Raw genomic sequence first — 54,741 nt, 5'->3', positions numbered from 1 at the left:
GCGACCATGCCGCCCAGCCATGCGGCGGCGGTGGGCGAGGTGCAGATCCATGCGGTCGCGTAGGCGCCCATGCCGACGAACGCGGCCTGGCCGAACGAGGTCATGCCGCCCACGCCGGTCAGCATGACCAGCCCGGCCGCGACCAGCGCATAGAGGCCGATGTTGCTGAGCACCGAGACGGTGAATTCGGGCAGGAAGCCCCACGACAGCGCCAGCAGCACCACCAGCACCAGCGTGAGCTGGCGCGGCGTGACCAGCGGCTTGCCTTCGGGTTGCGCGGGAACGGCGAGATTGTTCGAAGACGGGTTCATTCCTCGTCCTCCACATGATGGCTGTTGAGCGAACGCCACCACAGCACGGGAATGATCAGGGTGAAGACCAGCACTTCCTTGAACGGGCTGGCCCAGAAGGAGGCGAAGGCTTCGAGCTGGCCGACCAGCAGCGCGCCGGCCAGCGCCAGCGGATAGCTCGCGAGCCCGCCGACGATGGCGGCCACGAAGCCCTTCAGGCCGATCAGGAAGCCGGTGTCGTAATAAACCGTGGTGATCGGCGCGATCAGCAGGCCCGACACCGCGCCGATGAGCGCCGCGAGCGCGAAGCTCAGGTCGCCCGACAGCTCGGTCGGAATGCCCGACAGCCGCGCGCCCACGCGGTTGATGGCGGTGGCGCGCAGCGCCTTGCCGACCATCGAGCGGCCGAAGAACAGGAACATGGCAATCACCAGCAGCAGCGTGACGCCCACCACCACCAGCGACTGCCCGCTGACGGGGATGCCGCCGATGTCCAGGCGCGCTTCGGAGAACGGCGCGGTGCGCGAGCCCTCGGCGCCGAAGAACAGCAGGCCCAGGCCGACCAGCACCCCGTGCAGCGCGACCGACACGATCAGCAGCATCAGCACGCTGGCGTCCGCCAGCGGCCGGTAGGCCAGTCGATAGAGCAGCGGGCCCAGCGGCATGATGAGCACCAGCGTGGTGAGCGTCTGGCCCGTCATCGACGTGGGCTTGAGCAGCAGCACCAACGCGGCCGCGGCCGCAGGCAGAACCACGCACCATGCGAGCGCGGAAGCCCAGTCGACCACCGCGCCGCGCTTCCAGCGCCAGAACTCCACCACCAGCACCGCCGCGGCCAGCGCCAGCAGCAGCCACAGCGTGGACGGCACGCGGCCGGCCTGCAGCATGGCCATGGAGAGCGCACCGAAGGCGACGAACTCGCCCTGCGGAATGAAGATCACGCGCGTGACCGAAAACACCAGCACCAACGCGAGCGCCATCAGTCCGTAGACCGCTCCGTTCACGATGCCGTCCTGCCCCAGCAACAGGGCAATCTGCGAATCCATAAAACAACCTTCGGGCGTCGCCCGTGATTCAGATCGGAAACACCGAGGAACCGGCTTTGCCGGGCCTCAGGTGTTGCCCCCGGTAGGGGGTGGGAGAAGCGACACGAAGTGCGCGAAGCCTGGGGGGCGAGCCCAGAGATATCAGGGCTGGTATTTCCAGGCGCCGTTTTCGATCTTCACCATCACGCGGGCGCGTTGGTCCAGGCCCAGGTGGTCCTGCGCGGTCATGTTGAACACGCCGTGAGCGCCGGACACATCCTTGGTCTGCTCCAGTGCGTCGCGCAGCGCTGCACGGAATTCGGGCGTGCCCGGCTGTGCCTTCTTCAGCGCGGCCGGCACGGCCGAGCTCATCAGCAGGCCGGCGTCCCAGGCGTGCGCGCCGAAGGTCGAGACCGAGCCCTTGCCGTAGGCGGCTTCATACGCGGCCACATAGGCGAGCGCGGACTTCTTCACCGGGTTGCTGGCCGGCAGCTGCTCGGCCACCAGCACCGGGCCGGCGGGCAGGAAGGTGCCTTCCACGTCCTTGCCGCCCACGCGCAGGAAGTCGGCGTTGGCCACGCCGTGGGTCTGGTACATCTTGCCGCCGTAGCCGCGTTCCTTCAGCGTCTTCTGCGGCAGCGCGGCCGGCGTGCCGGAGCCGGCGACCAGCACCGCGTCGGGCTTGGCGGCCATGATCTTCAGGGCCTGGCCGGTCACAGAGGTGTCGGTGCGGGCATAGCGCTCGTTGGCCACGACCTTGATCTTCTTCAGGTCCGCGGCCTTGGCGAATTCCTGCGACCAGCCTTCGCCGTAGGCGTCGGAGAAGCCGATGAAAGCGACGGTCTTCACGCCGTTGGCGGCCATGTGCTCGGCGATGGCCAGGGACATCATGATGTCGTTCTGCGGCGTCTTGAACACCCACTTCTTCTTGGCGTCCATCGGCTCGATGATGCGGGCCGACGCGGCCACCGAGATCATCGGCGTCTGCGCCTCGCTGGCCACGTCGATCATTGCGAGCGAGGCCGGCGTGGTGGTCGAGCCCAGGATCACGTCGACCTTGTTCTCGGCGATGAGCTTGCGCGTGTTGTTGACGGCCGCGGTGGTGTCGGAGGCGTCGTCGAGCACGATGTAGTTGATCTTCTGCCCGCCGATCGTCTTGGGCATCAGCGAGATGGTGTTCTTCTCGGGGATGCCCAGCGATGCTGCCGGGCCGGTGGCCGAGATGGTCACGCCGACATTGACGTCGGCCCACGAGGCGGCGGCGGTGGCGCACAGCGCTGCGATCAGCAAGGGCTTGAAGAATTTCATTTGGGCTTGTCTCCGGGTTGAAAAATTGTTGAGGACTGAAGTATCTATCACCGCTCGTCGAAAGAGAGGGTGACGCATTCGGTAAGGGGGTGCGCCTGGCAGGTCAGCACGAAACCCGCGGCCACCTCATTCTTGTCGAGAGCGAAGTTCCGCTCCATTCGGACTTCCCCGTCCACCAGCTTGGCGCGGCAGGTGCCGCACACGCCCGACGTGCAAGAGAACGGCACTTCCAGCCCCGCCGCCGAAGCCGCGTCGAGGATGCTGGGCTGGCCTTCGGTGAAGGTGATCTCGCGCTGCAGGCCGTCGCGCACGATGGTGATGCGCGACTGCTTGGCGTCGCCGGGCTGGGCCTCGTGCACCACCGCGCCGACCTGCGTGGCCGAGGGCAGCGCCACGCCGAAGCGCTCGATGTGGATGCGTTCCTCGGGCACGCCGGCCGCGAGCAGCGCGGCCTCGGCCTCGTCGTTCATCTGGAACGGGCCGCACACGTACACATGGTCGATCTGCGCGGCAGGCACCACGCTTTGCAGGAACTCGCCGATCTTCTCGCGGTTCATCACGCCGAAGCCCAGCGGCGAATCGGTGTGCTCGTCGGAGAACACGTGCTGCAGCACCAGCCGGGTCATGTAGCGGTTCTTCAGGTCCTCGATCTCTTCCTTGAACATCGTGGACTGCAGCTGGCGGTTGCCGTAGATCAGCGTGAAGCGGCTCGCGGGTTCGCGCGCCAGCACCGTCTTCATGATCGACAGGATCGGCGTGATGCCGCTGCCGCCCGCGATGCCGACGTGGTGCCGCGCCGAGGAAGGCTCGATGGGCACGAAGAAGCGGCCTTGCGGCGCCATCACCTGCAGGGTGTCGCCGGGCTGCAGGTTGGCGTTGATCCAGTTGGAGAACACGCCGCCGCGCACCTTGCGCACGCCGACGCGCAATTCGCCGTCGTCGAGGCCGGCGCAGATCGAATAGGAGCGGCGCAGGTCCTGGCCGTCGATGTCCTTGCGAAGCGTGAGGTACTGGCCTTGCGTGAAGCCGAACACTTCCTGCAGGTCGGTGGGGACTTCGAAGGAGACGATGACGGCCTCGGCCGTGTCGGGCTCGATGGCCTTCACGCGCAGGGGATGGAAGAGGGTGCTCATCGCGGGGGTGCTTTTCTAGATCGGCTTGAAGTGTTCGAACGGCTCCTTGCACGCCATGCAGCGGTACAGGGCCTTGCAGGCGGTGGAGCCGAATGCGGAGAGGCGTTCGGTGCGCTCGCTCGCGCAGCGCGGGCAGGCGATGCGCTCGCCGGAGATGCGGCCGAAGAGCTTGATCGGCATGGCAGTGTTGGCCGCGGCTTCGGGTGTGAGGTGGGCGGGCGGCGCGATGCCGTAGGCCTTGAGCTTGGCGCGGCCTTCCTCGCTGATCCAGTCGCTCGTCCATGCGGGCGCGCGGCGCAGCGTGGCGCGGGCACGGCCCAGGCCGGCCTGCTCGATGGCGGCCAGCACGTCGTGCTCGATGGCTTCGGTGGCGGGGCAGCCGGAGTAAGTGGGCGTGAGCACGATCTCCAGGCCGTCGTCATGCTCGATCACGTCGCGCACGATGCCCAGGTCGCAGACCGACACGGCCGGCACCTCGGGGTCGGGCACCGTGTGCAGCACGGCCCACGCCGCATCGACGCGCGAGGCCAGCGCGTTCATCACCACACGCCTCCGGGAAAGCTGCGCTGCAGGTGCTGCATCTCGGCCAGGATGTAGCCCATGTGCTCGCTGTGCACGCCCTGCTTGCCGGTGCTGCGGAAAGCTGTTTCCTTGGGCATGGCGAGCCCGGCGGCGTCCAGCACCTGCTGCATGTCGGCGAGCCAGGGCTCGCGCAGCTCGCTCCAGGCCGGGCCGAGGCCGCTGGCGCTGGCTTCGGCATCCACGGCGTCGCTCTCGAAAAGCTCGGGCACGTAGAGCCAGAGCTGCTTCAGCGCTTTCTCCGTACGGCGGCGCGATTCTTCCGTGCCGTCGCCCAGGCGCACGACCCAGTCGCCCGAATGCTGCTGGTGGTAGCGCGCTTCCTTCACCGCCTTGCCGGCGATGGCGGCCACCTCGGCGTCGCTCGATGCGGCCAGGCGCTGCCACAGCAGCTTGAGCAGCGTCGACACCATGGTGTTGCGCACCACGGCAAAGGCGAAGTCGCCGCGCGGCAGCTCGGCGATGGTGAGGTTGAAGTAGTCGCGCTCCTCGCGCAGGTAGGCGAGCTGGTCTTCGTCATGCTCGCGGCCGGCTCCTTCGAGCTTGCCTGCGTGGGTGAGCAGCGCACGGGCCTGGCCGACGAGGTCGAGCGCGATGTTGGCCATCGCGATGTCCTCTTCGAGCACGGGCGCATGGCCGCACCACTCGCCCAGGCGCTGCGCCAGCACCAGGCAGGTGTCGCCGATGCGCAGCAGGTACTGCACGGCGGGCGTGCGGTTCAGTTCGATCGATGCTTGCATGATGTTCCCGTCAATGGCCGCTCACATGTGGTCCACGGACTTGGGCAGCGCGTAGAAGGTCGGGTGGCGGTAGACCTTGTCTTCCGCCGGGTCGAAGAACATGTCCTTGTCGCCCGGGTCGCTGGCCACGATCTGCTCGGAGCGCACCACCCAGATGCTGCTGCCTTCCTGGCGGCGGGTGTACACGTCGCGCGCCATCTGGATCGCCATCTTCGAATCGGCCGCGTGCAGGCTGCCGCAGTGCTTGTGGTCGAGGCCGGCCTTGCTGCGCACGAACACTTCCCACAGGGGCCACTCTTGTTTGCTGTCTTGGGTATTTGGGGCGCTCATGCGGCCTCCTTCATCGGTTGTTTGTTGGCATGGGCCATCGCGGCTTCGCGCACCCATGCGCCTTCTTCCCAGGCGTCGACGCGGGCCTGCAGCCGCTCGCGGTTGCAGGGGCCGTCGCCGCCGATCACGCGCCAGAACTCGCTCCAGTCGATGGCGCCGAAGTCGTGCGCCTGGCGCTCTTCGTTCCACTTCAGGTCGGGGTCGGGCAGGGTCACGCCGAGGATGCGCGCCTGCTCCACCGTGGCGTCGACGAACTTCTGGCGCAGCTCGTCGTTGCTGAAACGCTTGATGCCCCAGCGCATCGACTGCGCGCTGTTGGGCGACTGGTCGTCCGGCGGGCCGAACATCATGATCGAGGGCCACCACCAGCGGTTGACCGCGTCCTGCACCATCGCCTTCTGCGCGTCGGTGCCGTGGGTCATCATGGTCAGCAGCGCTTCGTAGCCCTGGCGCTGGTGGAAGCTCTCCTCGCGGCAGATGCGGATCATGGCGCGCGCATACGGCGCATACGAGCAGCGGCAGATCGGCACCTGGTTCATGATGGCCGCGCCATCGACCAGCCAGCCGATGGTGCCCATGTCGGCCCAGGTGAGCGTGGGGTAGTTGAAGATCGAGCTGTACTTGGCCTTGCCGCTGTGCAGCGCGTCGAACATCTGGTCGCGCGAGGTGCCCAGCGTTTCGGCGGCGGCATACAGGTAGAGGCCGTGGCCGCCCTCGTCCTGCACCTTGGCCAGCAGGATGGCCTTGCGCTTGAGCGTGGGCGCGCGGCTGATCCAGTTGCCCTCGGGCAGCATGCCGACGATTTCCGAGTGCGCATGCTGGCTGATCTGCCGCACCAGCGTCTTGCGGTAGTGCTCGGGCATCCAGTCCTTGGCCTCGATGAAGTCGCCGGCGTCGATGTGAGCGTCGAAGCGTTCCTCGAGCCGCATCTCTTCGGCGGAGCGCACGGCCTTCTGCTTGCCGTCGCCTGCGTCCTTGCCCATGGTGTCCATTGCCTGGGTGTACATGTGCGTGTCCTTTGCAAAGAAGGTTGAAACGGCTTGCGCGTTCAGCGCGGCCGGGTGTCGAACACGCGCCGGGCCTTGCCGGTCTGCGTGCGTTCGATGGAGTCGGGGTCGAACACGCGCACCGTGGTCGAGATGCCGACCAGCGTCTTCACGCGGTCCTGCACCCAGCTCGCGATGGCCTTGCGTTCGCTCTCGTCGATGCTCGTGCGCGGCTGCAGCTCGCAGTGCACCTCGACCTCGTCGAGCAGCCCGTCGCGGCGCACGTGCACCTGGTAGAGGCCCGACAGGCGCTCGTGCGCGAGCACGATCTCTTCCACCTGCGTGGGGAAGACGTTGACGCCGCGGATGATCATCATGTCGTCGCTGCGCCCGACGATCTTGCCCATGCGGCGGAACGAGCGCGAGGTGGGCGGCAACAGGCGCGTGAGGTCGCGCGTGCGGTAGCGCACGATGGGCATGGCCTCCTTGCTCAGCGAGGTGAAGACCAGTTCGCCTTCTTCGCCGTCGGCCTTCAGCTCGCCGGTCTCGGGGTCGATGATCTCGGGGTAGAAGTGGTCTTCCCAGATCACGGGGCCGTCCTTGCTTTCCACGCATTCGCTGGCCACGCCGGGGCCCATCACTTCGGAGAGGCCGTAGATGTCGACCGCGTCGATGCCGGCCTTGGCCTCGATGTCGCGGCGCATGGCTTCGGTCCACGGCTCGGCGCCGAAGATGCCGATCTTCAGCGAGCTGTCTTTGGCGTCGAGGCCCTGGCGCTCGAACTGCTCGATGATCACCTGCATGTAGCTGGGCGTGACCATGATGATGTCGGGCTTGAAGTCCTGGATGAGCTGCACCTGCTTCTCGGTCTGGCCGCCCGACATCGGAATGACGGTGCAGCCCGCGCGCTCGGCGCCGTAGTGCGCGCCCAGGCCGCCGGTGAACAGGCCGTAGCCGTAGGACACGTGGATCATGTCGCCGGCGCGCCCGCCCGCCGCGCGGATGGAGCGCGCGACCAGGTCGGCCCAGGTGTCGATGTCGTTCTTCGTGTAGCCCACCACGGTCGGCTTGCCGGTGGTGCCCGACGACGCATGGATGCGTGCCACCTGCGTGCGCGGCACGGCGAACATGCCGAAGGGGTAGTTGTCGCGCAGGTCGCTCTTCACCGTGAACGGAAACTTCGACAGGTCGGCGAGCGACTTCAGGTCGTCGGGGTGCACGCCCTTGGCGTCGAAGGCGCGGCGGTAGTGCGGCACGTTGTCGTAGGCGCGCTGCAGCGTGGCGCGCAGGCGGGTGAGCTGCAGTGCCGCGATCTCGTCGCGGCTGGCGGTTTCGATCGGGTCGAGTTCGCCGGGGGCTGGGTGTCTGGCTGTCATGGTCTGGATGTCTCCTCAGGCAGCGACGGCGGGGCGGCCCTTGGCCGTGTACGAGCGGCCGCGGAACATCGCGATGCGCTCGCCGCGCTGGTTGGTGATTTCGGTGTCGTAGACGCCGGTGCGGCCGGCCTTCGACACCTCGTGGCAGCGCGCGGTGAGCAGGTCGCCCTCGCGCGCCGGGGCGATGAAGTCGATGGAAAAGCCCGAGGCCACGGTCAGCTCGTTGTACGAGTTGCAGGCGAAGGCGAAGGTGGAATCGGCCAGCGTGGCCATGAAGCCGCCGTGGCAGGTGGCGTGGCCGTTGAGCATCTCGGAGCGAACACGCATCTCGATCGTGGCCTGGCCGGGGCCGACCTCGACGATGCGCATGCCCAGGCCCTTGGTGGCGTTGTCGTTGGCGAACATGCCGTCGCGGACGTATTCCGCCGTCTGCTGCGGCGTGCGTTGTGTGTCGGTCATGGCTCAGCGGTCCTTGAAGACGGGCGCGCGCTTGGCGCGGAAGGCTTCGACGCCTTCGCGGTAGTCATCGGCATTGCCCAGGTCGCGCTGGATGCGGGCTTCTTCGGCGAGTGCGGTTTCCAGGTCCATGTCCTGCGCGGCGGCCATGGCCTGGCGGGTGGCGACGAGGGCGCGGGTGGGCATGCCGGCCAGCTTCGAGCCGAGCGAGGTGGCCGTTTCGGCCAGCGCCGCGTCGTCCACGCACTGCCAGATCAGGCCGATGCGGGCGGCTTCCTCGGCCGGCAGCTTGTCGCCGAGCATCGCGATGCCCAGCGCGCGGGCCGAGCCCACGAGGCGCGGCAGCAGCCAGGTGCCGCCGGTGTCGGGCACGAGGCCGATCTTGGTGAAGGCCTGGATGAAGCTGGCCGAGCGGCCCGCCACCACGAGGTCGCAGCACAGCGCCAGGTTGGCGCCCGCGCCGGCGGCCACGCCGTTGACGGCGGCGACGACCGGCACAGGCATCGAGCGCAGGCGCGCGACGAGCGGGGCGTAGTAGGTGGAGATGACGTGGCCCAGGTCCTTGGGCGCGGCACCGGGCGTGGGGTCGGGCGCTACCGACGGGTCGGCTAGGTCTTGGCCCGCGCAGAAGGCGCGGCCGGCGCCGGTGAGCACCACGCAGCGCACGCCCTCGTCGTTCGCCGCCGCCTCGAGGGCGGCCATCAGCTCGGCATGCAGCCCGGTGGTGAAGCTGTTGAGCGCCGCGGGGCGGTTGAGGCTCAGCGTGCGCACCGCGCCGGTGTTGCTGATGAGTACCAAAGGCTCAGTCATTGCATGTCTCTTTCGTCCTTCGTGGGAGGCGGCCTGGCGTGCAAACACTATTGACCGACCGTTCGGTTGATTTTAGGATCGACCTCGATTCCGACACAAGCGGGGTTGCTTAAGGGCAAACCCTGAGACGCGAAAACAAAGGAGACCGAATGCCCAGCTATTCCATCGACGGCGTGATCCCGGTCGTCGACCCGAGCGCCTACGTGCACCCCACGGCCGTGCTGATCGGTGACGTGATCGTCGGCCCCAACTGCTATGTGGGCCCCTGCGCCAGCCTGCGCGGCGACTTCGGCCGCATCGTGCTGGAGGAGGGCTCGAACGTGCAGGACCACTGCTGCGTGCACGGCTTTCCCGACAACGACACGGTGATCGAGGTCAACGGCCACATCGGCCACGGCGCGATCCTGCACAGCTGCATCGTGCGGCGCGACGCGCTGGTGGGCATGAACGCGGTGGTCATGGACGAGGCCGAGATCGGCGAGAAAGCCATCGTCGCGGCCTGCGCCTTCGTGCCGGCCGGCATGAAGGTGCCGGCGCGCTCGCTGGTGGCGGGCATCCCGGCCAAGGTGAAGCGCGAGCTGACCGAGGACGAGATCGCCTGGAAGCTCGAAGGCACCCAGACCTACCAGGCGCTCACGGTGCGCAGCCTCGCCAGCCTGCATGAGGTGGCGCCGCTCGCCCGGGTGGAGCAGGGCAGGCCGCGCCTGCCGGCCACCGACGTGCGCTCGCTCATCGCGACCAAGCGTGGCTGATCTCGCTCGCGCTTCGTGCAAGATCGCGCGTTGTTACCAACAGCCCAACCCAGGAAACCGACCCGATGCCGCGTGGAAGATCCGCCACCTACGACGACCAGCGTGAACTGATCCTCGCCCAGGCCGCGCAACTGTTCGCGCGCAGCGGCTACCCCGCCACCTCGATGAACCAGGTGGCGGAGGCCTGCGGCCTCTCGAAGGCCACGCTCTATCACTACTACAAGGACAAGAGCAGCCTGCTGATCAGCATCGCCGAGACGCACGTGTCCAAGCTGGCGGCGCTGGTGGCCGAGGAAGAGGCGTCGACGCACACCGACGAAGAGCGCCTGCGCCGCTTCATCTACCGCATCGTCGAGGAATACGCCGGCGCGCAGGACGCGCACCGCGTGCTGACCGACGACGTGCGCTTCCTGGAAGAGGCCGACCGCGAGCGCGTGCTCGACAAGGAGCGCGAGGTGGTCGCGGGCTTTGCGCGCGCCGTCTCCGCACTGCGCCCCGGCGCTCCGAGCGACGACCTCGCCAAGCCGCTGACCATGCTGCTGTTCGGCATGATCAACTGGATGTTCACCTGGATGAAGCCCGACGGCCGGCTCGACCACGCGGCCATTGCGCCGATCGTGGCCGATCTGTTCCTGGGTGGCATCGGGGCGGTGAAGTCGCCCCAGGTGCCCGCCGGCTCTAAAGAATCCGGTTGAACCAGAGCAGCGACAGCCCCGCCGACAGCAGTGTCAATACTGCTGCACCGAGCGCGAACAGCGCGGAAATCTCGGTTTCCTTCTTTTCCACGGTGAGCTTGGTGCTCAGCGTCTCGTAGACCTTCTTCAGGTCGCTCGCGGTCCCGGCGTAGAAGTACTCGGCATTGGTCTTCTGCGCGATGGCCTTGAGCGTGTCCTCGTCGAGGCGCACGCGCATCGACCAGCCCTCGAAGCCGATGGTCTCGCCGTCGACCGTGCCCACGCCCACGGTGTAGATACGCACGCCGCGGTCGGCGGCGGCCTTGGCGGCGTCGAGCGGATCGACGCCGGTGGTGCGCTGGCCGTCGGTCAGCATGATGATCGCGGCCGAGGTGAAAGAGCCGGGCGCCACGGGCGTGAAGTCCTTGAGCTTCTTCTCCGACGAGTCGATGGCCGCGCCGCGCTGGCGGCTCGGCGCGCTGAACTGCTCCACGTCCAGGCCGGCATCGGGGAACAGCGTGGCCAGCGACACCACGATGGCGTTGCCGGTGGCGGTGGCGCGCTGCAGCTGGAAACTGTCGATGGCGGTCACCAGGTCTTCATGGTTGGTGGTTGGCAGTTGCGCCACCTGCGCGCTGCCCGCGAAGGCCACCACGCCCACCTTCACGCTGCGCGGCAGGTCCTTGATGAAGCTCTTGGCCGCGTCCTGCGCCGCCACCAGCCGGTTGGGCAGCACGTCGGCCGCGCGCATGCTGCCCGACACGTCCATCGCGAGGATGATGGTCTGCTGGTTCGACGGCAGCACCACCACCGCCATCGGCCGGGCCGCGGCAACCAGCATCGCGGCCATGGCCAGCAGGAACAACGCGGGCGGAATATGGCGGCGCATCGTCTGCCCGGCGCCCAAGGCTTCGCGCACGATCGACAGGCTGGCATAGCGCACCGCCAGCTTCTTCTTGCGGCGTATCAGCCAGATGTAGAGCAGCACCAGCAGCGGCAGCGCCGCCAGCAGCCAGAGGAATTGAGGCCAGAGAAAAGTCATGCTGCCACCGCCTTCATGCCTGCGAGGCCGATGCGCGTGCGGCGCTTGCGCATATCGGCAAAACGGACGATGGCTTCCACCAGGTCGTCGCTGGTCGAGAGTTCGAGCGCGTCGACGCCGGCCTTGGCCAGCGCGCTGCGCAAAGCGGCTTCGCGCTCGGCCGCGATGCGGGCGAAGCGCTTGCGAAAGCCCGCATCGTGGGTGTCGACCCAGAGCTGCTCGCCGGTCTCGGCGTCGCGCAGCGGCACCAGGCCGAGATCGGGCAGCTCCAGTTCTAGCGGGTCGAACAGGCGCACCGCAATCACTTCATGGCGCTGCGCCAGTTGGCCCAGCGGGCGCTCCCAGCCGGGCTCGCTCAGGAAATCGGACACCACGAACACGGTGGAGCGGCGCGGCATCAGCGTGGCGGCCGACTTGAGCAGGGTGTCCAGCCGCGTCATGCCTTTTTGCTGGGGGGGGGCCTCTGCCTTGTCGGCGCGCCTGTCCATCGCATGCAGCAGGTGCAGCACATGGCGGCGCCCGCTGCGCGGCGGTATCACCGCTTCGAGGTCGCTGCCGTAGACCAGCGCCCCCACCCGGTTGCCGTGCCGCGTGAGCAGCCGCGCGAGCACGCCGACGAAGCCGGCAGAGATCTCGCGCTTGGCCTTGAGGCCCGAGCCGAAGTCGACCGAGCGGCTCAGGTCGAGCACGAACCATGCGGTCATCTCGCGGTCTTCGGTGAACACGCGCACATGGGGCGTCTGCAGCCGCGCGGTGACGTTCCAGTCGATGTGGCGCACGTCGTCGTGGTGCTGGTATTCGCGCAGGTCGGCCAGGTCGAGCCCGGCACCGCGCATCAGCGTGCGGTAGTCGCCCTGCAGCAGGCCGTCGAGGCGGCGGATCACGGTCCACTCGAGCCGGCGCAGCGCGCGCTCCGCCCCGCCGGCTTCAGCGGCGAGCCGTTCGTCGTTCGCGGCCGCGGGGGCCTTACGCCACCAGCTTTTCATGCGATTTCAGGGAACACCGCGGAACCGGCTTTGCCGGGCCGCAGGTGTTGCCCCCTGCAAGGGGGTTGGCGAAGCGACACGAAGTGCGCGAAGACTGGGGGTGCGCACATATCAGGCCACCAGCTTTTCATGTTCCAGGGGCTTGGGAGGGGCGGGCACGGCGCGCATGATCTTGTCGATCAGCCCGTCGGGCGTCAGGCCTTCGGACAGGCCTTCGTAGGACAGCGTCACGCGGTGGCGCAGCACGTCGGGCACCAGCGCGGTCATGTCCTCGGGCAGCGCGTAGCTGCGGCCGCGCAGCAGCGCCAGGGCGCGCGCGCCTTCGGTCAGGCTGATGCTGGCGCGCGGGCTGGCGCCGAAGGTGATGAAGCGGCGCAGGTCCTTCAGGCCGTGCTTCTCGGGCGTGCGCGTGGCCGACACCAGCTTCACCGCGTACTGGATGAGCGAAGGATCGACATACACGCGCCGCGCCTCGGCCTGCAGCTCGGCCAGTTGCTCGGTGGTGGCGACCGGCGTGGCTGCCACGGGCGGTCCGATCACGCGCTGGACGATGACGAATTCTTCCTCGTCGCTCGGGTAGTCGACCATGACCTTCATCATGAAGCGGTCGACCTGCGCCTCGGGCAGCGGGTAGGTGCCTTCGGTCTCGATGGGGTTCTGCGTGGCCATCACAAGGAAGGGGCGCGGCACCTTGTGGGTTTCGCCGGCGATGGTCACCTGCCGCTCCTGCATCACTTCGAGCAGCGCGCTCTGAACCTTGGCCGGCGCACGGTTGATTTCGTCGGCCAGCAGCAGGTTGGCGAACACCGGGCCCAGCGAGGTGCTGAACTCGCCGGTCTTCTGGTTGTAGATGCGCGTGCCCACCAGGTCGGCCGGCACCAGGTCGGGCGTGAACTGGATGCGCTTGAACTGGCCGCGCACGGTGTCGGCCAGCGTCTTGATGGTGAGCGTCTTCGCAAGGCCGGGCACGCCTTCCACCAGCAGATGCCCGCCCGCGAGCATGGCGACCATGACGCGCTCCAGGAAGCGGTCCTGGCCGACGACCACGCGCTTGACCTCGTAGAGGATCTGCTCCATCAGTTCAGCGGTGCCGGCGGGCGTGGGGGCGGCTGTCTCTGTGCTCATGCGAAGGACTTTCGAAGAAGAAAAGAGGCTGGGTAAAAGATCAGAACGGCGGCGAACCGGCGGCCGAGGCGGCGTTCTCGATGGGCACCGCAAAGCCGATGCCGATGAAGGTGCGCTGCTGCGTCGGGTTCAGGATGGCGGTGACGATGCCCAGCACCTCGCCGTCCATGTTGATCAGCGGGCCGCCCGAATTGCCCGGGTTGGCGGCGGCATCGAACTGGATCAGGTTGCCCAGTTCCTGCTTGCCCTCGGGTGAGCGGAAAGAGCGCTTGAGCCCCGACACCACGCCGGCCGACACCGAGGGCCCGATGCCGAACGGGAAGCCCACCGCGGCCACCTGGTCGCCGGAGCGCAGGTCGGCGGTGGAGCGCATGGTGGCGGGAATCAGGTCGTCGGGCACCGTCTTCGCCTGCAGCACCGCGAGATCGTTCTCGGGCTGCACGCCGGTGATGGTGGCTACGGCTTCCAGGCCGTCGTAGAAGGTGACCTTGATCTTGTCGGCGCCCGCGACCACGTGCAGGTTGGTGAGGATGACGCCCTTGTCGACGATCACCACGCCGGTGCCCACGCCGCGCTCGACCTCTCCCGACGGGCCTCCGTCGTTCGGTGCTTCCGGCGACTTGCCCTTGGCCATGTTGCGGCCGCGCTTCTGGATCTTGGCTTCCGGCGTGTTCTTCTCTTCGCCATAGCTCACCACCCGCACCACCGACGGCCGGATGATGTCGGCCGCCTTGGCGGCGGGCGAGGGCAGGGTGTTGGTCTGCAGCGTGCGCAGCACGGCCGCGTCGATGTCTTTCTGAGCGAGCGCCTTGCCGCCGGGCCGGGGCGCCCACAGCACGGTGCCGGTGACGAGGGCGGTGCACAGCACGATGAGCAAGGCGAAGCTGCGACGCCCGGGCTGCCAGCCCGTCCTTGCGGGCTGGGCGGGAACAAGCGGTGGTGCGGCGCGGCCAGCGTCGTGCGCTTCGGACGATGCCGATGCATCCGCCCGATCGGCCGCATCGTCTGCGGCCGGTGGCAGCGTGCGGGGCGATCGGCTGTAGAAAGCAGGCCTGCGCATCGGAGCACCTCCGGCAAAAAATATCGCGTGAAGGAGTTCACAGTAGCACGCTTTCCGAGCCTGCGCATCCCTTCGGGCATCATCGCGCGATGGCTACCTTCATCGATACCCACTGCCACCTTGACGCGCACGAATTCGGTGCCGAGATGCCCGCCATCCGCGCCCGCGCGGCCGAGCGGGGTGTGGCGATGTGCGTCATTCCGGCGGTGGCCGCCTTCAATTTCCAGACCGTGCGGGAGCTGGCCCACCTGCAGGGCGACGTCTATGCGCTGGGCATCCATCCGCTGTGCACCGGCCAGGCCGCCGACGCCGATCTGGAGGCGCTGGACGCCGAACTGACCGCGCGGCGCGACGACCCCCGGCTGGTGGCGGTCGGCGAGATCGGGCTGGACTACTTCGTCGAGGGCCTGGACGGCGACAGGCAGGAGCGGTTTTTTCACACTCAGTTGCAACTGGCACGCAAACACGGGTTACCCATCCTCATCCACGTGCGGCGGTCGGTCGACAAGGTGCTCAAGCATCTGCGGCAGACGGCGGGCGGCAAGCCGTGGCTGGGCATCGCCCATGCGTTCAACGGCAGCGAGCAGCAGGCCGGTGCGTGCATCGCCCTCGGGCTTAAGCTGGGCTTCGGCGGCGCGGTGACCTTCGAGCGCGCCCTGCAGCTCAGGCGGCTGGCGGCAAGCCTGCCCATCGAATCGATCGTGATGGAGACGGATGCGCCCGACATCCAGCCGCACTGGCTCTATCGCACGCAGGCCCAGCGCGACGCCGGCCAGGCGCAGGGCCGCAACGAGCCCGGCGAGCTGCCGCGCATCGCCGAAGTGGTGGCCGGGCTGAGGGGCATCGGCATCGAGGAGCTGGCCGCGGCCACCACGCGCAATGCGCTCGAAGTGCTTCCGCGGCTCCAAAGTCTCATGGCCATGTCGGAACGCGCGCCCCACATCGCGTAGGCCAATGTCCCGACCTGCATCCGTGTATGCAGAGGTTGCAAATTTGCTGTCATCCTTTGGGTTCGCTAGCTCGTTGCTAGACCAGTGGCAAGTCAGTCACTGCTAAAAACTTCATCCAACAAGGAGCCTTTTCATGACCACGTCTTTCATTCGCACGATGCCCGTTGTCCTCGCGCTGGCGCTCGCCTCCATCGGCGTGTCGGCTGTGGCTCAGACCACGGCACCCGCCACCGCCACGCCGGCCACCGCCCAGCCGAGCACCACCGAGAAGGTGAAGGAAGCCGGCAAGGACGCTGTGAACGCCACCGAGCGTGGAGCGGAAAAGGCATACGATGCCACCAAGCGCACGACCAAGAAGGCCGTGAACGCCACCGAAAAGGGCACCAAGAAGGCATGGAACGCCACCAAGCGCACCACCAAGAAGGCCACCAACGCCACCAAGAATGCCGCCGCCAAGACGGGCGAAGTCGTTGAGAACGCCGGCCACAAGACCGCCGACGGCATGCGCTCCACCGGCAAGGCCATCGGCGAGAAGATCCCCGGTACGGCCGAGAACGAAGCCGCCAAGAAGTAAGCACCGGACTTCCGGCTCCGGCCTTCGCGAAAGAACCCGCCTCGGCGGGTTTTTTCATGCCTGCCGTCATGCCTGCCTGCGGGGGACGAGGCGGCGGTTGGTGGCACGATACCGCCCATGAAGCTTCCCGTCGCACCCGATGCCGCCGCCAGTGCCGTGCTCACCGGCCTGCAGCCCATCGTTTCGCCAAAGACCGTCGTGCTCATCCTCGGCAGCTTCCCCGGGGTCAAGTCGCTCGAGCGGCAGCAGTACTATGCACACCCCCAAAACCAGTTCTGGAAGATCCTGCAAGCCGTGTGGCCCGACATTCCCCTTCCCTCGGGCGCCGACAGCTACGGGCCGCGCTGCCGGTGGCTGCTCGATCGCGGCCTGGGCGTGTGGGACGTGTATGCGTCCTGCGAGCGTGAAGGCAGTCTCGACTCCGCCATCCGCGCGCCCGTGGTGAACGACATCGCCGGCCTGCATCTGCCGAAGCTCGCGGCCATCGCCCACAACGGCGGCGAGAGCTTCAAGCATGCGCGCCACACGCGCACGCTGGGCGTGCCGGTCTACCAGCTGCCTTCCACCAGCCCCGCCAACGCGTCATGGAGCTTCGAGCGCAAGCTCGCGGCCTGGCGCGAGGTCGTGGCCGCCCACAATCTAGTCGTCTGATGGCATCGAGCAAAACCCCCGTCTCTCTTCCCGAAGTCAATTTTTCCGACTGGGGCGACATCCGTTATCTGCACCTCGGCACCGAATGGGTCCAGGGCTCGATGAAGATCGACGCGCCCTTCGAGATCGAGCTCGAGTACGTGCAGCGCATGATGGCCTGGCTGCTGTTTGCCGACGGCAAGACCGTGGCCAGCCGCCACGCGATGCAGCTCGGCCTCGGCGCGGCCACGCTCACCAAGTTCAGCCGCAAGATCCTGCGCATGCGCACCACCGCGATCGAGCTCAATCCGCAAGTGGTGTCGGCCTGCCGAGGCTGGTTCAAGCTGCCGCCGGACGACCCGAAGCTGCGCGTGGTGATCGCCGATGCGGCCGCCGAAATCCGCAAGCCCGAATGGCACGGCACGGTCGACGCGCTCCAGGTCGACCTCTACGACCACGAGGCGGCAGCGCCGGTGCTCGACAGCGAAGACTTCTATGCCGACTGCCGCGCGCTGCTTACCGATGACGGTTGCATGACCGTCAACCTTTTCGGTCGCTCGTCGAGCTACGAGCGCAGCCTCGAGAAGATCGCGAGTGCCTTCGGCGCGGACGCGGTCTGGGCCTTCAAGCCGACGCGCGAAGGCAACACGGTGGTGCTCGCGCAGCGCACGCCGAGCCGCCCCAAGCGCGAGGTGCTTGCCGAGCGCGCCCAAACGATCCAGACTCGATGGGGCTTGCCCGCACCCAAGTGGCTGCGGGTGTTCAAACCCCAGAACCCGACACTCACCCGAACCACCGGCTCATGAGCGCTGTACCCGCTGCTTCCGCCCCCGCCTCGCCGGCCTTGCGCCACGAAGGCCCGCTCGAACTGCGGCGCCTGATCGAATGGCTCGCCTCCGACGGCGTGATCTCCCCGGTCGAAGCCAAGCGCACCATCGCGCGCTGCGCCCAGGCCGAGAGCCGGCAGGCACCGCTGGTGCGCCTGGCCAACGTGGCGATGACCCGCGAGAGCGACAGCAAGCCGCTCGACCTCGAAATGCTCACGCAGTGGCTCGCGGGCCGTGCGGGCCTCACGTATCTGCGCATCGATCCGCTCAAGGTCGACGTGGGCAAGGTGGCCGACACCATGAGCGCTGCCTATGCAGAGCGCCACAAGGTGCTGCCGGTGCAGGTGCTGCCCAACGAAGTGGTGGTGGCCACGGCCGAGCCCTTCCTCACCGACTGGATCGCCGAAGTCGAGCGCCAGTCGCGCCGCACGGTGCGCCGCGTGGTCGCCAACCCGGCTGACATCCAGCGCTACACGGCCGAGTTCTTCGCGCTCGCGAAGTCGGTGCGCGCCGCGCAGAAGGCCGGCGGCAACACCGGCGGCGCGAGCTTCGAGCAGCTGGTGGAGCTGGGCAAGAGCAACAAGCAGCTCGACGCCAACGACCAGAGCGTGGTGCAGGTGGTCGACTGGCTCTGGCAGTACGCCTTCGACCAGCGCGCGAGCGACATCCACCTGGAGCCGCGCCGCGAGCAGGGCGTGATCCGTTTTCGCATCGACGGCATCCTGCATCCGGCCTACCAGATGCCGATGGGCGTGATGAACGCGATGGTCGCGCGCATCAAGCTGCTCGGACGCATGGACGTCGTCGAAAAACGCCGTCCGCTCGACGGCCGCATCAAGACCCGCAACATGCGCGGCGACGAAGTCGAAATGCGCCTGTCGACCCTGCCGACCGCCTTCGGCGAGAAGATGGTCATGCGCATCTTCGACCCCGACACCGCCGTGAAGGACCTCGACGCGCTGGGCTTCGCGCAGCACGACGCGCAGCGCTGGGAACAGCTGGTCACGCGGCCCAACGGCATCATCCTGGTGACCGGGCCCACGGGCTCGGGCAAGACCACCACGCTGTACTCCACGCTCAAGCGCGTGGCGACCGAAGAGGTCAACGTGAGCACGGTGGAAGACCCGATCGAAATGATCGAGCCGTCGTTCAACCAGACGCAGGTGCAGCCGCAGCTCGACTTCGGCTTCACCGAGGGCCTGCGCGCGCTGATGCGGCAGGACCCGGACATCATCATGGTCGGCGAAATCCGCGACCTTGCCACCGCCGAGATGGCGGTGCAGGCTGCGCTCACCGGCCACCTGGTGTTCAGCACGCTGCACACCAACGACGCGCCAAGCGCCATCACGCGGCTCATGGAGCTGGGCGTGCCTTCCTACCTCATCAATGCGGTGATGCTGGGCGTGCTCGCGCAGCGGCTGGTGCGCACGCTGTGCCCGCACTGCAAGCAGCCCGACGACACCGTCACGCGCGAGAGCCTGGAGACCATCGTCAAGCCGTGGCAGATCACGGGCTCGGTGCGCGCGTACAAGCCGGTGGGCTGCGTCGACTGCCGCATGACCGGCTACATGGGCCGCATGGGTCTCTACGAACTGCTTAGCATCAGCGAGTCGTTCAAGACGCAGGTGACGAAAGAACCCAACCTGGCGGGCCTTCGTCGCCAGGCGGTGATCGACGGCATGCGACCGCTGCGCCTGGCCGGCGCGCTGCGCGTGGCCGAAGGCGTGACCACCATCGAGGAAGTGCTCAGCGCCACGCCGCCGCTCGAATAGCCACGCAAAAAGCCACGCAAAGGCCCGTGTGGCCTTTCGGGTTATCCCTAGGCCTTCGGTTAGTGGAACCCACATCGGGCTGACCGGAAGCTGACTCCAAAATCGCCTCCATCGAAAATATTCGAGGAGTTCGGTTGTGAAAATCAAAAGTCAGAAAGACTTTTTCTCGGGTCTGATGTTCACGGTCGTGGGCGTGGCGTTCGCATGGGGCGCCACCACCTACAGCGTGGGCAGCGGCGCCCGCATGGGTCCGGGGTACTTCCCGTTGATGCTCGGCATCCTGATGGCTCTCATCGGCCTGGGGATCATGTTCAGCGGCCTCACCGTTGAAACCAACGACGGCGAAAAGATCGGCAAGTGGGCCTGGAAGCAGGTGGTGTTCATCCTGGGCGCCAACCTCGCATTCGGCATTCTGCTCGGCGGCCTGCCGAGCATCGGCGTGCCGGCCATGGGCATGATCATCGCGATCTACGCGCTGGTGATCATCTCGAGCCTCGCAGGCAGCGAGTTCGACCTCAAGAAAGTGCTGATCCTCGCGACCGTCCTGGCCGTGGGCAGCTACGTTGCATTCATCTGGGCGCTGAAGCTCCAGATCCAGGTCTGGCCGACCTTCATCACCGGCTGAGAAGAAAGCTGCTCACATCATGGAATTGGTTGAACACCTCTCGATGGGTTTTGGCGTTGCCTTTACCTTCACCAACCTGCTGTACTGCCTGGTCGGCTGTATTCTGGGCACGCTGATCGGCGTGCTCCCCGGCATCGGCCCGGTCGCGACCATCGCGATGCTGCTGCCCGCCACCTACGCGCTGCCCCCTGTGTCGGCGCTGATCATGCTGGCCGGCATCTACTACGGCGCGCAGTACGGCGGCTCCACCACCGCGATTCTTGTGAACCTGCCGGGCGAGTCATCGTCGGTGGTTACCGTGATCGACGGCTACCAGATGGCGCGCAAAGGCCGTGCAGGTCCGGCACTCGCTGCAGCGGGCCTGGGCTCGTTCTTCGCGGGTTGCGTGGGCACGCTGATCCTGGCTGCCTTCGCACCGCCGCTGACCGAGCTGGCCTTCAAGTTCGGCCCTGCCGAATACTTCTCGCTGATGATCCTGGGCCTGATCGGCGCCGTGGTGCTGGCTTCGGGCTCGCTGCTCAAGGCCATCGCGATGATCGTGCTGGGCCTGCTGCTCGGCCTGGTCGGCACCGACGTGAACTCGGGCGTGGCGCGCTACAGCTTCGACATCCCCGAGCTGACCGACGGCATCGGCTTCGTGGCCATCGCCATGGGCGTGTTCGGCTACGGTGAAATCATCGCCAACCTCTCGCGTCCCGACGACGAGCGCGAAGTGTTCACTGCCAAGGTCTCGGGCCTGTTCCCGACCAAGGAAGACTTCAAGCGCATGATTCCCGCCGTGCTGCGCGGCACGGCGCTGGGTTCGGCACTGGGCATCCTGCCTGGCGGCGGTGCGCTGCTGGCGGCTTTCGCGGCCTACACGATCGAGAAGAAGACCAAGCTGAAGCCCGGCGAAGTGCCCTTCGGCAAGGGCAACATCCGCGGCGTGGCGGCTCCCGAGTCGGCCAACAATGCCGGCGCGCAGACCTCCTTCATCCCGCTGCTGACGCTGGGCATTCCGCCCAACGCGGTGATGGCGCTGATGGTGGGCGCCATGACCATCCACAACATCCAGCCCGGCCCGCAGGTGATGACCAGCAACCCGGAACTGTTCTGGGGCCTGATCGCCTCGATGTGGATCGGCAACGCGATGCTGATCATCTTGAACCTGCCGCTGATCGGCATGTGGATCAAGCTGCTGTCGGTGCCGTACAAGTACCTGTTCCCGGCGATCGTGCTGTTCTGCGCGATTGGCGTGTACTCGACCAACAACAACACCTTCGACGTGTGGATGGTCGGCATCTTCGGTCTGGTGGGCTACACCTTCTTCAAGCTGGGATGCGAACCCGCGCCGCTGCTGCTGGGCTTCATCCTGGGCCCGATGATGGAAGAGAACCTGCGCCGCTCGCTGCTGCTGTCGCGTGGCGACTGGAGCGTGTTCGTCACGCGTCCGCTGTCGGCGGGCCTGCTGGCTGCAGCTGCATTGCTGCTGATCATCGTGCTGCTGCCGGCTGTGAAGTCGAAGCGCGAAGAAGCCTTCGTCGAAGACTGATCTTCTAGTTTTGCTCGCTTCGAGACGGCGCCTTCGGGCGCCGTTTTTGTTTGTGCTGTTGTCGATGGTGGGGGCTGCTGTTCAGGGCGGGTGCGCAGGCCACCGGGTACTCCCCTCCGCGAATGTCCCCCGGCCTGCGGCCTCCTCCTTTATTTCGCTGCGGGGAGCACCCGGCGCCCTGCGCACCTGGGCGCAGCTTCGGCGTTCAGGCCGGTCCTGGCTTGGGCGCTGCGCGCCTCGCCATTTCGTTCAGCTGGAAAAGTTGGCCTGCCTGGCGGGAGAGATCGGCGGCTAGCCAGAGCAGGTTGTCCAATCGTCGAGGTCCATCCCCGCTGCACCAGTCGATGTCTTCCCCGTGGCAAACCCAGAGGAGAGCTTCGAGTTGAGAGAGGATGTTTTCGAGAAGATCCGCCGGGTCTTTACCTCGCATCTGCATCGCTGCTTTCGCACCGACGACCTGCCGTGAGGCAAGCAGCCTCAAACATCTGGGTGGTGGGTGTGTTGCGCCTTTCTTGTCCCACGATCACGTCGATGGGGTGCCTTGCGCAGCGAAATAAAGGAGGAGCGGCGAAGCCGCGGGGGACATTCGCGGAGCAAGGTACCCCGTCGGCGTGATCGCGCCCTGAACGACAGACAGCTAGGGTCTGATAGAACGCGGCGGCTTCATGTGCTGCCGCGCCATCGCCAGGAAAGCCATCGCCGCCGGGCTCAGCGGATGCTTGGCCAGCCGTATGGCCACCACCGGGTATTCGAGCGTGGGCCGCGTGACGGTCACTGCGCGCAGGTTGGGCGGCATCAGCACCTCCACATAGCGCGGCGCCAGCGCCACGCCCGCGCCCGCCTGGATCAGGCCGAACGCGGTCGACAGCATCGACACATGGTGCACCACGTGCGGGTACACGTTGGCCGCGCTCGCGAGCTGGCGGCTCACGGCGCGCCATACGTTGGCGTCGGGGTTGACGTGGATGAAGGGCAGGCCCTCCAGGTGCCTGGCCTCGACCATCGCGTGCTGCGCCAGCGGGTGGTCGTCGCGCACGAACAGCGCCATGCGCTCGGAGAACAGCGGCTCGGTCGCCAGTTCGGAGTGCTTCTGGCCGATGTCCGAGCCGAAGCCCAGGTCGGCCTCCTGCGAGAGGATGCGCGAGATCATCTGCTCGGCCGTGCTGTCGAGCAGCGTGGTCGCGAGTGTCGGGTGCTTCTGCGAGAAGCGGCCGAGCAGCGGCGGCAGCAGTGCGCCGGCCGTGAGGTGCCCCACCGCCAGCACGATGCGGCCCTCACGCAGTTGCGACTGCGATCGGCAGGCGTCCACCGATTCGTCGATCAGCCGCAATGCGCGCACGGCGGTGTCGACCATCATCTGGCCTGCGTTGGTCATGCGGATGCGGCGCCCGCGCACCACCAGCGGCTGCGCCAGCTCTTCCTCCAGCCGCTTGATGAGGTGGCTGATGGCGGGCTGGGTGAGTTGAAGTGCCTCTGTGAACGGCGGTCAGGAAGCGCGCTTATTCGGCGGTGAGAAGGCGCTTTTGTTCATCGGCGGTGAGAAGGCGCTTTTGTTCATCGGCGGTGAGGTGCCGTTTCCGTGACCGGCGGCGAGGCGGCGGTTTTGCAGTGATCGTTCGTGTGGGATGGGTCGCGCAGCAGGCCGCCCTGCAGGGCGGCCTGCTGCGCGGCGGCGCGTCGTGACGGCCACGGTCCTCTGGGAGGGTGGGCTGCGAGTGCGGTAGAACTCGGGGCATGCCCGAGTCGTAGGCGGGCACGGCGGCGGCCGTTGGCCTGGCAGCTTCATTCCGCACGCCGTGCCCTACAACACGCCGAAGCGGATGCAGCGCCAGTGTATTGCGAACGGGCCGGGCCCGCTCGCAGCAGCGGGGCGCCGCTCTGAGCGGCGAGGTCCTCGGGAGTGACCCCGAGGAGCCTGGCAACTGGTCGACCATCCCGCCCGCCTGTTCGTGTGCGCGCGCTGCCGTGCACAGGTGCTGCTGTGCAGTCGCTGCGATCGCGGCCAGCGCTATTGCGGCCCGGCGTGCTCTCGCGCAGCACGCCAGGACTCGCAGCGCGAGGCCGCACGGCGCTACCAGGCAGGCCGCGCCGGACGCATGGCGCATGCCGAGCGCGCACGCCGCTGGCGCCAGCGACGCCGCGAACGCGAGCGGCCGTGCCACTCAGTGGCCGCGTTGGACACTGCCGCCACCAACATCGTGACGCATCAGGGTTCCCCGATCCCGGCCCTCGGTGCTCCACTGGCCGCGCCTGAGCAAGCCCACGTGCGCGCGCCCTCCGTGTCCGATGCGACGCCGATCGCCTGGCGCTGCCGGCGCTGTGCCGCGGCGCTGTCGCCCTGGACTCGCCAGGGCTTCCTGCGTCACGCCCGCGCTTCACGCTGGCCTGCTCGCCTCATCGATCCCTGTCCGTGAAGGAGACACCTTGGTTATCCATGCCGATCTGAGTGCGCAGATCCTGCGTCTGTACCGCGCCGAGCGCTGGCGCGTAGGCACCATCGCCCGCCAGTTGCATGTGCATCGCGATACCGTGCGGCGCGTGCTCGCGCAGGCCGGCGATCCCGCGCCGGCTTCGCCGCTGCGGCCCAGTCGCATCGATCCGTACCGCGACTTCGTCCTCGCGACCTTGGTCAAGTTCCCCACGCTCACCGCCGCGCGGCTGTTCACGATGGTCCACGAACGCGGCTACCGCGGCAGCCCTGAGCACTTCCGCCATGTCATTGCCGGCATGCGCCCGCGCCCAGCGGCCGAGGCCTTCCTGCGGCTGCGCACCCTTGCGGGTGAGGCCGCCCAAGTTGACTGGGCTCATTTCGGTCACCTGCAGATCGGCCGTGCACGCCGACCGCTGATGGCCTTCGTGATGGTGCTGAGCTACTCGCGGCGTATCTTCCTGAGGTTCTTCCTCGATGCCCGGATGGACAGCTTCCTGCGCGGCCATGCCGAGGCCTTTATCGCCTATGGCGGGTGCGCGAGGGTCCTGCTCTACGACAACCTCAAGAGCGCCGTACTCGAGCGCGTAGGCGACGCCGTGCGCTTCAACCCCGAGCTGCTCAAGTTCGCCGCCCATCATTGCTTCGAGCCGCGCCCGGTGGCCATCGCGCGCGGGAACGAGAAGGGCCGGGTCGAGCGCGCCATACGCTACGTTCGCGACAGCTTCTTCGCCGCCCGTGCCTTCATCGACCTGGACGATCTGAACGCTCAGGCGCGCGCCTGGTGCGAGGGCCAGGCGTCGCAGCGGCGCTGGCCGGAGGATTCACGCCTGAGCGTGAACGATGCCTTCGAGGTCGAGCGATCGAGCCTGCTGGCGTTGCCCGAGCGCGAGTACCCGCTGGGCGAGCGCGTGGCCGTGCAGGTGGGCAAGACACCCTACGTGCGGTTCGACCTGAACGACTACACGGTGCCGCACACCCATGTGCGGCGCACGCTGTCGGTGCTTGCCGATGACCGGCGCATGCGCGTCTTCGACGGGGCACAGGAAGTCGCCTCGCACCCGCGCAGCTATGACAGCGGCCAACAGATCGAGGATCTGGCCCATATCCAGGCGCTGGTGGAGCGCAAGCGCGCCGCCCATGCGCATCGCGGCACCGATCGGCTCGCCCATGCTGCGCCGGGGGCGCTCGCGTTGCTCAAGGCGGCGGCCGCGCGCGGCCACAACCTGGGCACCATCACGGCCGCGCTGCTGCGCTTGCTCGATCGCTATGGCGCCGCGCCCCTGCAGGCGGCCATCGGCGAAGCGCTCAAACGCGATGTGCCACACCCCAACGCCGTGCGCCTGGCACTGGAGCGCGCCCGCGAGGAGCAGGGCCTGCCGCCGCCCACCGAGCTGCGCCTGAGCGAGGAGGTCGCCCGGCGCGACGCGCCGGTGCGCTCGCACGCGCTGGCGTCGTACGACCAGATCGTGCAGGCCTCACAGCCCGACCAAGGAGATCGCCGCGATGAGTGAGACACCGATGAACGCCGCCGAGTTGCGCGAACAGGCCCAGGGCCTCCGTCTGCATGGGCTTCTGGCCCATTGGTCCGAGGTGATGGCCGACGCCGATGCGGCGCAGCGCATCGCGCAGTGGCTGCGCTGGGAGCTCCAGGAACGCGGCCGACGAAGCCTGGAGCGGCGCCTTCGCGATGCGCACATCGGGCAATTCAAGCCCGTCGCCGACTTCGACTGGAGCTGGCCCACGCAGATCGATCGCGCAGCCATCGAGGAGCTCATGACGCTGCAGTTCCTCGCCGATGCCACCAACGTCGTGTTCGCCGGCCCCAACGGCGTGGGCAAGACGATGTGCGCCTGCAACCTGGGCTACCAGGCCGTGCTGGCAGGACATACGGTGCTGTTCGTCACCGCCGGGCAGTTGCTCGGCGACCTCGCGGCGCTGGACAGCGACTCGGCCCTGCGCAGCAGGCTGCGCCGCTATGCCGCGCCCGATCTGCTGCTCATCGACGAGGTCGGCTACCTGTCCTACTCCAACCGCCACGCCGACTTGCTCTTCGAGCTGGTCAGCCGCCGCTACCAGCACAAGAGCACCGTGGTCACAACGAACAAGGCGTTTGCCGACTGGGGCGAGGTCTTCCCCAACGCAGGGTGCGTCGTCTCGCTCGTGGACCGCCTCATGCACCGCGCCGAGGTCGTGCGCATCGAGGGCCAGTCCTATCGCGCCAAGGAAGCTCAGGAGCGCCTGGCTGCGCGTTCCAGGCAGCGCGCAGGCAAACCTGTCAGGAGCAAGAAGTCATGATGTCCGAGCGCGAACAACCACCAACGCTTCCCACCAACTGGACTGCCGAGCAGGCCCTGGCCGTCTTCGAGTGCCTGCGCGTGCTGCGCGAGCAGCTGTGGAGAATCTACGGCCGCGACGTCCAGCAGGCCTGGTACGACCAGCTCGTGCACGACGAGCCGCCTGCGTCCTTCGATCCGGACGAGCCGTTCTGAACCCCGCTCACCCAACCAGGGCCCCGCAAGGGGCCCTCTTCCATTGCGCCTCAACCACCTGCAAAACCGCATCCTCACCGCCGAATAGCAGCGGATTTACACCGCCGCCAACATGCCTCGGCCGCGAGTGTGAAGCTGCCTGTTTCGGCCACCGCCGTCAGCGCGCGCAGCTGCTGCAGCGAGATGTCTTCCGTGGCGCCCTTTGTCATAAACGGTGTTGATAGTTGAATAAGCGAAATTATCTGGCTTGATGCGCCGATGCTGCATAGCATCCTTTTTTCTCCACAGGCACAGAATTCCGCACATGAAACGCCTCCGCTTCCTCCAGGTGCTTGCCGTTGCGCTCGGCATGGCCGCGTCTTCCGCCGCCCTGGCCCAGGGCTACCCGAACAAGCCGATCCGCCTGATCGTTCCGTTCCCGGCGGCCGGTGCCACCGACCTGTTTGCCCGCACGCTGGGACAGAAGATGAGCGAGAAGCTCGGCACCACCCTGGTGGTCGACAACAAGCCAGGCGCCGGCGGCGCCATCGGCTCCGACCAGGCCGCCAAGGCCGCGCCCGACGGCTACACCATCCTGCTGGCCACCACCAGCACGCACTCCATCGGCCCGGCCGTCAGCAAGCTGCCCTACGACACGGTGCGCGACTTCACGCCCATCGCCCACGTGGGCGACGCGGCCAGCATCATGCTGGTGCCGGTCAATTCGCCCGCGAAGACGGTGCGAGAGTGGATCGACTACGCCAAGAAGAATCCCGGCAAGCTCAACTACGCATCGAGCGGCAACGGCACCATCGTGCAGCTCACGGCGGAGCTGTTCAAGGCGCAGGCCGGCGTGTTCGTCACGCACATTCCCTACAAAGGCACGGCGCTGGCCATTCCCGACCTGATCAGCGGCAAGGTCGACGTGCTGTTCGACTCGCTGCCCACCGGCATGCCGCATGTGCGCGACGGCCGCCTGCGCGCGCTGGGCGTGACCTCGCTCAAGCGCAGCCCGCTGGCGCCCGAGCTGCCGCCCATTGCCGACACGCTGCCCGGCTACGAGTCGAACACCTGGTTCGGCTTCTATGGCCCGAAGAACCTGCCGGCGGACATCGTCGCGAAGATCAACAAGGCGGCCAATGAGGCGCTGGCCGATCCTGAAGTGAAAGAGAAACTTGCGCGCCTGGGCATCGAGACCGCGACGCCGGGTACGCCCGACCAGTTCGCGAAGATGGTGGCGGTAGACGCCGCCAAATGGAAAAAGATCGTCGTGGACCGCAAGATCACCAACGAGTAATGGGCTCGCCCCCAGGCTGCGCGCACTTCGTGTCGCTTCGCCTTCCCCCTGCCGGGGGCAACACCAGCGGCCCGGCAAAGCCGGTTCCGCGGTGTTCCTGAATTTGTTCAAGCTATCTTTGAAGGCACTGTATGAAGTTTGACTACGCCAACCCCTACCTCTCCACCCGCATCCCGATCTTCGCGCGCAACGTTGTCTCGACCTCGCACCCGCTGGCCTCGCAGGCCGGGCTGCGCATCCTGCAGCAGGGCGGCAACGCGGTCGATGCGGCCATTGCCTCCGCGGCGGTGATGACGCTGGTCGAGCCGGTGAGCAACGGCCTGGGCAGCGACGCCTTCTGCATCCTGTGGGACGGCAAGGAACTGCACGGCCTCAATGCCTCGGGCCCCGCGCCCAAGGCCTGGACGCCCGAATACTTCAAGGCCAAGTACGGCGCCGACGCCGCCAATCCGCCCATGCGCGGCATCGATTCGGTCACGGTGCCGGGCGCCGTGCGCGGCTGGGTCGCGATGAGCGAGCGCTTCGGCAAGCTGCCCTTCGCCGACCTGCTGGCACCGGCCATCGACATCGCCGAGCGCGGCTACCTGGTGCCGCCGGTGGTGCAGGGCAAGTGGGCTGCCGCCACGCCGGTGCTGCAGTCGCAGCCGGGCTTCGCGCAGACCTTCCTGCCCTGGGGCCGCGCGCCCGAAGTCGGCGAGCTGTTCCGCTTCACCGCCGCTGCGCGCGCGCTCAAGGCCATCGCCCGCACCAAGGGCGAGGCCTACTACAGCGGCGAAATCGCCGAGGCGCTCGCGAAGTTCTCGGCCGAGCAGGGCGGCGCGCTCACCGTGGCCGACCTCGCGGCCTATCAGCCCGAGTGGGTCAAGCCCATCTCGCGCGACTACCGCGGCCACACGCTGCACGAGATTCCGCCGAACGGCCAGGGCATCGCGGCGTTGATCGCGCTGGGCATCCTGGAGAAGTTCGACATCGCTTCGCTGCCGGTCGACTCGGTGCAGTCGCAGCATCTGCAGATCGAGGCCATGAAGCTGGCTTTTGCCGACGTGTACCGCTACGTGTCGGAGCGCAAGACGATGGAAGTCACGACCGAGCAGATGCTCGACGACGCCTACCTCGCCTCGCGCGCGCGCCTCATCGACGTGAAGAAGGCACAGGACTTCAAGGCCGGCAACCCGGTGAAGGGCGGCACCATCTACCTCACGGCGGCCGACGAGAGCGGCATGATGGTGAGCTTCATCCAGAGCAACTACATGGGCTTCGGCTCGGGCTGCGTGGAGCCCGAGTTCGGCATCAGCCTGCAGAACCGCGGCCACGGCTTCAGCCTGAAGGCCGAGAGCCCCAACGTGGTGGCGCCGGGCAAGCGCCCGTTCCACACCATCATCCCGGCATTCCTCACCAAGGACGGCCAGCCGGTGATGAGCTTCGGCGTGATGGGCGGCAACATGCAACCGCAGGGCCACATGCAGACGCTGGTGCGCATGCTCGACTACAAGCAGAACCCGCAGGCCGCCTGCGACGCGCCGCGCTGGCGCTTCAACGCGGGGCTGGAGATCAACGTCGAGGCCGCGATGAACCCGGCCACGGTGCAGGGCCTGCGCGACCTGGGCCATCACCTCGAGGTGATCAACGACTCGTACCAGGACTTCGGCGCGGGCCAGTTCATCTGGCGCGCGGGCGAACCTTCGGTCGAAGGCTACGTGGCTGCCAGCGATCCGCGCCGCGACGGCGTGGCGGCGGGTTACTGAGCACAAGCGAGGGTTTGAGCTTGCCGCGATGATCGGGGGATGAACAAGACAGCCGCTACGGCCGGCATCCCCCCTCGACCCTCCCACGATGCCGCCAGGAAGGGCATCGCCACCGGCCTGATCCTGGCCACGCTGGGCGCCATCGCGTTCAGCGGCAAGGCCATCATCGTCAAGCTCGCGTACCGCTACGGCGTGGACGCGGTGACGCTCATCATGCTGCGCATGCTGTTCGCGCTGCCGCTGTTCGCGGTCATGGCGTGGTGGGCCGGGCGCGGCAAGCCGTCGCTCACCGCGCGCGACTGGCTCGGCGTGGTGGGGCTCGGCTTCTCGGGCTATTACCTCGCGAGCTTCCTCGACTTCGCCGGGCTGGCCTACATCTCGGCCAGCTTCGAGCGGCTCATTCTTTATCTCAACCCGACGCTGGTGCTGTTCTTCGGATGGCTGATGTACCGGCGCCGCCCGACGCGGCCTCAGGTGCTCGGCATGGTCGTGAGCTACGCCGGCGTGCTGCTGGTGTTCGGCCACGAGCTGTGGACCGGTGGCGGCGGCAAGGGCGGCGGTGCGGCGGCCTGGGGCGCGTTCCTGGTGTTCCTGAGCGCCGTGAGCTATGCGGGCTATCTCGTCTACAGCGGCGAGTTCGTCAAGCGGCTGGGCTCGCTGCGGCTCGTGGGCCTGGCGACTACCGTGGCCTGCGTGCTGTGCATCCTGCAGTTCGTGCTGACGCGGCCGATGAGCGTGGCCTTCGGGCTCGCGCCAGAGGTCATCTGGCTGTCGGTGCTCAATGCCACGCTGTGCACGGCGGTGCCCGTCCTCATGGTGATGATGGCCATCGAGCGCATCGGCCCGGCGGTGGCCGCGCAAACCGGCATGATCGGTCCGCTGTCGACCATCCTCATGGGGGTGGTGATACTCGGCGAGCCGTTCACGCCGTGGATCGCGGCCGGCACCGTGCTCGTCATCGCGGGCATTTTCGTTTTCACGCGCAAGGGGCGCTGAAGCCCCTTGCCGGACTCACTGGAGAAACACAACATGGATCTGGGTATTGCAGGCAAGACCGCGCTGGTGTGCGGCGCGAGCAAGGGGCTGGGCTACGGCTGCGCCGAGGCGCTGGTGCGCGAGGGCGTGAACGTGGTGATCGTCGCGCGCGGCGCCGAGGCGCTCGAAGCCGCCGCGAAGAAGCTGGCCGAGGCTGCAGGTGCATCGGGCCCGTTCGTCAAGCACGTGGCTGCCGACATCACCACCGAAGCTGGCCGCGCCGCGGTGTTCGCGCTGGGCCACGATTTCGACATCGTCGTCACCAACGCCGGCGGCCCGCCGCCCGGCGATTTCCGCAACTGGGACCGCGAGGCGTGGATCAAGGCGGTCGATGCCAACATGCTCACGCCCATCGAGCTCATCAAGGCCACGGTCGACGGCATGGCCAAGCGCGGCTTCGGGCGCATCGTGAACATCACGTCGAGTTCGGTGAAGTCGCCGATCGACATCCTGGGCCTGTCGAACGGCGCACGCAGCGGCCTGACCGGCTTCGTGGCCGGCGTGGCGCGCACGCCCATCGCGGCGCAGGGCGTGACCATCAACAACCTGCTGCCCGGCTCGTTCGACACCGACCGGCTGAAGGGCACCATGGCCGGCACGGCGCAGAAGACGGGCCAGGACTTCGACACCGTGTGGGAAGCCCGCAAGAAGAACATTCCTGCAAAGCGCTTCGGCACGCCGGCCGAGTTCGGCGCCATCTGCGCCTTCCTGTGCAGCATGCAGGCCGGCTACATGACCGGCCAGAACGTTCTTGCGGACGGCGGCGCTTACCCCGGCACGTACTAAAGCTCGCCCCCAGGCTGCGTGCACTTCGTGTCGCTTCGCCACCCCCCTACCGGGGGCAACACCTGAGGCCCGGCAAAGCCGGTTCCTCGGTGTTTGCTTGAAGGGTTCGTACTTGGCTCAGCGCCGCGACGACACCACGATCCCGCCCACGATCAGCAGGAATGCCGCGCCGTGGTACCAGTGCGGCAGTTCGCGCAGGAACGCGGCGGAGAGCACTGCCGCGAACAGCGGCGTGAGGTTCATGAAGATGCTTGCGGCCTGCGGGCCCGCGCGCTGCACGCCGGTGCCCCAGCAGCGGTAGGCGAGCACCGCGGGGCCGATGCCGATGAACAGCATGGCCGCAACGAGCGGCCAGCCGAGGTCGATGTGCGCGTCGGTCAGCGTCCATTCGCCGGCCGCCAGCGCGCCCGACCACGCAAGGCCGAACACCAGCTGCGCCATCAGGAAAGCGGACCAGTCCTGCCGCACGCTCTTGGGTTCGTGCGTGCGCGCCAGCATCCAGCTGTAGAAGGCCCACGCGATGGAGCCGAGGATCATGTAGAGATCGCCCGGCACCAGCCGCAGCGCCATCAACTGCCGCCATTCGCCGCGGCTGAGCACCAGCAGCACGCCCGCCATCGACAGCAGCGCGCCGCCGACCTCGCGTGCGCTGATGCGCGCACCGAAGAAGAGGGCGCCGGTCGCCAGGATCCACAGCGGCACGCTGGAGCCCACCAGCGTGACGTTGATCGGCGTGGAGGTCTGCAGTGCGAGGTACTGGAACGCGTTGTAGAGCCCGATGCCGAGCAGGCCCAGCAGCGCGTAGCGCCGCCAGTGCGGCCACAGGGCGCTGTCGCGGCGCAGCACCGGTGCGGCCAGCGGCAGCACGATCACGAATGCGATGACCCAGCGCACGAAGTTCAGCGTGAGCGGCGACACCAGCTCGCGCACGAGGCGCCCGACCACGGCGTTGCCTGCCCAAAGAAGCGGCGGAACGACCAGCATGAAAACGACGAGGGGTGTGAGGCGCTGCGGCTGTGTCTGCATGGGCGCCGACTCTACCGGGCGGCAATGCCCCGTGCTGTCGCGGGAAAGGCAAACATGGCAGGATGCGCCTCTACTTTTTTCCTGCGCGTGGAGACTGCCATCATGAAGAGCAAAGCCGTTCGTATCGATCGCCCCGGCGGTCCCGAAGAACTGAAGATCGTCGAGGTCGAGGTCGGCGAACCCGGCCCCGGCGAGATCCGCATCCGCCACAAGGCGGTGGGCCTGAACTTCATCGACACCTACCAGCGCAGCGGGCTCTATCCGTTTGCCATGCCGCTGCAGCTGGGCATGGAGGCCTCGGGCATCGTCGAGGCGGTGGGCGAGGGCGTGACGCACCTGAAGGCCGGCGACCGCGCCGCCTATGCCAGCCCGCCGCCCGGCTCGTACTGCGAGCTGCGCGTGATGCCGGCCAAGTGCGTTTGCAAGCTGCCCGACGACATCTCCTTCGAGACCGGCGCGGCCATGATGCTCAAGGGCCTCACCACGCAGTACCTGCTGAAGAAGACGCTGCCGGCCGAAGGCCTGCAGGCCGGCGACTTCATCCTGTTCCACGCGGCTGCGGGCGGCGTGGGGCTCATCGCCTGCCAGTGGGCCAAGGCGCTCGGCCTGCAGCTCATCGGCACGGCAGGCAGCGACGCCAAGTGCAAGCTGGCGCTCGAACACGGCGCGGCGCACGCCATCAACTACAGCACCGAGAACTTCGCGGCGCGGGTGAAGGAAATCACCGGCGGCAAGGGCGTGAAGGTGGTGTACGACTCGGTAGGCAAGGACACCTTCGAAGGCTCGATCGACTGCCTGCGGCCCTTCGGCCTGCTGGCGGTGTTCGGCAACGGTTCGGGGCCGGTGCCGCCGGTGAACCTCGGCACTCTCGCCTCCAAGGGCTCGCTGTACGTGACGCGGCCCACGCTCTTCACCCACATGTCCACGCGCGAGAGCACGCAGGCCATGGCCGACGATCTGTTCGCGGTGGTGCGAAGCGGCGCGGTGAAGATCCCGATCGACCAGCGCTATGCACTGGACGACGTGCAGCAGGCGCACCGCGACCTCGAGGCGCGCAAGACCACGGGCTGCACGATCCTCACGCTCTGATAAGACGGAAAGGACAGTCTTGTCCTACCCGTGCAGTGGTGTCATGCCTTCGACTTGTGAGTGGCGCACTTTGTAGCCTTGGGTCAAAGCCAGAGGCAAAGCCGCATGAACACCGTTCGCACCTACATCGTCGAAGACAACCCCACCATTCGCGAGAACCTGGTGGGCACCTTGCGCGAGGTAGCGCGGGTGGACCCCATCGGCCAGGCCGAATCCGAAGCCGAGGGCACGCGCTGGCTCACGCGCAATCCGTCCCAATGGGACCTGGCCATCGTCGACCTGTTCCTGAAGGACGGCACCGGTTTCCGCGTGCTGGAGGCCTGCCGAGACCGGCATCCGATGCAGAAAATGGTGGTCCTGAGCAACTACGCCACGCCCGAGATGCGCCGGAAGTGCGCCCTGCTCGGCGCCGACGCGGTGTTCGACAAGGCCACCGAGGTGGAGGACCTGATCGACTTCTGCGTGCGCCAGCGGCAGGCGCGGCTCAGCCATCCTTCTGTGTCGTCGAACCGGGCTCCGCTGACGCACTGAGCGCAGCGGTCTCGCGCACGATGCCCCACACCCGCTCGGCGAGCGGCGAAAGCGCCCGGTTGCGGCGGCGAATCAGCATGATCGCCCGCTGAACGCGCGGCACCAGCGGCCGCACCACGAGCTGCGGCAAACCCTCCGGCGGCAATGAAAGCTCCGGCATCACGCTGATGCCGATGCCCGCCTCGACCATGCGGAACACGGTGGTCGGGTGGCCGAGCTGCTGTTTCACTTCGCAGTGCGCACCATGCCGCTCCAGCGCCAGGTCGATCAGCCGCCGGCTGCCAGAGGCATGGTCGAGCAACACAAGGGATTCCCCGTCGAGCGCCGTCCAGCGCACCGATGCCTTCTGCGCGAGCCGGTGCGCGGGGGGCACCACGAGCACGAAGGGATCGTCGAGGATCGCCTCGCAGTGCAGGTCCTCGGCCTCCGAGGGCTCGATCACCACGCCGAAGTCGACCTCGCCGCTGCGTACGCTGTCGAGCACGTCCTGCTGGATGCGGTCGAGCAGCAGGAACTGGATGCCCGGCGCCTGCACCGCGCAGGTAGCGATGCAGCCGGGCATCAGGTTGGCCGACAGCGTGGGGCTGCTCGCCACCCGCACCTTGCCGCCACGCGCACTGGCCAGGCCGGCCACGTCCTGCAGGGTCTGGTCGAGGTCGTCGAGCACGCGGTCGAGCCGGGCTGCGAGCGACTGGCCGGCTTCCGTCAACACCACCTCGCGGGTGGTTCGGTCGAGCAGCTTGAGGCCGAGCTGCGACTCCAACTCCAGGATCGAGCGGCTGACCGCCGGCTGGCTCAGGCCGACCTGGTCGCCGGCGCGGCTGAAATTGCGTCCCTCGGCCACCGAGCGGAATACGCGAAGCTGGCGAAGCGTGACATTCATGCGCTCGAATCATATATCCATCAGATAAATCCATTTCTCTTTTGAATGGACGCGGCGTCCAATGCGTTCCATGGCCCGTTCACGCTTCCTCCCCGACAACTTCACGCTCGCCCTCGTCACGGTCGTGACCATCGCCAGCCTGCTGCCCGCCAGCGGGCGCGTGGCGCATTTCTTCGAAGGCCTGACCACGGTCGCCATCGGACTGCTGTTCTTCCTGCACGGCGCCAAGCTGTCGCGCGAGGCGATCATGGCGGGCATCACCCATTGGCGGCTGCACCTGCTGGTGTTCGCGAGCACCTTCGTCCTGTTCCCGCTGCTGGGGCTCGCGCTCAAGCCGGTGCTGTCGTCGCTGGTGACGCCCGAGCTCTACACCGGCGTGCTGTTCCTGTGCGTGCTGCCGGCCACGGTGCAGTCGGCCATCGCCTTCACCGCGATGGCCCGGGGCAACATGCCGGCCGCCATCTGCAGCGCCTCGGCGTCCACGCTGCTGGGTGTGTTCATCACGCCCGTGCTGGTGAACCTGGTGGTGCTGCCGCACAACGGCGGCGCCACCTCGTCCTTCGATTCGATCGGCCGCATCCTGCTGCAGCTGATGGTGCCCTTCTTGGCCGGCCACCTGCTGCGCCCGGTCATCGGCAAGTGGGTGCAGAAGCGCGCGGCGGTGCTCAAGTTCGTGGACCAGGGCTCGATCCTGCTGGTGGTCTACACCGCGTTCAGCGCGGCGGTGATCGAGGGGCTCTGGAAGCAGATTCCCGTGAGCGCGCTGCTGGGCCTGCTGCTGGTGTGCGCCGTGCTGCTGGCACTGGCGCTCACGCTCACGACCTTCACCGCGCGCAAGCTGGGTTTCGACAAGGCGGACGAGATCACCATCGTCTTCTGCGGCTCCAAGAAGAGCCTCGCGAGCGGCATCCCGATGGCGAAGGTGCTGTTCGCTTCCCACGCCGTGGGTGCCATCGTGCTGCCGCTGATGCTTTTCCACCAGATGCAGCTGATGGTGTGCGCGGTGCTGGCGCAGCGCTATGCGCGGCGGGGGCAGGAAGCTGCCCCGGCGCTGAAGCCTGCCGGGCAGAAGTAGCTTCTTTCCGGCCGGGGCGCTGTCGGGTCAGCTCTCCACCTGGCCCAGCTGGGGATCCTTCAGCCGGCTCGGCGCCAGCGCCCCGGCCGACTCCAGGATCGGATACGCGATCGAGCAGATGTGCGAGTTGATGCGCTTCAGGTCGCTGATCAGGTCGATGTGCAGCGAACTGGTCTCGATGCTCAGCGTGGTCCGGTCGGACAGGCGGTCCAGGTGGGTGGTGGCGTAGGCCCGCTCCAGGTCGCGGAAGCGCACTTTTTCTTCCAGCAGCTTCTGGGCGTCCCGCACGTTGCCGTTCAGGAACACGCTCATGCTCAGCCGCAGGTTGGCGATCAGCCGGCCGTGCAGCTCCACGATCTCTGCCATGCCGGCTTCGGAGAAGTTGCGCTGCGGCTTGATCTTCTTGTCCTCGATGTCGATGATCACCCGCTCGATGATGTCGCCGATCTGCTCCATGTTGATCGTGAAGCTGATGATGTCGGTCCAGCGCCGGCTTTCTTCCTCGCCCAGCGCCTCGCGCGAGATGCGCGTCATGTAGTACTTGATGGCCGAGTACAGCTCGTCCACGGCATCGTCGAGCTGGCGGAGTTCCTGCGCCAGCCGCAGGTCGTTGTGGCGGATCACGTCGAGCGTGCCGATCAGCATGGTCTCCACGATGTCGGCCTGGTGCAGCGCCTCGCGCGCGGCGTTCGAAATGGCCAGCGAAGGGGTCGACAGCGCCGACGGATCGAGGTGGTGCAGCCGCATGGCGCCGGCCGGCTGCTGCGGCACCGGCAGCAGCCGCGTCACCAGCTTGGCCACCCATTGGGTGAGCCCGATGAACCCCACGCTGATGATGACGTTGAAGCCCAGGTGGAACAGCACCACGCCGTGCGCCTGGTTCGGCAGCTCGGGCTGCACGTAGCGGATCCACAGCCCGATGAAGGGCGCCACGATGGCCACGCCCAGCGCCTTGAACAGCAGGTTGCCGATCGTCACCTGCCGCACCGACACCGCCGACTTGGCCGTGGTCAGCACCGCCAGCAGGCCGCTGCCGAGGTTGGCGCCGAGCACCAGGCCCAGCGCAACGTCCAGCGGCACCACGTTCGAGGTGGCCATGGCCGCCACCAGCAGCACCACCGCGAGGCTCGAATAGGCCACGATGGCCAGCACCGAGCCGATGGTGATCTCGAGCAGCACGTCGCTGTTGATCGACGCGAGCAGCGCGCGCACGGCGGGCGACGAGAACAGCGGCTCGGTCGCTTCCACCACCAGCTGCAGCGCCAGCAGCATGAGCCCCAGCCCGATGAGAACCCGCCCCACGCGCCCCGCCACCGAGGCCGAGCGCGTGATGAACAGCACCACGCCCACGAAGATGAACATCGGCGACAGCCACGACAGGTCGGCCGAGAACAGCACGGAAATCAGCGCGGTGCCCACGTCGGCGCCGCGCATCACCGCCAGCGCCGCCGGCAGCGTGACCAGGCCCTGCCCGACGAAGGACGAGGTCATGAGGGAGGTGGCCGTGCTCGATTGCACCAGGGCGGTCACGCCGATGCCCGAGAGGGCGGCGGTGAAGCGGTTGCGCATGCTCTGCACGAGGATCTTGCGCAGGTTGGCGCCGAATACGCGCAGCACGCCGGTACGAACGAGGTGCGTACCCCACACCAGCAATGCGACTGCCGCCAGCAGGTTCAGAAGATGCTTCATGGGTGTCGGGTTCTATCCTTTTCGTTTTGGTTCGTTTCGACCCCATTTTCCACAAGATAGCGAATCAGTCGATAAGCGCTCCGTTGTCGTGGAAAGGATAAGGGCCTTCGAAGCTACCGCAAGCCGCCAGATGCGTCACCAGCCGGCGGTTGCGCGGCAGCCACGCATGGACACGGAAAGCGGGCGGTTCCAGCGTCCAGGCCGAGGGGGCGTCGGGCGCGAGATCGAGGCAGACCTGGTGCGCCTGGGCCGGCGAGGTCGAGGCAATGGTGCCGCCGAAGCGCACGTCGATGGCGCGGTGCAGGTGGCCGCAGATGATGCGCTCGACGTTCGGATGGCGCGAGACCAGCGCCTCGAGCGCTTCCGAGCCCTGGAGCAGGCCGATTTCGTCCATGTGGCCGATCAGCGTCTCGAACGGCGGATGGTGCATGGCGATCACCACGGGTTCGCCGCGGCAGGCCTCCAGCTGGGCTTCGAGCCAGGCCAGGCGCTTCTCGCACAGCGAGCCGTGGCTCGCGCCGGGCACGCAGGTGTCGAGCGTGAGCAGGCGCAGCGGGCCGACGCGCACCGAGTACTGGATGAAGCCGTCGGTGTCGGCGCCCGTGCCCAGGTAGGCGTGGCCGGGGAAGCTGCGGCGCAGCTGGTCGCGGTCGTCGTGGTTGCCGGGCATCAGGTAGACCGGCATGTTCAGCGGGGCCAGCAGGCGCGCGAGGTGCTCGTACTCGGCCGCGCGGCCGAAGTCGGTCAGGTCGCCGGTGACGACCACCGCGTCGGGCGGCTGGCGCAGCGCCAGCACCGACTGCACGGCGCGCTCCAGATAGGGCGCGGTGTTGATGCGGCCGTAGGCCAGCCGGCCCGGCTCGCGGATGTGCAGGTCGGTCAGCTGGACCAGGAAGGTGGTGTCGTGGGGTGCGTTGCTTGTCGTCATGCGGTGATGGTCTCCTGCGACGTCATCAGGCGGTCGGGGTGGATGCGCAAGCCCACGGTGTCGCCTGGCTTGAAAGGTTTGTCGCGCTCCACGTCGGCCATCAGCAAGGGCTGGTCCTGCGCGAGCAGGTGCAGCTGGACGCGGTCGCCGAGGAAGGTGCGGCGCTCGACGATGCCGGCGGCCCAGTCCAGCTGGGGCGCGCCGACTTCGATGTCTTCGGGGCGCACCAGCAGGGTTGCATGGTCGCGCCAGGCGCTCGGGCAGGGCAGGGTGATTCCGCCGATTCGGACGACGCCCTGGGCGATGGCGTCGGCCGTGCGCTCCAGCCGGTTGACCCGGCCCAGGAACTCGGCCACGAAGGGGTGCGCGGGGGCGCGGTAGAGGTCTTCGCCACGGCCCACCTGCACGATGCGCCCGGCGCGCATCACCGCGAGGCGGTCGGCGATGGCCAGCGCCTCCTGCTGGTCGTGCGTGACGTGGATGGCCGTGATGTGCAGGCGGCGCAGCAGTTCGGCCAGCTCGTCGCGCAGCGATTCCTTGAGCTTGGCGTCGAGCGCTGCCAGCGGCTCGTCGAGCAGCAGCACGCGCGGGCGCACGGCCACGGCGCGTGCCAGGGCCACGCGCTGGCGCTGGCCTCCCGAAAGCTCGGAGGGACGCTTGTTCTCCAGCCCGCCCAGGCGCACCAGGTCGACCAGCTCGCCCACGCTGCGTTTTTCTTCTTCGGGCGAGACGCCGCGAATGCGCAGGCCGTAGCCGATGTTGGCTGCCACCGTCATCTGCGGGAAGAGGGCGTAGCTCTGGAACACCATGCCGACGCCGCGGTGTTCGACCGGGCGCTGCGTCACGTCCTGGTCGCCGAAAACGATGCGGCTGCCCGCGTCGGGCGCTTCCAGCCCGGCAATCAGCCGCAGCAGCGTGGTCTTGCCGCAGCCCGAGGGGCCGAGCAGCGCCAGCACTTCGCCGGCTTCCACCCGCAGGTCGGTGGGCTGCAGGCCGCGTGTGCCGTCGGCATAGGTTTTCGCGCAGTTGGCGATGTCGATGGTGATGCGTTCAAGTTCCATGGCGTTTCTGCATGAGGTTGGCAAGGTACTGCAAGGCCCACAGCACCGGAAGAATGACGGCAAAGAAAACCAGCGTGTAGGCCGATCCGATTTCGATGCGCATCGAGGCATAGCTGTCGGCCAAGCCCACGGGCAGCGTGCGCGTGAGCGGCGTGTGCAGCATCCACGTGAGGTTGAATTCGCCGACCGAGAGCGTGAAGACCATCAGGCTGCCGGCCACGATGGCGGGGAACACGGCCGGCACCAGGATGCCCATGAAGCGCTGGCGGAAGTTCGCGCCCAGCGAGCGCGCGGCTTCCTCGAGCGCGAGCAGGTCGTCGCGCTCGAAGGCCGAGCTGACGGTGCGCACCATGAAGGGCAGCGTGAAGATCATGTGGCCCACGAGGATGAAGGCGAAGCTCTGGCGGAACGCGGTGAGCTGGCCGTAGGCGAGGATCAGCGCAAGCGCCGTGGCAAGGCCCGGCACCGCGACCGGCAGCGTCAGCAGCTCCTCGAAGATGCGTGCGGCGCGCGAGCGGCTGCGCGCCAGCGCATAGGCGCAGGGCACGCCGATCAGCACGGTGCCGATCACGCAGGCCACGGCCAGCGCGATCGACCAGCCGACGGTGCCGCCGTAGTTTTCCCACACCTCGCCGAGCCAGCGCAGCGTGAAGCCGCTCTTGAGGCCGGTGCTGTAGTTGTTGACCAGGCCCGCCATGACCGACAGCAGCATCGGCGCGATCATGAAGAGGCTCACGATCAGCGTGACGGCGAGCAGGAAGGGCGCCTTGGCCTGTGTGTTCTTTCGCATGATGGGTGTGCCTCAGCGTGCGACGGGATTCGCGCCGAAGCGGCGCGCCACGAACAGCACCAGCCAGGTCACGATGCCCAGCGAAATAGACAGCGACGCGGCGAGCGCGAAGTTGGCGTAGTTGGTGAACTCGTTGTAGATGGTGATGGGAATGACCTCGAACTTGCTGGCCAGCGTGAAGGCCGTGCCGAAGGCGCCCATCGACGTGGCGAAGAGGATCGCGCCGCAGGCCAACGTGGTGGGCGCGAGTTCGGGCATCCACACGTCGCGTGCCACGCGCAGCCGCGAGGCGCCGAGCGAACGCGCGGCTTCCTCGAGCTGGGTGTTCATCGACTCGGCGGCCGCCGCGTAGGTGGCGATGGCGCGCGGCAGCGAAAAATACAGGTAGGCCAGGAACAGCCCGAGCAGGCCGTAGGCGAAGGTGACGCGCTGGCCGATCAGGCTGTCGCTCAGGTCCGCGACCACGCCTTGGCGCCCGCCCAGCAGGATCACGAAGAAGCCGATGATCACGCCCGGGAACGACAGCGGCAGCGTGAGCAGCGACAGCAGCATGCGCTTGCCGACGAAGGCATGCCGCGCGAGGTAGATGCCCACTGCCGCGCCCAGCACCAGGGTGGCGAGCGTGACCGTGATGGAGAGCACGACCGTGTTGGCCATGCTCGCGAGGTAGCGCGAATCCGTGAGCACGGCGAAATAGGTTGCCCAGCCTTTGTCGGCGGGCAGCGTCAGCAGGCGCACGACCGGCAGCAGCCAGAAGGCCGCGAAGAAGGCGGCAGCGGGCGCTGCGCAGGCCAGCAGGCGCCAGCTTGGGTTCCAGGCGGTTTTCATTTTTTGCCCATCGTTGTGTTTTGGTCGGCTTTGTTCGGGGTGCGTGCACAGGTCATCGGGTACTCCCCTCCGCGAATGTCCCCCGCCCTTCGGGCTCCTCCTTTATTTCGCTGCGGGGAGCACCCGACGCCCTGTGCACTGGACGCAGCGCTTGTGCGGGCCGATCAGCCAGTGCTCTGGACGATCACGACGGCGGGGTGCCTTGCGCAGCGAAATAAAGGAGGAGGGCGAAGCCGGGGGACATTCGCGAAGCAAGGCACCCCGTCGGCGTGAGCGCTCCCCGAAAAGAGCGCGCCCAGAGCGACGAAGCGAGACTTAGCGCACTTCCTTCAAATACTCATCGGAGAAAGCGCGTTGCGCGGCTGCCATGCGCCCGTAGTCCACGCTCTTGGCGCGGGCGTAGTCGCTCGCAGGCAGGAACTGGGCTTCGATTTCCTTGGGCATCGCGTTCGCGCGCACCGGCCGCAGATAAGCCTTGGCCCAGATGGCCTGGCCTTCGTCCGACAGCGTGAAGTCGAGCACCTTCTTGGCGTCGGCCGCGTGCGGGGCCTTGGCGACCAGGCTCATCACGTAGGGCACGGCCAGCGTGCCTTCGCTCGGGATCACGAAGGCCACGTTGGCCTTGTCCTTGTACTTGGCGCGGTAGGCGTTGAAGTCATAGTCGAGCAGGATCGCGATTTCGCCCGACAGCACGCGCGCGTAGGAAGTTTGCTTCGGCACGATCGGCTCGTTCTTCTGCAGCGCCTTGAAGTAGTCGATGGCCGGCTTGAAGTTATCGAGCGTGCCGCCGCGCGCTTCGTTCACCGCGACCGCGCCGACGTAGCCGACGAAGGCCGAGGCCGGGTCAAGGTAGCCGATCAGGCCCTTGTATTCAGGCTTGAGCAGGTCGGCCCACGATTTCGGAATCGGCTTGCCCTTGAGCGCGTCGACGTTGACCATGAAGCCGAGCGTGCCCGAGTGGATGGTGAACCAGTTGCCGGCCGGGTCCTTCAGGCCGTCGGGAATGTCTTTCCACGCAGCGGGCTTGTAGGGCTCGACCAGGCCGTCCTTGGCGGCCTGCACCGCAAAGGTCACGCCGAGGTAGGTGACGTCGGCGACGGGGCTGGCCTTCTCGGCCGCCATCTGCGCGAGCGACTGGCCCGAGTTCTTGTTGTCGGGCGGCACGGTGATGCCCGTCTTGGCCTTTATGGCCTTCAGCTGGGTGCCCCAGTCGGCCCATTCGGTCGGGCAGTTGTAGCAGATGGCGGTCTGGGCCATGGCGCTGCCGGCGGCGAGCGTGGCGGCGATCAGGCCCAGGCGGGCCAGGCGATGGAAGCGGGAGGACATGCGGGAGCTCCTTGGAGGATGAGTCGGAGAACGAGGTTGGTGAGGTCAGAAAGTCGCGGCGTTGTTGTCTTCGCGCGCCGAAGCGCACGACTCGCCGTCTCGGAAGGCATGGGGAAGCAGCAGGCTCGAATCGGCCCGCAGCGTGGTGCCGCCGGAGATGGCCTGGATCAGCAACTCGACGCCCTGGCGGCCGATGTCGCTGTTGGGCTGGGTGATGGTGGTGAGCGCGGGCGTGAGGTCTTCGCCGAGCGCAATGCCGTCGAAGCCGACCACGCTGAGGTCCTCGGGCACCGAAACGCCGCTGAGGTGCGCGGCGCGGATGCTGCGGATGGCCAGGAGGTCGTTCGAGCAGATCAGCGCGGTGGGGCGCTGGCGTGCCTGAAGGTGGGGCGCGAGCGCGTCGATGGCGGTCTCGACGAAGGGCACTTCGATCAGCGGCTGTGCGTCGAGGCCGGTGTCGGCCATGCCCTTGAGGTAGCCGCGGTAGCGCTGCTGCGCGCGGTCGGATGCGGCCAGCGTGCCGCTGACCATCGCGATGCGCCGGTGGCCCAGCAGCACGAGCCGGGTGACCGCGTCGGCCACCGCGCCTTCGCTGTCGACCGACACGCAGGGGTGGTCCGCATGGCGGTTGTAGGCCAGCACGTAGGGCACGCCAGCGGCCTGGAGCCGGGGCAGCGTGGCCGAGGTGGAGGGGTTCGACACCACGAGGATCAGCCCGTCGACATTGCCCGCCAGCAGCAGGTGGACGGCGCGTTCTTCCTCGTCGAGCCGGTAGCCGGTGGTGACGGGAATGATCGCGTAGCCGCCCGCGACGGCCGCCCGCGCGATGCCCTGCAGGCACTCGGCGAAGGTCGGGTTCAGCAGCGTGGGGAGCACGATGCCGAGCACGCGGCTGCGTTGCGTGCGCAGGGTGCGCGCACTGGCGTTCGGCAGGTAATTGAGTTCCTGCGCCACGCGTTCCACCAGTTCGCGGGTGGCGGGCGTGACCTTGTCGGGAAAGTTGAAAGCGCGCGAAACCGTGGCCACGGAGACCCCGGCTTTGGCTGCTACGTCTTGAATGCTCATCGTGCGGTGTTCATGTAATCGATTACATTGGACCGCCGCAGTATGACTTTGTTATGACATCGTTCGAAAGCGGGAAAAACCCGAAGGGCTTTGGCGAGGGGTGGACAGCCCCAGGAAGAAGGGGCCCCGCGGGGCCCCTGAGAAAACTTACTTGCCCCGGCGAACCCGCCGGATCTCGTCCAGGATCAGGCAGATAGCCCCGAGGGTGATCGCACTGTCCGCGGCATTGAATGCCGGGAAGTACCAGTTCCCCGCATGGAAGCTCAGGAAGTCGACCACGTAGCCGTGCATCATCCGGTCGACCACGTTGCCGATGGCGCCGCCCAGGATGCAGGCCATGGAGAACGAAAACAGCTTCTGCCCCGCGTGCGACTTCAGCATCCACACGATGAACACCGCCGCCGCCACGCCGATCGCCGTGAACAGCCAGCGCTGCCAGCCCGAATGATCCGCGAGGAAAGAGAACGCGGCCCCCGTGTTGTGCGCACGCACGACGTTGAAGAAGCTCGTCACGTAGGTCGCGTCACCGAGCTTGTAGTAGCCCAGGATCAGCGTCTTGGTGAACTGGTCGATGATCACGATGATCACCGCCAGCCCCAGCCAGGGCCAGATGCTGCCGCCGCGCGAACGCGAGGCCGACATGGAGCGGGCGGCGGCCATCAGGCAAAGCTCCGCGATTCGCCGGCGCCGAACAGGTTGCTGGTGCAACGCCCGCAGATCGTCGGATGCGCCGCATCGTGGCCCACGTCGTCGCGGTAGTGCCAGCAGCGTTCGCACTTCTGCGCGGCGCTCGGCGTCACCACCGTCGACAGCGTCTCGCCGGCCGCCAGCGCGATGGCCGAGGTGATGAAGACGAACTTCAGGTCATCGCCCAGCGTATTCAGCAGCGCGAAGTCGTCGGCCGGTGCCGTCAGTTGCAGGTTGGCCTGCAGCGACGAGCCGACCTTGCCTTCGCCGCGAACCGTCTCGATGTCCTTGTTCACCACGTCGCGGATCTCGCGGATGCGGTTCCACTTGGCGAGCAGGGCCTCGTCGGGCGCGTCGAACTTGCTGTAGGTCTGCGTGAAGATCGATTCGCCCGGCTTGCCGGTGCCCACGAACTTCCATGCCTCTTCGGCCGTGAAGCTCAGGAACGGCGCCATCCAGCGCAGCATGGCTTGCGAGATGTGCCACAGCGCCGTCTGCGCGCTGCGACGTGCCAGCGAGCCCGGGGCCGTCGTGTAGAGGCGGTCCTTCAGGATGTCGAGGTAGAAGCCGCCCAGGTCTTCCGAGCAGTAGATCTGCAGCTTGGCCACCACCGGATGGAACTCGTACACCTTGTAGTGCGCGAGGATCTCGGCCTGGAACTGCGCCGCGCGCGACAGCGCGTAGCGGTCGATCTCGAACAGCTGGTCGAGCGGCAGCGCATCCTTGGTGGCGTCGAAGTCGCTGGTGTTCGCAAGCAGGAAGCGCAGCGTGTTGCGGATGCGGCGGTAGGCATCGACCACGCGCGCAAGGATCTTGTCGTCGCCGGCGATGTCGCCCGAGTAGTCGCTCGCGGCCACCCACAGGCGGATGATTTCCGAGCCCAGCTTGTTGCTGATTTCCTGCGGGTCGATGCCGTTCTTGAGCGACTTGCTCATCTTGATGCCCTTGGCATCGACCGTGAAGCCGTGCGTCAGCAGGCCGCGGTACGGCGCGCGGTCTTCCAGCGCGCAGGCGATCAGCAGCGACGAGTGGAACCAGCCGCGATGCTGGTCGTGGCCTTCGAGGTACAGGTCGGCTTCCGGCCCCGTGTCGTGGTGCACCGTGGGGTGCGTGCCGCGCAGCACGTGGGAGAAGGTCGAGCCCGAGTCGAACCACACCTCGAGGATGTCGGTGCTCTTGGTGTAGTGCGGCGCATCTTCGGCGCCGAGGATTTCCTCGACCGTGACGCGGCTCCAGGCCTCGATGCCGCCCTTCTCGACGATGTCGGCGGCCTGGTCGAGGATTTCCATGGTGCGCGGATGCAGCTCGCCCGAATCCTTGTGCAGGAAGAACGGGATCGGCACGCCCCAGCTGCGCTGGCGGCTGATGCACCAGTCGGGCCGGCCGGCGATCATGTCGTGCAGGCGCGCGCGGCCGTTCTCGGGGTAGAAGCTGGTCTGCTCGATGGCGTCGAGCGCGGTCTGGCGCAGCGTCTTGGGCGCCTTGTCCTTGGTGAACACGCCTTCGCCCTCGTCCATGCGCACGAACCACTGCGCCGCGGCGCGGTAGATCACCGGCGTCTTGTGGCGCCAGCAGTGCGGATAGCTGTGGGTGATGGTCTCGGTGGTCAGCAGGCGGTTGGCATCGCGCAGCGCGGCGATGATGACCGGCACGGCCTTCCAGATGTTCTGGCCGCCGAACAGCGGGAAGTCGGGCGCGTAGCTGCCGTTGCCCTGCACCGGGTTCAGGATGTCGTCGTACGCCACGCCGTGGGCGATGCAGGAGTTGAAGTCGTCCACGCCGTAGGCGGGCGAGGAGTGCACCAGGCCCGTACCGTCGGTGGCGGTGGCGTAGTCGGCCAGGTACACGGGCGACAGGCGCCTGTAGCCGGCGTCCACGTCATACAGCGGATGCTCGAATTCGAGGCCGCCCAGCTTCTCGCCCTTGACCGTGGCCAGCACCTTGCCGTCGAGCGCATAGCGCGTCATGCACATCTCGACCAGCGAGTTGGCAAGGATGAGCAGGCCGCGCTCGGTGTCGACCAGCGAGTACTCGAGCTCGGGGTTGAGGTTGATCGCCTGGTTGGCCGGGATGGTCCACGCGGTGGTGGTCCAGATCACGGCGAAGATGTCGCCGAGGATCGTGTGGTCGGTGCCGAAGGCCTTGAGCACCTTCTCGCGCTCGTGCGCCTTGAAAGCGACGTCGATGGTCTGGCTCTTCTTGTCGGCGTATTCGATCTCGAATTCGGCCAGCGAGGAGCCGCAGTCGAAGCACCAGTACACCGGCTTCAGGCCGCGGTAGACGAAGCCGCGCTCTATGACGCGCTTGAACGCGCGCAGTTCGCCGGCCTCGTTGGCGAAGTCCATGGTCTTGTAGGGATGGTCCCATTCGCCCAGCACGCCCAGGCGCTGGAAGTCGGCCATCTGCTGGGCGATCTGCCCGGTGGCGAAGGCGCGGCTCTTGGCCTGCATCTCGTCGCGGCTCAGGTTGCGGCCGTACTGCTTTTCGATGGCGTTCTCGATCGGCAGGCCGTGGCAGTCCCAGCCGGGCACGTAGAGCGCGTCGTAGCCTTCGAGCTGGCGCGCCTTGGTGATCATGTCCTTGAGGATCTTGTTCACCGCATGGCCCATGTGGATCTGGCCGTTGGCGTACGGGGGACCGTCGTGCAGGATGAACTTGGGCGCGCCGTGGCGGGCGTCGCGCAGGCGGTGGTAGCGGCCTTCGTCGTTCCATTCCTTCACCCAGCCCGGTTCGCGCTTGGGCAGGTCGCCGCGCATCGGGAAGGGGGTGTCGGGCAGGTTCAGCGTGGAACGGTAATCTTTGGGGGAAGCAGCGTCAGACATGTTGGGGTGCGAAGCAGAAGGCTTCTAGGGGGCTTCGACAGGCTCAGCCCGAACTGCATGAAGCGTGTCGGTGCGGAAGGTATAGCCGTTCGCCCTGAGCTTGTCGAAGGGCGGCAGCACGGGGCGTGCAGGGCTAAATTCGGTCGCGCGTGGTCTGGCGGTGGGTTTCGGCGTGGGTGGAGGCAAAGAACGCGCGTGCGTCGCGCCCATCCTTCGCGATGCCCGCAGTGAGGGCCTCGAGGCTGGTGTAGCGCAATTCGTCGTGCAGTTTGTGCAGGAGTTCCACGCGGACGATTTTACCGTAGGCCCCTTCGGTACCCAGATGCGAGGGCCACTCCAGGCAATGGGTTTCCAGCAGAACCCGCCCGCCGTTGACGTCGTTGGCGTCCAGCGAGGGGCGCACGCCCAGGTTCGCCACGCCTGGCAGGGGCTGGTCGGCCAGGCCGTGGACCAGCACCGCGAAGATGCCGCTGGCGGCCGGTTTCCAGTGCTTGAAGCGCAGGTTGAGGGTGCGAAAGCCGTCGTCCAGGCCTGGTGCCGAGGCCCCCAGCGCGCGGCCGAGCTTGCGGCCATGGACCACGTGGCCCGAAATCGTGTAGGGCCGCCCGAGCAGCGTCTGGGCGTCGGCCATGCGGCCTTCGGCCAGTGCTTCGCGCACGGCGGAGCTGGAAACCCGCAGGCCGTGTACTTCATAGCTGTTCATGCGCGCCACGTCGAAGCCGCGGGCGTCGCCTGCCGCGTCGAGCATGGCGTAGTCGCCGGCCCGCTTGGCGCCGAAGCGGAAGTCGTCGCCCACTAGTACGTAGCGCGCGCCCAGTCCGTCGACCAGCACGTTCTGGATGAATTCTTCCGGCGTCTGGGATGCCAGCCGGCTGTCGAAGGGCAGCACGATGGTCTGCGCCACGCCGCAGGCGGCCAGCTCGCTGAGCTTGTCGCGCAGCGTGCCGATGCGCGCCGGCGCCAGGTCAGGTTTCCTGGTGAGCGCGGCGAAATAATCGCGCGGGTGGGGCTCGAAGGTGAGCACGCAGCTCGGCAGCCCGCGCTGGCGGGCCTCGGTCTGCAAAAGCGCGAGCATGGCCTGGTGGCCACGGTGCACGCCGTCGAAATTGCCAATGGTGAGGGCGCAGGCGGGGGCTACGCCCGGGTGCCGGAAGCCGCGAAAAACCTGCATCGGTGAGTATCTTTTTGATAGCGCCTTTCGCCCGTCAATTGGGCGAATCAGGCCGATTTGTCACAAAGCCGGTATATTGTGACGCAGTGCGTTGATTGGCGTGGGTCTCCAACGCGCTCCGTGTCCCTGGTCTTTCCGTGTTCTCTCCCTTTTCGAGGAGGCGTGTGTGAAGGTCTTGAAGCTGTCGGCCCAAGGGCTGCCCCAGTCATGGATTTCGCTGGAACAGGCGGTGATCCACTATGCGGCGGACGAAGTTCGCTGGGAGGTGGGCGCGCAGGTGGCTGTGTTCCGTGGCGGCCACAACGCCATCACGGGCGAGCAATCGCAGATCGCGATCAACAGCATCATCGGCACCAAGGGCGTGCCGCGCATCAATCCCTTCACTCAGCGGCCGGGGCTGACCAACAGCAAGCTGTTCTCGCGCGACCGCAACGTCTGCGCCTACTGCGGCGGGCACTTCCATGAAGACGAGCTCACCCGCGAGCACATCATTCCCTTTGCCCAGAAGGGCATCGACACCTGGATGAACGTGGTCACGGCCTGCAAGCCGTGCAACCACCGCAAGAGCAGCCGCACGCCCGAGCAGGCCGGCATGCCGCTGCTTTACGCGCCGTACGTGCCCAGCCTCTGGGAAGACTTCATCCTGTGCAACAGGCGCATCCTGGCCGACCAGATGGAGTTCCTGATGGCGCACCTGCCGCAAAGCTCGCGGCTGCACGACACCTAGCTTCAGCGTTTCCAGGAAGGCGGGCGCTTCTCGATGAAGGCCTGAACGCCTTCGAGCGCGCCTTCGTCCATCATGTTGCAGGCCATGGTCTGGCTGGCGTCGGCCAGGGCGGCCTCGATGCCGGTTTCGAGCTGGCGGTAGAACAGGGCCTTGCCCAGCGCCAGCGCCTTGCGGGGCTTGGCGACGATGCTGGCCACCAGCGCTTCGACGGCGGCGTCGAGTTCCGCGGGCGCCGCCACCTGGTTGACCAGCCCCTTCTCGCGCGCCTCTTCCGCGCCAATGAATTCGCCAGTCACGAGCATCTCGAATGCTTCCTTGCGCCCGAGGTTGCGCGACAGCGTCACGCTCGGCGTGGCGCAGAACAGCCCCACGTTCACGCCGCTGACCGCGAAACGGGCTTCGCTCGACGCCACCGCCAGGTCGCACACGGCGACCAGTTGGCAGCCCGCCGCGGTCGCGACGCCGTGCACGCGCGCGATCACCGGCACATCGAGCTTCTGGATCGACAGCATCATCGCCCCGCAGCGTTCGAACAGCTGCTGGTAGTACCCAAGGGAGGGCTCCGCGCGCATTTCTTTCAGGTCATGCCCGGCGCAGAAGGCCTTGCCGGCCGCCGCGATGACGACGGCGCGCACGCCCTCGTCGCCCGCGATGTCGCCCAGCGCCTCTTCCAGCGCGCCCAGCATGCCTTCCGACAGGGCGTTGAAAGAGGCCGGGCGGTTCAGCGTCAACGTGACCACGCCGCGCGCGTCGCGCGACTGCAGCACGAAGGGGGCGGCGGGGTCGGTCATGGCGGGTGCCTTTTCAGTAGGTCAGCTCGAGCACCGTCACGTGTTCCTGGGCTGCCGGCCACGTCAGGCCGGTGATGCGCTCGCCGTTGAATTCGCCGGTCACAGCGCGTGGCGCGCCGCCGCCTTCCAGGCGCAGCCTGGAGGTGGCCACGCCCGCGCCCTTGGGTGGCACGCCGGGTGGCGGGCTCTTGCCGTCGAAGCGCATGGTGTCGCGCTGGGCATCGAAATACCCGCGCGGACGCGTGAAGACGACGACCGAGCTCGCGCCGTTGTCGGCCGGCGTGACGCGTTCCGGCCGCAGGTGCACGAAGCTGCCGCTGCGCGGAAAGGAGCTGCGGTAGATGTGCGTGGTGCCGTAGCCCGGTGCGCTCAGGACGAATTCATAGGAGGTGTCGCCGCGTGCGTTGAACGGGCCCCAGCGGCCATCGGCGCCGACCGACTTGGTGTGCACGGCCTCGCCGCGCCGCGCGCCGGTTGCCGGGTCCACCGCATAAATCGTTACCTGCGCGCCATTGAGCGCGAGGTTTTCGGCGCCGATCGCCCGGCCGTCGAGCACGACCTTCGTGTCAGGCACCACGGCGGTGGTGCGCGGTGCTTCTCCGCTCAGGAATTGCCATGTGGCCGCGAATGCCGCGGGCGAGAACGAAGTCTCGCGGTGGTCCACGCGCGGCAGCACGACGTTGTTCGCGCCTTTGAGCGCAGGGCCGTCGAAGCCGATGTTGGTCGGCTTGCCGGGGGCGCCGATCCACACGCCGTCGGGCTGCGCGTATTTGTCGTTGTTGTCGGAGCGCAGGGTCATCCACTTCACGCCCGGCGTGACTTCCTGGCCGTCCGGGCCTTTGGGCGCATTGAGCTGCTGCATGAAACCCGACAGCCCCGAGAACTCGTTGTTCTCGCGGAAACCCTTCACCGCCCAGATGCCGTGCGCGGGGTTGCCGCCCAGCACGACGTGGCTCACCACGGCCGCGCCACCACCGTTCTGCACGTAGTTGCGGATGGTGTTGCCGCCGCGCGAATTGCCGATCAGCACCACCTTGGAAGCGCCCGTGGCCTTCAGCACCTTGTCGACCTGCGCCTTGAGGAACACCGCCGATTCGGCCGTGGAGCTGCGTCCGGGCTGGGCCACGGCATCGTCGTCGCGCGCGAGGGGGTTCGGCTGGTCGAAGGCAAACAGCCGGTCGGCCGGCCAGCCGTTGGACTCGAAGCGCCAGATCGTCGTCTGCCAGAGCGCCGCCGAATCGCCGTTGCCGTGAACGAACACGATGGGCGGTCGCTCGGCATACGACGGCGAGGGCGACGAAGAGGTGGCGCAGGCGGTCAGCACGGCGGTGGCGGCGGCCCCGATGACGGCCATGGCTAGGAGGGTGCGGCGGGAGTGCATGTTTCGTTCCTGGGGCTGGAGTCCACGTGAAAACGCCCGACGGCGCGAGGCAGGCGGGCGTTGGATGCTATCGGAACACCGTGAAACCGGCGTTGCCGGGTCGCAGGTGTCGCCGTCGTTGTCAGGCGAAGACGCCGGCGGTGTCCTGCATGCGGGCCGACACTTCACCCAGGTGATGCAGCGTGTCGCCGAAAGTCAGCTCGAGCTGCGTGAGCTTGCGGAAGTAGTGGCTGCCGATGTACTCGTCGGTCACCCCGATGCCGCCGTGCAGCTGCACCGAATTCGCCGCCACGTAGCGCATCGACACGCCGAGCTGGTACTTGGCGCGCGCCAGCGCCTGGCGGCGTTCGTCGGCCGGGGCGTTGAGCTTGAGCGTCGCGTAGTAGCTCATCGATCGCGCGAGTTCGAGCTGCATCTTCATGTCGGCGACACGATGGCGCAGCGCCTGGAAGGTCGAGATGGTCACGCCGAACTGCTTGCGCTGGTTCATGTAGTCGACGGTGAGAGCCACGGTCTTGTCCATCACCCCCACCGCTTCGGCGCAGGTGGCGGCAATGCCGACGTCCACCGCGTATTCGAGCGCTGCCAGGCCGTCGAGCGTGACCAGCGTGGCATCGGCCTTGTCGAACACCACTTCGGCCGCGCGGCCGCCGTCCTGCGTGCCGTAGCCGCGGGCTTCGACGCCGCTGGCGCTGCGCTCGACCAGGAAGAGGGCGATCTTGCCGTCGACCTTGGCGGGCACGAGGTAGGCGTCGGCTTCGTCACCGACCGGCACCACGCTCTTGGCGCCGTTCAACGACCAGCCGTTGCCGCTCCTGGCGGCGTGGGCGTCGCACACGTCCAGGCGGTAGCGCGCCTTGCGCTCCTGGTAGGCCAGCACCACGATGGCCTGGCCGCCGGCGATGCGCGGCAGCCAGCCTTCCTTGGTGCCCGCGTCGGCATAGCCGCCGAGTACCGCGCCGGCGATCAGCGTCTGCGCGAAGGGCTCCAGCACGATGCCGCGGCCGAGTTCTTCCATGACGACCATGCCGGCCACCGGGCCCATGCCCAGGCCACCGTCGTCCTCGCTGATGTACAGGCCGCCCAGGCCGAGTTCGGCCAGCTCGTCCCAGGCTTCGCGCGAGAAGCCGCCCTTGGCCCCGATGCCGCGGCGGCGCTCGAAGTCATAGCCCTTGTCGACCCACTTGCGAACGGCGTCGCGCAGTTGTTCCTGGTCGTCGGAAAAATTGAAATCCATGTTCGTGTCTCCTCAGCCCAGAACCGTCTGCGCGACGATGTTGCGTTGCACTTCGTTCGAACCGCCGTAGATGGTGGTCTTGCGCATGTTGAAGAAGGTCGACGTCAGCGGCGCGAGCGCCGGGTTGCCGCCCGGGAAGTTGCCTTGCCAGCCGGCTTCCATCGCTTCGCGGATCAGCGGCAGGGAATAGGGTCCGCCGGCCAGCATCATCAGTTCGCTGTAGCGCTGCTGGATCTCGCTGCCGCGGATCTTGAGCAGGCCGGCCACGTCGAGCGAGTTCTTGCCGGAGGTCGCAGCGGAGAGCACGCGCAGCACCATCATCTCGAGGGCGACGATGTCGACCTCGAGCTTTGCAATCTCGTCGCGGAAGCGCTGGTCTTCATACACGCCTTCGCTCTTGGCGATGCGCTTCAGGCGCTCGAGTTCGCGCTTGGCGCGGTTCACGTCGGCGATGTTGGTGCGCTCGTGCGAGAGCAGGTGCTTGGCGTAGGTCCAGCCCTTGTTCTCTTCGCCGATCAGATTCTCGGCGGGCACTTCGACGTTGTCGAAGAACACCTCGTTCACTTCATGGCCGCCGTCGAGCAGCTTGATCGGGCGCACGGTGACGCCGGGCGACTTCATGTCGAGCAGCAGGAAGCTGATGCCGGTCTGGGGCTTGCCCTCGTTGCTGGTGCGCACGAGGTTGAACATCCAGTCGCCGTACTGGCCGAGCGTGGTCCAGGTCTTCTGGCCGTTGACGATGTACTTGTCGCCTTTGCGCTCTGCCTTGGTCTTGACCGAGGCGAGGTCGGAACCCGAACCGGGCTCGCTGTAGCCCTGGCTCCACCAGACTTCACCGCTGGCGATGCCGGGAAGAAAGCGTTTCTGCTGTTCGGCATTGCCGAAGGCCATGATCACCGGTGCCACCATGACTGGGCCGAACGGAATGATGCGCGGCGCGCCGGCGAGGGCGGTTTCTTCCTCGAACAGGTGGCGCTGCACGGCAGTCCAGCCCGGGCCGCCGAATTCCTTCGGCCAGCCGTAGCCCAGCCAGCCCTTCTTGCCGAGGATCTTGGCCCAGCCTTGCAAATCGTCGCGCGTGAGCTCCAGCGCGTTGTGCACCTTGTGCGAAATCTCTTGGGGAAGGTTTTCTTTGACCCAGGCGCGAACCTCTTCGCGGAACTTCTGTTCTTCGGGTGTGAAGCTCAAATCCATGCGTGCCTCGCTGTGTTGATCGGTTCACCGCAGACGCGGTGTGTCTCCGGAGTCGTGAGTTTTAGCACGGTCGTGCTGTGAAACGGTGTCCGCGTCGCGACAAGCACGGCGCGGATAATCCCGCCTCCCATGAAGAACATCGTGATCCTGATCTCCGGCGGCGGCTCCAACATGGCGGCCATCGTGCACACCGCCGAGCGCGACCGCTGGGCCGAGCGCTTCGGCGCCCGCATTGCCGCGGTCATCAGCAACAAGGCCGAGGCCGGCGGGCTGGCCATTGCCCGTTCGCACGGCATCGACACCGCCGTGGTGCCGCACAAGGAGTTTGCGACCCGCGAGGCTTTCGACGAGGCCCTGGCGACAGCGGTGGACGCTCATTCGCCCGCGCTGGTGGTGCTGGCCGGGTTCATGCGCATCCTGACGCCCGGCTTCGTCGGGCGCTATGCGGGGCGGCTGATTAATATCCATCCCTCGCTGCTGCCCGCGTTCCCGGGGCTCCACACCCATCAGCGCGCCATCGAGGCGGGCTGCAAGGTGGCCGGCGTGACCGTCCACCAGGTGACGACCGAACTCGACCACGGCCCGATCCTGGCGCAGGCCGTGGTGCCGGTGCTGCCCGACGACACGGCCGCCACCCTGGCTGGCCGGGTGCTGGCGCAGGAGCACCTGTTGTATCCACGAGCGATCGCAGGATGGCTGGCTGATACATCGAGTCACAACCCTTGAAGTTGTTTTATATTCGCGGGTTTTGGGGAGTTCGAAGTGAAAACAAAATCGCTGCTGCTGACCGTTGCCGGCGCCGTCGCCCTGCTCGCGGGCTGCGCCGCCCCGGCCCCCGCACCCGCGCCGGCACCCGCCGCGCCCGTGCCACCCCCGGCACCGGTCTATCAGTGCAACGCCGATGGTGCCCGCTTCGCGGTCGGCCAGCCGCTGACGCCGCAGCTGGAAGCCGCAGCCCGCGTGCGCGCCGGAGCCGGCGTGGTGCGGGTGCTGAAGCCCGGCGAGGCAGCGACGACTGAACTCAACGGCGGACGCCTGAACCTGGACGTCGACGCGCGCAACCGTGTGACCGAGGTCCGCTGCGGCTGACGCGCTCA

54 protein-coding genes and 1 pseudogene (1 of these 55 only partly in view) are annotated in these 54,741 nt (G+C 67.4%); 22 read left to right on the top strand and 33 right to left on the bottom strand.

What is annotated here, in order from left to right; translation table 11 throughout:
- The 11 genes from ACWV14_RS25750 to ACWV14_RS25700 form a co-directional block, all read right to left on the bottom strand.
- On the bottom strand, positions 1-311 hold the start of the coding sequence (locus ACWV14_RS25750) for a branched-chain amino acid ABC transporter ATP-binding protein/permease (protein ID WP_454904397.1). Its footprint begins 1,597 nt before the window's first position; 311 of the gene's 1,908 nt are visible here — the first part of the coding sequence; it begins with the start codon at positions 309-311; its stop codon lies off the left edge, out of view.
- Positions 308-1,336, bottom strand: coding sequence for a branched-chain amino acid ABC transporter permease (locus ACWV14_RS25745; RefSeq protein WP_422087986.1), 1,029 nt, complete (start codon positions 1,334-1,336; stop codon positions 308-310). The genes ACWV14_RS25750 and ACWV14_RS25745 overlap by 4 nt, the downstream gene beginning before the upstream one ends.
- A gap of 141 nt (positions 1,337-1,477) precedes the next feature.
- Entirely contained in the window at positions 1,478-2,623 is a 1,146-nt protein-coding gene (locus tag ACWV14_RS25740; protein ID WP_422087985.1) for an ABC transporter substrate-binding protein, read from the bottom strand.
- A 47-nt stretch (positions 2,624-2,670) separates the two neighbouring features.
- Positions 2,671-3,756: a 1,2-phenylacetyl-CoA epoxidase subunit PaaE gene (gene paaE, locus ACWV14_RS25735; RefSeq protein WP_454904396.1), complete on the bottom strand. Its 1,086-nt coding sequence runs from the start codon at positions 3,754-3,756 to the stop codon at positions 2,671-2,673.
- Between the two features lie 15 nt (positions 3,757-3,771).
- Entirely contained in the window at positions 3,772-4,296 is a 525-nt protein-coding gene (paaD, locus tag ACWV14_RS25730) for a 1,2-phenylacetyl-CoA epoxidase subunit PaaD (protein WP_422087983.1), read from the bottom strand.
- Complete coding sequence (gene paaC, locus ACWV14_RS25725) at positions 4,296-5,075, bottom strand: 1,2-phenylacetyl-CoA epoxidase subunit PaaC (RefSeq protein WP_454904395.1); 780 nt, start codon at positions 5,073-5,075, stop codon at positions 4,296-4,298. Before paaC ends, paaD begins: the two co-directional genes overlap by 1 nt.
- A 21-nt stretch (positions 5,076-5,096) precedes the next feature.
- Complete coding sequence (gene paaB, locus ACWV14_RS25720) at positions 5,097-5,405, bottom strand: 1,2-phenylacetyl-CoA epoxidase subunit PaaB (RefSeq protein WP_093048835.1); 309 nt, start codon at positions 5,403-5,405, stop codon at positions 5,097-5,099.
- Positions 5,402-6,412, bottom strand: coding sequence for a 1,2-phenylacetyl-CoA epoxidase subunit PaaA (paaA, locus tag ACWV14_RS25715; RefSeq protein ID WP_081265692.1), 1,011 nt, complete (start codon positions 6,410-6,412; stop codon positions 5,402-5,404). Before paaA ends, paaB begins: the two co-directional genes overlap by 4 nt.
- Positions 6,413-6,453: 41 nt before the next feature.
- Positions 6,454-7,767 carry a phenylacetate--CoA ligase PaaK gene (paaK, locus tag ACWV14_RS25710; protein ID WP_454904394.1) on the bottom strand — a complete coding sequence of 438 codons (1,314 nt, stop codon included), beginning with the start codon at positions 7,765-7,767 and terminating at the stop codon, positions 6,454-6,456.
- A gap of 15 nt (positions 7,768-7,782) precedes the next feature.
- Positions 7,783-8,226: a hydroxyphenylacetyl-CoA thioesterase PaaI gene (gene paaI / locus ACWV14_RS25705; RefSeq protein ID WP_106935490.1), complete on the bottom strand. Its 444-nt coding sequence runs from the start codon at positions 8,224-8,226 to the stop codon at positions 7,783-7,785.
- 3 nt (positions 8,227-8,229) lie between these two features.
- A complete protein-coding gene (locus ACWV14_RS25700) occupies positions 8,230-9,033 on the bottom strand; it encodes an enoyl-CoA hydratase-related protein (RefSeq protein ID WP_454904393.1) in 804 nt (267 codons plus the stop codon).
- Positions 9,034-9,182: 149 nt separating this feature from the next.
- Here ACWV14_RS25700 and ACWV14_RS25695 point away from each other — a divergent pair, with 149 nt between their 5' ends.
- Positions 9,183-9,785: a phenylacetic acid degradation protein PaaY gene (locus ACWV14_RS25695; protein ID WP_454904392.1), complete on the top strand. Its 603-nt coding sequence runs from the start codon at positions 9,183-9,185 to the stop codon at positions 9,783-9,785.
- 65 nt (positions 9,786-9,850) lie between these two features.
- Positions 9,851-10,480: a TetR/AcrR family transcriptional regulator gene (locus ACWV14_RS25690; RefSeq protein WP_422087978.1), complete on the top strand. Its 630-nt coding sequence runs from the start codon at positions 9,851-9,853 to the stop codon at positions 10,478-10,480.
- On the opposite strand, the gene ACWV14_RS25685 is transcribed toward ACWV14_RS25690, so the two are convergent.
- The 4 genes from ACWV14_RS25685 to ACWV14_RS25670 form a co-directional block, all read right to left on the bottom strand.
- Positions 10,464-11,501, bottom strand: a complete 1,038-nt coding sequence (locus tag ACWV14_RS25685; protein ID WP_454904391.1) for a VWA domain-containing protein — start codon at positions 11,499-11,501, stop codon at positions 10,464-10,466. The genes ACWV14_RS25690 and ACWV14_RS25685 overlap by 17 nt on opposite strands.
- Positions 11,498-12,487 (bottom strand): DUF58 domain-containing protein, encoded by a 990-nt coding sequence (locus ACWV14_RS25680; RefSeq protein ID WP_454904390.1) that lies wholly within the window; start codon positions 12,485-12,487, stop codon positions 11,498-11,500. The genes ACWV14_RS25685 and ACWV14_RS25680 overlap by 4 nt, the downstream gene beginning before the upstream one ends.
- A 111-nt stretch (positions 12,488-12,598) precedes the next feature.
- The gene (locus tag ACWV14_RS25675; RefSeq protein WP_454904389.1) at positions 12,599-13,612 is read right to left on the bottom strand and encodes an AAA family ATPase; all 1,014 of its coding nucleotides are present in this window, start codon (positions 13,610-13,612) and stop codon (positions 12,599-12,601) included.
- 40 nt (positions 13,613-13,652) lie between these two features.
- Positions 13,653-14,672 carry a S1C family serine protease gene (locus ACWV14_RS25670; RefSeq protein ID WP_454904388.1) on the bottom strand — a complete coding sequence of 340 codons (1,020 nt, stop codon included), beginning with the start codon at positions 14,670-14,672 and terminating at the stop codon, positions 13,653-13,655.
- 89 nt (positions 14,673-14,761) lie between these two features.
- On the opposite strand from ACWV14_RS25670, the gene ACWV14_RS25665 reads away from it, so the two are divergent.
- From ACWV14_RS25665 to ACWV14_RS25635, 7 genes are all read left to right on the top strand, one after another.
- Positions 14,762-15,622, top strand: a complete 861-nt coding sequence (locus ACWV14_RS25665; protein WP_454904387.1) for a TatD family hydrolase — start codon at positions 14,762-14,764, stop codon at positions 15,620-15,622.
- Positions 15,623-15,755: 133 nt separating this feature from the next.
- Positions 15,756-16,196, top strand: coding sequence for a hypothetical protein (locus ACWV14_RS25660; RefSeq protein ID WP_422087973.1), 441 nt, complete (start codon positions 15,756-15,758; stop codon positions 16,194-16,196).
- Positions 16,197-16,313: 117 nt separating this feature from the next.
- Entirely contained in the window at positions 16,314-16,847 is a 534-nt protein-coding gene (locus ACWV14_RS25655; protein ID WP_454904386.1) for a DNA-deoxyinosine glycosylase, read from the top strand.
- Positions 16,847-17,632, top strand: coding sequence for a spermidine synthase (locus ACWV14_RS25650; protein WP_454904385.1), 786 nt, complete (start codon positions 16,847-16,849; stop codon positions 17,630-17,632). The genes ACWV14_RS25655 and ACWV14_RS25650 overlap by 1 nt, the downstream gene beginning before the upstream one ends.
- Complete coding sequence (locus ACWV14_RS25645; protein ID WP_454904384.1) at positions 17,629-19,425, top strand: GspE/PulE family protein; 1,797 nt, start codon at positions 17,629-17,631, stop codon at positions 19,423-19,425. The genes ACWV14_RS25650 and ACWV14_RS25645 overlap by 4 nt, the downstream gene beginning before the upstream one ends.
- Positions 19,426-19,561: 136 nt before the next feature.
- Positions 19,562-20,050 carry a tripartite tricarboxylate transporter TctB family protein gene (locus tag ACWV14_RS25640; RefSeq protein ID WP_422087969.1) on the top strand — a complete coding sequence of 163 codons (489 nt, stop codon included), beginning with the start codon at positions 19,562-19,564 and terminating at the stop codon, positions 20,048-20,050.
- A 19-nt stretch (positions 20,051-20,069) separates the two neighbouring features.
- On the top strand, positions 20,070-21,581 hold the full coding sequence (locus tag ACWV14_RS25635; RefSeq protein WP_454904383.1) for a tripartite tricarboxylate transporter permease: 1,512 nt from the start codon (positions 20,070-20,072) through the stop codon (positions 21,579-21,581).
- A gap of 637 nt (positions 21,582-22,218) precedes the next feature.
- Here the strand turns inward: ACWV14_RS25635 and ACWV14_RS25630 are convergent.
- On the bottom strand, positions 22,219-22,935 hold the full coding sequence (locus ACWV14_RS25630; RefSeq protein ID WP_454906067.1) for a LysR substrate-binding domain-containing protein: 717 nt from the start codon (positions 22,933-22,935) through the stop codon (positions 22,219-22,221).
- 15 nt (positions 22,936-22,950) lie between these two features.
- A pseudogene (locus ACWV14_RS25625) lies at positions 22,951-23,043 on the bottom strand (LysR family transcriptional regulator); the annotation flags it as partial.
- 962 nt (positions 23,044-24,005) lie between these two features.
- Here ACWV14_RS25625 and istA point away from each other — a divergent pair.
- The 7 genes from istA (at position 24,006) to ACWV14_RS25590 (ending at position 31,343) form a co-directional block, all read left to right on the top strand.
- On the top strand, positions 24,006-25,523 hold the full coding sequence (gene istA, locus ACWV14_RS25620; RefSeq protein ID WP_301505348.1) for an IS21 family transposase: 1,518 nt from the start codon (positions 24,006-24,008) through the stop codon (positions 25,521-25,523).
- Positions 25,516-26,307 carry an IS21-like element helper ATPase IstB gene (gene istB / locus ACWV14_RS25615; protein ID WP_301505346.1) on the top strand — a complete coding sequence of 264 codons (792 nt, stop codon included), beginning with the start codon at positions 25,516-25,518 and terminating at the stop codon, positions 26,305-26,307. The genes istA and istB overlap by 8 nt, the downstream gene beginning before the upstream one ends.
- Positions 26,304-26,501 (top strand): hypothetical protein, encoded by a 198-nt coding sequence (locus ACWV14_RS25610; RefSeq protein ID WP_301512338.1) that lies wholly within the window; start codon positions 26,304-26,306, stop codon positions 26,499-26,501. The genes istB and ACWV14_RS25610 overlap by 4 nt, the downstream gene beginning before the upstream one ends.
- A 304-nt stretch (positions 26,502-26,805) precedes the next feature.
- The gene (locus ACWV14_RS25605; RefSeq protein WP_454904382.1) at positions 26,806-27,777 is read left to right on the top strand and encodes a Bug family tripartite tricarboxylate transporter substrate binding protein; all 972 of its coding nucleotides are present in this window, start codon (positions 26,806-26,808) and stop codon (positions 27,775-27,777) included.
- A gap of 131 nt (positions 27,778-27,908) precedes the next feature.
- Positions 27,909-29,522, top strand: coding sequence for a gamma-glutamyltransferase family protein (locus ACWV14_RS25600; RefSeq protein ID WP_454904381.1), 1,614 nt, complete (start codon positions 27,909-27,911; stop codon positions 29,520-29,522).
- Between the two features lie 39 nt (positions 29,523-29,561).
- The gene (locus tag ACWV14_RS25595; RefSeq protein WP_454904380.1) at positions 29,562-30,518 is read left to right on the top strand and encodes a DMT family transporter; all 957 of its coding nucleotides are present in this window, start codon (positions 29,562-29,564) and stop codon (positions 30,516-30,518) included.
- Positions 30,519-30,551: 33 nt separating this feature from the next.
- Positions 30,552-31,343, top strand: coding sequence for an SDR family oxidoreductase (locus ACWV14_RS25590; RefSeq protein WP_081265718.1), 792 nt, complete (start codon positions 30,552-30,554; stop codon positions 31,341-31,343).
- 117 nt (positions 31,344-31,460) lie between these two features.
- Here the strand turns inward: ACWV14_RS25590 and ACWV14_RS25585 are convergent, their stop codons facing one another.
- Entirely contained in the window at positions 31,461-32,369 is a 909-nt protein-coding gene (locus ACWV14_RS25585; protein WP_454904379.1) for a DMT family transporter, read from the bottom strand.
- A 102-nt stretch (positions 32,370-32,471) separates the two neighbouring features.
- Between ACWV14_RS25585 and ACWV14_RS25580 the strand changes: the two genes are divergently transcribed.
- Positions 32,472-33,458, top strand: coding sequence for a quinone oxidoreductase family protein (locus ACWV14_RS25580; protein ID WP_285412238.1), 987 nt, complete (start codon positions 32,472-32,474; stop codon positions 33,456-33,458).
- A 105-nt stretch (positions 33,459-33,563) separates the two neighbouring features.
- A complete protein-coding gene (locus ACWV14_RS25575; protein ID WP_422087960.1) occupies positions 33,564-33,989 on the top strand; it encodes a response regulator in 426 nt (141 codons plus the stop codon).
- On the opposite strand, the gene ACWV14_RS25570 is transcribed toward ACWV14_RS25575, so the two are convergent.
- A complete protein-coding gene (locus ACWV14_RS25570; RefSeq protein ID WP_454904378.1) occupies positions 33,943-34,872 on the bottom strand; it encodes a LysR family transcriptional regulator in 930 nt (309 codons plus the stop codon). The two genes, ACWV14_RS25575 and ACWV14_RS25570, sit on opposite strands and share 47 nt — an antisense overlap.
- A gap of 70 nt (positions 34,873-34,942) precedes the next feature.
- Between ACWV14_RS25570 and ACWV14_RS25565 the strand changes: the two genes are divergently transcribed.
- Positions 34,943-35,947 (top strand): bile acid:sodium symporter family protein, encoded by a 1,005-nt coding sequence (locus ACWV14_RS25565; RefSeq protein WP_454904377.1) that lies wholly within the window; start codon positions 34,943-34,945, stop codon positions 35,945-35,947.
- A 27-nt stretch (positions 35,948-35,974) separates the two neighbouring features.
- On the opposite strand, the gene ACWV14_RS25560 is transcribed toward ACWV14_RS25565, so the two are convergent.
- From ACWV14_RS25560 to ACWV14_RS25515, 10 genes are all read right to left on the bottom strand, one after another.
- Entirely contained in the window at positions 35,975-37,636 is a 1,662-nt protein-coding gene (locus ACWV14_RS25560) for a Na/Pi cotransporter family protein (RefSeq protein ID WP_454904376.1), read from the bottom strand.
- 64 nt (positions 37,637-37,700) lie between these two features.
- Positions 37,701-38,564, bottom strand: coding sequence for a phosphodiesterase (locus tag ACWV14_RS25555; protein WP_454904375.1), 864 nt, complete (start codon positions 38,562-38,564; stop codon positions 37,701-37,703).
- Complete coding sequence (locus ACWV14_RS25550; protein WP_454904374.1) at positions 38,561-39,625, bottom strand: ABC transporter ATP-binding protein; 1,065 nt, start codon at positions 39,623-39,625, stop codon at positions 38,561-38,563. Before ACWV14_RS25550 ends, ACWV14_RS25555 begins: the two co-directional genes overlap by 4 nt.
- On the bottom strand, positions 39,615-40,415 hold the full coding sequence (locus ACWV14_RS25545; protein WP_422087954.1) for an ABC transporter permease: 801 nt from the start codon (positions 40,413-40,415) through the stop codon (positions 39,615-39,617). The genes ACWV14_RS25550 and ACWV14_RS25545 overlap by 11 nt, the downstream gene beginning before the upstream one ends.
- A gap of 12 nt (positions 40,416-40,427) precedes the next feature.
- Positions 40,428-41,243 (bottom strand): ABC transporter permease, encoded by an 816-nt coding sequence (locus ACWV14_RS25540; protein ID WP_422087953.1) that lies wholly within the window; start codon positions 41,241-41,243, stop codon positions 40,428-40,430.
- Positions 41,244-41,558: 315 nt separating this feature from the next.
- On the bottom strand, positions 41,559-42,569 hold the full coding sequence (locus ACWV14_RS25535) for an ABC transporter substrate-binding protein (protein WP_454904373.1): 1,011 nt from the start codon (positions 42,567-42,569) through the stop codon (positions 41,559-41,561).
- Positions 42,570-42,614: 45 nt separating this feature from the next.
- The gene (locus ACWV14_RS25530) at positions 42,615-43,634 is read right to left on the bottom strand and encodes a LacI family DNA-binding transcriptional regulator (RefSeq protein ID WP_454904372.1); all 1,020 of its coding nucleotides are present in this window, start codon (positions 43,632-43,634) and stop codon (positions 42,615-42,617) included.
- A gap of 147 nt (positions 43,635-43,781) precedes the next feature.
- On the bottom strand, positions 43,782-44,294 hold the full coding sequence (gene lspA / locus ACWV14_RS25525; protein WP_422087950.1) for a signal peptidase II: 513 nt from the start codon (positions 44,292-44,294) through the stop codon (positions 43,782-43,784).
- The gene (ileS, locus tag ACWV14_RS25520; RefSeq protein ID WP_454904371.1) at positions 44,294-47,143 is read right to left on the bottom strand and encodes an isoleucine--tRNA ligase; all 2,850 of its coding nucleotides are present in this window, start codon (positions 47,141-47,143) and stop codon (positions 44,294-44,296) included. The genes lspA and ileS overlap by 1 nt, the downstream gene beginning before the upstream one ends.
- A gap of 133 nt (positions 47,144-47,276) precedes the next feature.
- On the bottom strand, positions 47,277-48,314 hold the full coding sequence (locus tag ACWV14_RS25515) for a bifunctional riboflavin kinase/FAD synthetase (protein WP_454904370.1): 1,038 nt from the start codon (positions 48,312-48,314) through the stop codon (positions 47,277-47,279).
- A 166-nt stretch (positions 48,315-48,480) separates the two neighbouring features.
- On the opposite strand from ACWV14_RS25515, the gene ACWV14_RS25510 reads away from it, so the two are divergent.
- Positions 48,481-49,041, top strand: coding sequence for an HNH endonuclease (locus ACWV14_RS25510; protein ID WP_454904369.1), 561 nt, complete (start codon positions 48,481-48,483; stop codon positions 49,039-49,041).
- Positions 49,042-49,043: 2 nt separating this feature from the next.
- Here the strand turns inward: ACWV14_RS25510 and ACWV14_RS25505 are convergent, their stop codons facing one another.
- The 4 genes from ACWV14_RS25505 to ACWV14_RS25490 form a co-directional block, all read right to left on the bottom strand.
- Positions 49,044-49,832 (bottom strand): enoyl-CoA hydratase, encoded by a 789-nt coding sequence (locus tag ACWV14_RS25505; RefSeq protein WP_454904368.1) that lies wholly within the window; start codon positions 49,830-49,832, stop codon positions 49,044-49,046.
- A 13-nt stretch (positions 49,833-49,845) separates the two neighbouring features.
- Entirely contained in the window at positions 49,846-51,213 is a 1,368-nt protein-coding gene (locus ACWV14_RS25500) for an alpha/beta fold hydrolase (RefSeq protein ID WP_454904367.1), read from the bottom strand.
- A 121-nt stretch (positions 51,214-51,334) separates the two neighbouring features.
- A complete protein-coding gene (locus ACWV14_RS25495; RefSeq protein WP_454904366.1) occupies positions 51,335-52,450 on the bottom strand; it encodes an acyl-CoA dehydrogenase family protein in 1,116 nt (371 codons plus the stop codon).
- Positions 52,451-52,462: 12 nt separating this feature from the next.
- Complete coding sequence (locus ACWV14_RS25490; protein WP_422087943.1) at positions 52,463-53,644, bottom strand: acyl-CoA dehydrogenase family protein; 1,182 nt, start codon at positions 53,642-53,644, stop codon at positions 52,463-52,465.
- 129 nt (positions 53,645-53,773) lie between these two features.
- Here ACWV14_RS25490 and purN point away from each other — a divergent pair, with 129 nt between their 5' ends.
- The gene (gene purN, locus ACWV14_RS25485; protein ID WP_454904365.1) at positions 53,774-54,370 is read left to right on the top strand and encodes a phosphoribosylglycinamide formyltransferase; all 597 of its coding nucleotides are present in this window, start codon (positions 53,774-53,776) and stop codon (positions 54,368-54,370) included.
- A 36-nt stretch (positions 54,371-54,406) separates the two neighbouring features.
- Positions 54,407-54,733, top strand: a complete 327-nt coding sequence (locus ACWV14_RS25480) for an I78 family peptidase inhibitor (RefSeq protein WP_454904364.1) — start codon at positions 54,407-54,409, stop codon at positions 54,731-54,733.
- Positions 54,734-54,741 lie beyond the last annotated feature (8 nt).

The sequence above is a fragment of the Variovorax durovernensis genome (genome assembly GCF_977011995.1).
This window is presented reverse-complemented; position numbering and strand designations above follow the sequence as displayed.

What these genes read in the sequence shown, in the direction of transcription:
- ACWV14_RS25745 (WP_422087986.1), bottom strand. Translation starts at nt 1,336, where the DNA reads ATGGATTCGCAGATTGCCCTGTTGCTGGGGCAGGACGGCATCGTGAAC.
- ACWV14_RS25740 (WP_422087985.1), bottom strand. Translation starts at nt 2,623, where the DNA reads ATGAAATTCTTCAAGCCCTTGCTGATCGCAGCGCTGTGCGCCACCGCC.
- paaE (WP_454904396.1), bottom strand. Translation starts at nt 3,756, where the DNA reads ATGAGCACCCTCTTCCATCCCCTGCGCGTGAAGGCCATCGAGCCCGAC.
- paaD (WP_422087983.1), bottom strand. Translation starts at nt 4,296, where the DNA reads ATGAACGCGCTGGCCTCGCGCGTCGATGCGGCGTGGGCCGTGCTGCAC.
- paaC (WP_454904395.1), bottom strand. Translation starts at nt 5,075, where the DNA reads ATGCAAGCATCGATCGAACTGAACCGCACGCCCGCCGTGCAGTACCTG.
- paaB (WP_093048835.1), bottom strand. Translation starts at nt 5,405, where the DNA reads ATGAGCGCCCCAAATACCCAAGACAGCAAACAAGAGTGGCCCCTGTGG.
- paaA (WP_081265692.1), bottom strand. Translation starts at nt 6,412, where the DNA reads ATGTACACCCAGGCAATGGACACCATGGGCAAGGACGCAGGCGACGGC.
- paaK (WP_454904394.1), bottom strand. Translation starts at nt 7,767, where the DNA reads ATGACAGCCAGACACCCAGCCCCCGGCGAACTCGACCCGATCGAAACC.
- paaI (WP_106935490.1), bottom strand. Translation starts at nt 8,226, where the DNA reads ATGACCGACACACAACGCACGCCGCAGCAGACGGCGGAATACGTCCGC.
- ACWV14_RS25700 (WP_454904393.1), bottom strand. Translation starts at nt 9,033, where the DNA reads ATGACTGAGCCTTTGGTACTCATCAGCAACACCGGCGCGGTGCGCACG.
- ACWV14_RS25695 (WP_454904392.1), top strand. Translation starts at nt 9,183, where the DNA reads ATGCCCAGCTATTCCATCGACGGCGTGATCCCGGTCGTCGACCCGAGC.
- ACWV14_RS25690 (WP_422087978.1), top strand. Translation starts at nt 9,851, where the DNA reads ATGCCGCGTGGAAGATCCGCCACCTACGACGACCAGCGTGAACTGATC.
- ACWV14_RS25685 (WP_454904391.1), bottom strand. Translation starts at nt 11,501, where the DNA reads ATGACTTTTCTCTGGCCTCAATTCCTCTGGCTGCTGGCGGCGCTGCCG.
- ACWV14_RS25680 (WP_454904390.1), bottom strand. Translation starts at nt 12,487, where the DNA reads ATGAAAAGCTGGTGGCGTAAGGCCCCCGCGGCCGCGAACGACGAACGG.
- ACWV14_RS25675 (WP_454904389.1), bottom strand. Translation starts at nt 13,612, where the DNA reads ATGAGCACAGAGACAGCCGCCCCCACGCCCGCCGGCACCGCTGAACTG.
- ACWV14_RS25670 (WP_454904388.1), bottom strand. Translation starts at nt 14,672, where the DNA reads ATGCGCAGGCCTGCTTTCTACAGCCGATCGCCCCGCACGCTGCCACCG.
- ACWV14_RS25665 (WP_454904387.1), top strand. Translation starts at nt 14,762, where the DNA reads ATGGCTACCTTCATCGATACCCACTGCCACCTTGACGCGCACGAATTC.
- ACWV14_RS25660 (WP_422087973.1), top strand. Translation starts at nt 15,756, where the DNA reads ATGACCACGTCTTTCATTCGCACGATGCCCGTTGTCCTCGCGCTGGCG.
- ACWV14_RS25655 (WP_454904386.1), top strand. Translation starts at nt 16,314, where the DNA reads ATGAAGCTTCCCGTCGCACCCGATGCCGCCGCCAGTGCCGTGCTCACC.
- ACWV14_RS25650 (WP_454904385.1), top strand. Translation starts at nt 16,847, where the DNA reads ATGGCATCGAGCAAAACCCCCGTCTCTCTTCCCGAAGTCAATTTTTCC.
- ACWV14_RS25645 (WP_454904384.1), top strand. Translation starts at nt 17,629, where the DNA reads ATGAGCGCTGTACCCGCTGCTTCCGCCCCCGCCTCGCCGGCCTTGCGC.
- ACWV14_RS25635 (WP_454904383.1), top strand. Translation starts at nt 20,070, where the DNA reads ATGGAATTGGTTGAACACCTCTCGATGGGTTTTGGCGTTGCCTTTACC.
- ACWV14_RS25630 (WP_454906067.1), bottom strand. Translation starts at nt 22,935, where the DNA reads ATGGTCGACACCGCCGTGCGCGCATTGCGGCTGATCGACGAATCGGTG.
- istB (WP_301505346.1), top strand. Translation starts at nt 25,516, where the DNA reads ATGAGTGAGACACCGATGAACGCCGCCGAGTTGCGCGAACAGGCCCAG.
- ACWV14_RS25610 (WP_301512338.1), top strand. Translation starts at nt 26,304, where the DNA reads ATGATGTCCGAGCGCGAACAACCACCAACGCTTCCCACCAACTGGACT.
- ACWV14_RS25605 (WP_454904382.1), top strand. Translation starts at nt 26,806, where the DNA reads ATGAAACGCCTCCGCTTCCTCCAGGTGCTTGCCGTTGCGCTCGGCATG.
- ACWV14_RS25600 (WP_454904381.1), top strand. Translation starts at nt 27,909, where the DNA reads ATGAAGTTTGACTACGCCAACCCCTACCTCTCCACCCGCATCCCGATC.
- ACWV14_RS25595 (WP_454904380.1), top strand. Translation starts at nt 29,562, where the DNA reads ATGAACAAGACAGCCGCTACGGCCGGCATCCCCCCTCGACCCTCCCAC.
- ACWV14_RS25590 (WP_081265718.1), top strand. Translation starts at nt 30,552, where the DNA reads ATGGATCTGGGTATTGCAGGCAAGACCGCGCTGGTGTGCGGCGCGAGC.
- ACWV14_RS25585 (WP_454904379.1), bottom strand. Translation starts at nt 32,369, where the DNA reads ATGCAGACACAGCCGCAGCGCCTCACACCCCTCGTCGTTTTCATGCTG.
- ACWV14_RS25580 (WP_285412238.1), top strand. Translation starts at nt 32,472, where the DNA reads ATGAAGAGCAAAGCCGTTCGTATCGATCGCCCCGGCGGTCCCGAAGAA.
- ACWV14_RS25575 (WP_422087960.1), top strand. Translation starts at nt 33,564, where the DNA reads ATGAACACCGTTCGCACCTACATCGTCGAAGACAACCCCACCATTCGC.
- ACWV14_RS25570 (WP_454904378.1), bottom strand. Translation starts at nt 34,872, where the DNA reads ATGAATGTCACGCTTCGCCAGCTTCGCGTATTCCGCTCGGTGGCCGAG.
- ACWV14_RS25565 (WP_454904377.1), top strand. Translation starts at nt 34,943, where the DNA reads ATGGCCCGTTCACGCTTCCTCCCCGACAACTTCACGCTCGCCCTCGTC.
- ACWV14_RS25560 (WP_454904376.1), bottom strand. Translation starts at nt 37,636, where the DNA reads ATGAAGCATCTTCTGAACCTGCTGGCGGCAGTCGCATTGCTGGTGTGG.
- ACWV14_RS25555 (WP_454904375.1), bottom strand. Translation starts at nt 38,564, where the DNA reads ATGACGACAAGCAACGCACCCCACGACACCACCTTCCTGGTCCAGCTG.
- ACWV14_RS25550 (WP_454904374.1), bottom strand. Translation starts at nt 39,625, where the DNA reads ATGGAACTTGAACGCATCACCATCGACATCGCCAACTGCGCGAAAACC.
- ACWV14_RS25545 (WP_422087954.1), bottom strand. Translation starts at nt 40,415, where the DNA reads ATGCGAAAGAACACACAGGCCAAGGCGCCCTTCCTGCTCGCCGTCACG.
- ACWV14_RS25540 (WP_422087953.1), bottom strand. Translation starts at nt 41,243, where the DNA reads ATGAAAACCGCCTGGAACCCAAGCTGGCGCCTGCTGGCCTGCGCAGCG.
- ACWV14_RS25535 (WP_454904373.1), bottom strand. Translation starts at nt 42,569, where the DNA reads ATGTCCTCCCGCTTCCATCGCCTGGCCCGCCTGGGCCTGATCGCCGCC.
- ACWV14_RS25530 (WP_454904372.1), bottom strand. Translation starts at nt 43,634, where the DNA reads ATGAGCATTCAAGACGTAGCAGCCAAAGCCGGGGTCTCCGTGGCCACG.
- lspA (WP_422087950.1), bottom strand. Translation starts at nt 44,294, where the DNA reads ATGGCCGCCGCCCGCTCCATGTCGGCCTCGCGTTCGCGCGGCGGCAGC.
- ileS (WP_454904371.1), bottom strand. Translation starts at nt 47,143, where the DNA reads ATGTCTGACGCTGCTTCCCCCAAAGATTACCGTTCCACGCTGAACCTG.
- ACWV14_RS25515 (WP_454904370.1), bottom strand. Translation starts at nt 48,314, where the DNA reads ATGCAGGTTTTTCGCGGCTTCCGGCACCCGGGCGTAGCCCCCGCCTGC.
- ACWV14_RS25505 (WP_454904368.1), bottom strand. Translation starts at nt 49,832, where the DNA reads ATGACCGACCCCGCCGCCCCCTTCGTGCTGCAGTCGCGCGACGCGCGC.
- ACWV14_RS25500 (WP_454904367.1), bottom strand. Translation starts at nt 51,213, where the DNA reads ATGCACTCCCGCCGCACCCTCCTAGCCATGGCCGTCATCGGGGCCGCC.
- ACWV14_RS25495 (WP_454904366.1), bottom strand. Translation starts at nt 52,450, where the DNA reads ATGGATTTCAATTTTTCCGACGACCAGGAACAACTGCGCGACGCCGTT.
- ACWV14_RS25490 (WP_422087943.1), bottom strand. Translation starts at nt 53,644, where the DNA reads ATGGATTTGAGCTTCACACCCGAAGAACAGAAGTTCCGCGAAGAGGTT.
- purN (WP_454904365.1), top strand. Translation starts at nt 53,774, where the DNA reads ATGAAGAACATCGTGATCCTGATCTCCGGCGGCGGCTCCAACATGGCG.